Here is a 57,671-nt window from a genome sequence, read left to right as displayed (position 1 = left end):
CCAGGCGAGGAACCGCTCACAGCTGGCCTCCAGCGTGGGCAGCGGCACCCGCGGCAGGCTGTCCTCTTGGGCGAAGGTCGTCATGGCTGCTGGCCTTTCCTGACGGGTATTCAATTCTGCTCTCTCGATTCGCGTCGTGGGGACCTGTGATGTCACTCGTCCATACTCGCGCCGTCACCCACCGTGCCCGCTCCTCCTGGAGCGCGGAGCGGGCAACGGTCAAGGGCGACGGCACGGCCTCGCCCTCGCCCTCGCTAGTCCAGCAGCCGGTCGCCCCGGACGGCCCGGCCCTCGGCCGCCAGATGCTCGGGCAGCACCCGGCCGAAGAGCTGCCGGGTCCGTGCCACGCTCCCGATGACGCCGGGGCGCTCGCTGTAGGCGAAGATCGCGGAGTGGCGCGCCAGCTCGCCGCGCACCGGGCTCACCCGGTGCAGCGAGTAGCGGCCCTTGAAAAGCTGTAGATCACCGGGTTGCAGGGGGAGGCGGCGGGTCAGCCGCTCGCCCCGGCCGTCCAGGACGTCGCGGACGTCGTCGAAGTGCTCGTCCTCGGCGGACCGGATGTTCGGGCAGTACTCGAAGACGCCGCCGTCCTGCGCCTGGCGGGTGAGCAGGCTCACCGTGAACTCGTTGGTGTCGAAGTGCCAGGGGTGCTCCAGGCCCGGCGCGACGACATTGAGGACCAGCCCGGACAGCGGGTCCGCCAGCTCGTGCAGCTGCGGCAGCCCGAAGCAGCGGGCGATGAAGTCCTGGAACGCCGTGTGGGCGTAGAGCCGGCTGATGAGGGAGTCCGTGGGGATGCGGTCGCGGGCGACGAACGCATTGCCCCGCTGGAAGGTCCGGCGGCCGGGGTGGTCCTCGGGCAGTGCCCGGTCCACCGCGATGTTGTAGACGTTGACGGTCTCGACGTCGAAGTGCGCCTGGGGGGCGAGGGCAGCGCACTCCTGCTCCAGCACCTCGCGGAGCGACGGCCGGATGAAATCCGGCAGCACGGTGCAGCCGAGAGCCGAGAGTTCGCGCCGGGCACGGGACATCACGGCCCGCCCCTCGGCACTGTCGAGTTGTGCCAGGGGGTACCGGGCGGTGTCTACCACCTGGTCGAGCGTGATGGCTTGCAAAGTGGACATTCGATCCTCTCCACGTGCGGGCAGACCGTCCCGAGCCGGATGCCCGCCGCCGGCCCGCGGCGCCGCCCCGGCCGCCCCCTCCAGGCGGTCCGTGCGGTCCGCGCGCCGTCCGGCCCGCACCGTCGGCTCGTCGGCAACTCCATTGAGGAGTAGCACAGTTGAAGTTCCCACAGCGCCCCCGTGTTGTCTGTGATACGTCACACTGCGCCGACGCGAAGGCTGCGCGCCGTGAAGGGGCAAGGGGGAAGGCGCCCGGGGCGAGGAGGCAAAGGGCGCCGGGGCGGGTCGGCGTCGCCTGCGTCACTGTTTTATGCAACTTGTTGCATAAGGCTCCTCGGCTGGTCTACAACTGCTGTCACGACCACCGCGCCAGGAGGCCCCCATGAGTCAGTACCCGCACCTGATGAGCCCGCTCGACCTCGGGTTCACGACCCTTCCCAACCGGGTGCTCATGGGGTCGATGCACATCGGCCTGGAAGAGGCCGAGAACGGCTTCGAGCGGATGGCCGCCTTCTACGCCGCCCGTGCGCGGGGCGGCGTCGGCCTGATGGTGACCGGCGGTATCGCGCCGAACGAGGCGGGACGGCCATACGACGGCGGCGCCAAGCTCACCACCGAGGAGGAGGCGGCGCAGCACCGGACCGTGACCGACGCGGTGCATGCGGCGGGCGGCCGGATCGCGATGCAGATCCTGCACTTCGGGCGCTACGCGTACCACGCCGATCTGGTCGCGCCCAGCGCCATCCAGGCCCCCATCAGCCCCTTTGTGCCGCATGCGCTCACCGACGACGAGGTCGAGCAGACCATCGAGGACTATGTGCGGGCGGCGGAGCTGGCCAAGTCCGCCGGGTACGACGGTGTCGAGATCATGGGCTCCGAGGGCTACTTGATCAACGAGTTCATCGTCGGCGCGACCAACCGGCGCACGGACCGGTGGGGCGGCTCGTACGAGAACCGGGTGCGCTTCCCGCTGGAGATCGTCCGCCGCACCCGGGAACGCGTCGGCACCGACTTCATCCTGATCTACCGGCTCTCGATGCTGGACCTCGTTCCGGGCGGTTCCACCCTGGAGGAAGTGGTCGCGCTCGCCAAGGAGATCGAGGCGGCCGGCGCCACCATCATCAACACCGGTATCGGGTGGCACGAGGCCCGTATCCCCACCATCGTGACCTCGGTGCCGCGCGGCGCCTACACCTGGGTGACGAAGCGGCTGATGGGCTCGGTCACCATCCCCCTGGTGACCAGCAACCGCATCAACACCCCCGAGGTGGCCGAGGAGCTGCTCGCCGACGGGCGCGCCGACATGGTGTCGCTGGCCCGGCCCTTCCTCGCCGACCCGGACTTCGTCAGCAAGGCGGAGGACGGCCGGGCCGATGAGATCAACACCTGCATCGGCTGCAACCAGGCCTGCCTCGACCACACCTTCAGCGGGAAGATCACGTCCTGTCTGGTCAATCCGCGGGCGTGCCACGAGACCGAGCTGGTCCTCTCCCCGACCCGCCGGCGCAAGCGCCTCGCGGTGGTCGGCGCCGGGCCCGCCGGGCTCGCCTGCGCCGTGTCCGCCGCCGAGCGCGGCCATGAAGTCACGCTGTTCGACGCCGCGGACGAGGTCGGCGGGCAGCTGAACATCGCCAAGCGGGTGCCGGGCAAGGAGGAGTTCGAGGAGACCCTGCGCTACTTCCGTACGCAGCTCGCGCGGCAGGGCGTGGAGGTCCGGCTGAACACGCCCGTGACGGCCGGGGACCTCGGCGCGTACGACGAGATCGTGGTCGCCACCGGGGTCAGTCCGCGCACCCCGGAGATCGAGGGCATCGACCACCCGAGCGTCGTCAGCTACCTCGATGTGCTGCGCGACGGCGCGCCGGTCGGCGAGCGGGTGGCGATCCTGGGGGCCGGGGGCATCGGCTTCGATGTCGCGGAGTTCCTGACCGACGCCGGGGACGCGGCGAGCCAGGACCCGGAGACCTACTTCCGCTCCTGGGGCGTCGACACGACGTACGCCGAGCGCGGCGGGCTGCGGGCGCCCGAGCGCCCCAAGGCCCCGCGCCAGGTGCATCTGCTCCAGCGCAAGACCTCGAAGGTCGGCGCCGGGCTCGGCAAGACGACCGGCTGGATCCACCGTGCGGAGCTCCGGCACCGGGGCGTGACGACGGTCGCCGGGGCGACGTACGACCGGATCGACGACGAGGGCCTGCATGTCACCGTCGACGGCGCGGCCGGCACGCTCCCCGTGGACACGGTCGTGCTGTGCACCGGGCAGGAGCCGCGCCGGGACCTGTACGAGGAGCTGCGGGCCGAGGGGCGCGCCGTGCACCTCATCGGCGGCGCGGATGTCGCCGCGGAGCTGGACGCCAAGCGCGCCATCAAGCAGGGGACGGAGCTGGCGGCGACCCTGTGACCTGCGGCCGCCTGCCTAGGATTGCCGCATGTCACTCCCGCACGCCATCCTCACCGCCCTGCTGGAGAAGCCGTCGTCGGGGCTCTCGCTGACCCGCAGGTTCGACCGGTCGATCGGCTACTTCTGGTCGGCCACCCATCAGCAGATCTATCGCGAGCTGGGAAAGCTGGAGCAGGCCGGGTTCATCCGGGCACTGCCCAGCGACCAGCCCTCCCGCGGGCAGAAGAAGGAGTTCGAGGTGCTGCCCGCGGGACGGACCGAGCTGACCCGCTGGGCGTCCGGTGAGCAGGAATCCAAGCCCATCCGGGACGCGCTGCTGCTGCGGATGCGGGCCTCGGCCGTCGTGGGACGGGCCGGGCTCGACGAGGAGCTGCGGCGGCATCTGACGCAGCACCGGGGGCAGTTGGCGGAATACCAGGAGATCGAGGACCGCGACTTCGGGGCCGCGGCCGACCCTCAGGACCGGTTGCGGCGGCTCGTGCTGCGGGCCGGGATCGGTCTGGAGACGTTCTGGGTCCAGTGGCTGGAGGAGGCGCTGGCGGAGGTGACGGACATGGATGCCGCCGAGGGGGCCGGGGGCGGCTCGGGTGGGTGAGCCCGCTCCGGCAGGGTGCGGGCACGGCATGGGGCGGCCGGTCGTCAGCAGTTGTCGTAGATGAGGGCGCGCACCAGACGGCAGGTCGTGTCGGAGGGGGTGTGGACCCCGATGTCGGCCGCGGTGCTGCGGATCTTGCGATTGTGGGCCTGCTCGGGGCGGTAGACGCCGGTGTCGAGCAGGGCTATGGCCAGCCGCATGGCCTTCAGGCGGCGGTTGTGCGATTCGTACCGTTCGCGCGGCCATCCGGCGGGCAGCGGCCTCTTGGGCAGCGGGTGGGCCGGGAGCGGCTTCGTCATGAGCGTGGCAGCGGCCATCGGCGACCTCCTGGAGCGTGGATGAACCCTCACTGACTGGTTCCCATTCTACTGGCCACCACTGACAAAAGCCCCTGGCCAGGAGGGATTTGGGGCTTCCAGGAGGGGCCGGCGCGCGCCCGTCGGGACGGCCTCCGGGGCGGCCTCCCGGGCGGCCGCCGTCAGGCCGGCACGGTCGTCGCACGGAGCAGGGTTTTGTCCGGTTTGCCGACAGGGGTGAGAGGGATGGCGTCGAGGACGTGGACGGCGGCCGGGGTGTACAGGGCCCCCTTGTGCTCGGTGACGAAGGCGCGGAGGCCGGCGGTGTCCACCCGGCGGCCCGGGGCGGCGACGACCGCGGCATGCACCTCCTCGGTGTCGTCCGCCCCGAGCACCCCGTAGACGGCGCACTGGGCGACCGCCGGATGGGTGTGCAGCAGGTCCTCGACCTCCGCGGGGTGGACATGGCCGCCCACGACGATGATCAGGTCCTTGACCCGGTCGACGAGGTAGAGCCGGCCCTCGCCGTCCAGCACGCCGACATCGCCGGTGCGCAGCCAGCCGTCGTCGTGCCGCACCTGCGCGGTCAGCTCGGGCTGCTTCCAGTAGCCGGTCATCACGCCCGCGGAGCGTACGTGGACCTCGCCCTGCTCCCCCGTCGGCAGCTCCCGCCCGTCCGCGTCCCGGACGGCGAGCGTCACGCCGGGCAGCGGGCGGCCCACGGTGATCCGTCCGCCGGGGCCGGTCGGGACATGGTCCTCCGGACGGGCCTCGGTGATCGACATCGCCTCGGCCTGGCCGTACAGCCCGAACAGGACCGGGCCGAAGACCTCGGCGGCCTGCGCCAGCCGTGTCGGTGAGGCCGCGCAGCCGCCGTAGGAGATGCGGGTGAGGGAGCTGAGGTCGGTGGTGGGGAGGGTGGGGTCGTCGAGGAGGCGGTAGAGGAGCGGGGGCAGCAGCCACAGGTGGGTGATGCGGTGGCGGGCGACGGCGGCGAGTACGGCGGTGGGGTCGAAGGCGCGGTGCAGGACGACGGTGCCGCCGGCCACGAGCGTGGCATCGGCCAGGATGCCCGCGAGGTGGGCGAGCGGTGTGCAGGCCAGGAAGCGGGGCGGCTCGCCGGCGGCTTCCATGCGGTGGTGGATCAGCATCCCGGCATACGGGGCGTGCGCCATCCGGACCCCCTTGGGGATGCCGGTCGTGCCGCCGGTGTGCCGGATGCACCAGTCGTCCTCGGGCCGCGCGGCGCTCGGCACCTCGGGGGTGGCGGGGAGCGCGGCACAGGCGGCGAGCAGGTCGGCGCCCGGACCGGCGGCCCCCTCCCCCAGGGTCATGACCTCGGGGAGCGGGCCCCGGGTGTGGCGGAGCAGCGCCCGTGCGGTGGCGTGGAGTGCCGGGTCGACCAGGAGCAGGGCGGCCTCCGCGCTCGTGGCGATCCGGGCCAGGGTCTCGGCAGCCATGCCGTCGTAGAGGAAGACCACGCGGGCGCCGAGGAGGCCCGCGGCGTAGCGGGCGGCGAGGACCTCGGGGCGGTTGCCGCTGAGGAGACAGACGGTCCGGCCGCGGCCGATGCCACGGCCGGCGAGCACCGCCGCCATGCGGTGGACGGTGGCATGCAAGGCGCCTGCGGTGACCTCCTCGCCGCCGTCCACGGTCACCGCGGTACGGGACGGGTCACGGGCGAGGGCGGCGAGGAGGGCGTCGGCATAGCTGGTGAAGCCGGTGGCAGGCGTCATGGCGGCGGGTTCCTTCGGGCCGGTGGCGGATGCGTGACAAAAGGGGTCACGCCCATGACGCTACGGACGTTCGCTCATGCCCTCCACGACCAATTTCGCCATGTAGTCATGACTCGTGAGGCATGAGAGAGGGGAGCGATTCCTCCGCCGCCGCCAGGATTTCGGTGACCCGGAGGCCGAAGTGGATGTCGCAGGCGTTGGGCAGTCCGGTCCCGGCGGCGGTGAGCAGGGCGTCGACGGCGTGGCGGTAGGCCACGTCGGGGCCGTCCTGGCGGCGGGGCAGGGAAGTGGTGCCCGCGCTGCCGCGGAGGGTGACCTCGACGCCCGCCGCCGCGGCGGGCGCGGTCAGGCCGACCGTCGCCGAACTGGCCGCGCCACTGCCATGACGCATCGTCAGCAGCACGACATCGGCCGGGCCCCGGGTCGCGGTGACCGCTTCCGCATCGCCGAGGACCGGCAGCAGCACCGACAGCGCATGCGGGCCGACGTCCCACAGGCCGCCCTTCTCGCGGCGCCAGGGCGAGTCGGCGTACGGGCTGGTGCTGTCGTCGGCGAAGACCGAGCCGAGCCAGTCGGCATGCGCGGTGAACCAGCCGCCGACCGCGGCCTGGGCGGCGATCCACTCCCCCTCCTGCTCCCCGAAGCGCGCCGTGAAGAAGACCACCGAGGCGATGCCCGCCCGGTCGGCGGCCGTGGCGACGGCGCGCGCCTCGGACACGGAGGTGGCCACCGGCTTGTCCAGGAGGAGATGGCAGCCGGCCTCGGCGGCGCGGACCGCCAACGGGGCCTGGACGGACGGCGGCAGGGCGATCGCGACGGCGTCGCAGGCCTCGAACAGCTCGTCGGGGGTCTCGTACGGGCGGGTGCGGTGGGCCTGGGCCAGCGCGGCGGCCGCCTCCGGTCTGCGCCCCCAGATGCCGGCGAACTGGACGCCGGGGTGCGCGGCGAGGGCGGGGGCGTGGACGCTCCGCGCCCAGGGTCCGGTGCCGAGAAGTCCGATGCGCGGGGTCGTCATGGGGCCAGTGTCTCGCGGGGTGCGGGCCTGGGCACCGATTTCGCCCCGGCCGCGCCATGGGCCGGAGGGGGCCGGCCGGGGCACCCCGCGCACGCACGCCGTACGGTGGCGCCGAAGCGTCCCCCTGAGGCCTCCGTCACATCGGAATGATGTGAAGACGGGCACATTTACGCCGGAAATCCCAGGCATCTTGGGGAGAAAACCTTAGGAACGCCGGGATGTCCGGCTCGGTAACCTGTGGTTCACAAACGGGCAACGGACGAGAAATGGCGCGTTGCGAGAGTGCGGCGGTACGCCCGCACCGTACCCGCACCCACCGTGAAGAGGACCCCGTGAGCATCAAGGCCGAGTACATCTGGATCGACGGCACCCAGCCGACCGCCAAGCTCCGCTCCAAGACCAGGATTCTGACCGACGGCAGCAAGCTGCCGCGGTGGGGCTTCGACGGGTCCAGCACGAACCAGGCCGAAGGCCACGCCTCGGACCTGGTGCTCGAGCCGGTCTTCAGCTGCCCGGACCCGATCCGCGGCGGCGACCACCTGCTGGTGCTGTGCGAGGTGCTGCACACCGACCTCACCCCGCACCCCTCCAACACCCGTGCGCTGCTGCGTCCGGTCGCGGAGCGGTTCGCCGACCAGGAAGCCATCTTCGGCATCGAGCAGGAGTACACCTTCCTCAAGGGCGACCGCCCGCTCGGCTTCCCCGAGGGCGGCGGCTACCCGGCTCCCCAGGCCGACTACTACTGCGGTGTGGGCGCCGACGCGATCTTCGGCCGGGAGATCGTCGAGAAGCACCTCGACCTGTGCCTGGCGGCCGGTCTCGGTCTGTCCGGCATCAACGCCGAGGTCATGCCCGGCCAGTGGGAGTTCCAGGTGGGCGCGCTGCCCGCGCTGGAGGTCTCGGACCACATGTGGGTGGCCCGCTGGCTGCTGCACCGGGTGGCGGAGGAGTTCGGCGTCACCGCGTCGCTGGACGCCAAGCCGGCCAAGGGCGACTGGAACGGCGCGGGCGCGCACACCAACTTCTCCACCCGTGCGATGCGGGAGGGCTACGACGCGATCATCACCGCCTGTGAGGCGCTGGGCCTGGACGACAAGCCGCTGGAGCACGTCCGCCAGTACGGCACCGGCATCGAGGACCGGCTGACCGGCGCGCACGAGACCGCCCCCTGGGACGCGTACTCCTACGGTGCCTCCGACCGCGGCGCCTCGGTCCGGATCCCCTGGCAGGTCGAGGTCGAGAAGAAGGGCTACATCGAGGACCGGCGTCCGAACGCCAACGTCGACCCGTATGTGGTCACCCGGCTGATGGTGGACACCTGCTGCACGGAGCTGGCGCGGCGCGAGCAGATCTGACGTCTTCAGGACGACGGGCGAAGGGGCCGGACCGGTGTGGTCCGGCCCCTTCGCCTGTGCCGCTCGGCCCTCGCGGGGCACAGGAAGGCGCAAGCGGACGCAGTTCAGGGGCCGTTTGTCAGTGGCGGCTGGCACGCTGGGGGCATGCTAGCGATCAGCGTCAAGACCGAGACCGGGCCGGACCGCGCGCGCCCGGCCGAAGCCGAACTCGCCGGGCTGGTGCGGCGGATCGGCGCCGACGACGACCATTTCGTGGTCGTCGAGCGGCTCCCCGAACAGGCCCAGGTGTTCGTGCAGACCTGGCGGGACGGCGACGGGCCGTTCTCGGTCGAGTACCGCGACGGCGCTCCGGAGCGGCACTTCCGCGCGGAGAGCGACGATACCGAGCGGGTCGTCGGTCTCTTCCTGGACTGGGCGCGCGGCGGCGCGGCCTGGCGTACGGCGCTCGACTGGCAGCCGGCGGATCTCTACTCGACGCCCGGCCTGGACGCGAAGACCCGCGCGGCCGCCGAGGAGCAGGCTCGTAAGGACATATGTTCCGGTTTCTGGGACTTCCATGAGGTCGCCCAGGGTGTCTGTGACGCCTTCGGCCCCGAGGATCCCCAGGTCTCGCTGGACGAGGCGCGACGGATCGTCGGGGGCCTGTGGGAGGAGCGGCTCGCCGAGCAGGCCGAGTGGCCCGCGGTGACCGACGCCGACCGGGTGGAGCAGGCCTTCGAGGCGCTGGACGCCCGGGGCCTGACCGCCCGGATGAACTTCAGCTGTTGCAGCAACTGCGGACTGGGCGAGATAGCGGCCGAACGCGGCGAAGGAGACCGGGGCTTCGTCTTCTTCCACTTCCAGGACACCGAGTCGGCCGTGCAGGGCCATGGCCTGTCGGTCCGCTACGGCGCCTACGCGGACGCCGGGGAGGCCTCCGCGCAGGACCGGGCCGGCGTCGGACGGGCGGTGGTGGCGGCGTTCGCCGAGGCGGGCCTGCCGGCGCAGTGGGACGGCGATCCGGACCGGGTCATCGAGGTCGCCCCGCTGGACTGGCGCAAGAGACTGCCGCGGACGGGGGCCTGAGATGCCGGGCACCGCATCGCGGAGGAAAGCTTCCGGTCGTCTGTCGCGTGGCCTGCCGGCCGCCGTTCCCTGGGCCGCGTCGCTGTATGTCGGCGCCGTGCAGCTCGGCGCGTACGCCACCGCGCGGCTACCCGGCCGGCGGCGTACGGAGCTGCTGCGCACGCACTCCACCAACGTCGACAATCTGCGGGCCGGGAGGTGGCAGACGCTGGCCACCAGCGCGGTGTTCGTCGAGGAGCCGCTGCCGGTGGCGTACAGCGCCGCGCTGCTCGCCGCCCTCGGCACGGCCGAGGCGCGATGGGGAGTACGGCGTGCGGCGGGGGTGTTCGCGGCCGGCCATGCGGGGGCCAGTCTGCTGGTCTACGGGGCCCTGCGCCGGCGGACGCGGGAAGGCTCCCCCTCCGCTAACACCACCAGGGCCTCCCCCGAGGCCTCCGCCACCCACGCCCCCCACGGCACCGAGGAAACGGGTGCGGAGCCGCCGGACACCACCGCACGGGCCATCGACGTCGGAGCGAGCTACGGCTTCAACGCCACCGTGGGCGCCCTCGCCGCGACCGTCCCGCACCACGGCGCGCGGGCCGCGGCGACGGCCGGTCTGCTGGCACTGGGCGTACGCCCCGTACTGCGCCGCGGGCGGACATTCACCGACGTCGGGCATCTGGCAGCGCTCGTGATCGGGGTGGCGCTGGGGACGGGGATGCGGGTCGGCACGGGGATGCGGGCGGGGGCAGAAAGACGAACGGGGGCGAACTCACAGATCCGGGCGTGAACCCACGGCGTGAAAGCGGGGCAGGAACCCGGGGCGGGGAAGCGGGGCGGGAGCCCAGACCGTGAGAGCGGGGCGGGAACCCGGGGCGCGCATCCAGGCGCTAACGGCACATCCCGCAGATATCCGCATGCTGCCACCCATAGGGGAACACGCCCCGCGAAGCGGATTCCAGCCACCCTCCCGCCCCCGGAGGTTCACCAACTCCCCTACGGAAACGCGGAGTCGGACCGTGCCGCCCCCGGTCCCGGTACCTGCGCGGCTCCGCCGCGGCGGAATCCCGTCAAAGGGCCGTCCACCCGAGGGACAGATCACCGACTGTCTGGTTCAATGGGTGCCATGGCCAGCCTTACAGACACCGCGACGGGTCGCAGCGACCTCGAGCCTTTCTGGCCGTCCCGGCAGGCGCACGCATTCGACCGTCTGTGTTGCCGCGCGCACTGAGCGCGGGCCCGCACACGCCTCACCGACGCCGCTGACCGGCGTTCCACGCCCTGCCCGCGCGCACGACGTCCCCGACGCCCCTCTGCGCGAAAGAGCTGACTCCTGATGACGAACGTCCGTACCCTGACTGCCGGTTCCGCGACGGCCCCCCTCCCCGCCCAGCCCGCCCCGCACCCGCACCGTCACCGCCTGCGCGCCGTAGCACCCGGCGAGGCCCATCCGCCGCCCGCCACCGCTCCGGGCGGAGCCGCTCCGGACCACAGCCTCCAGTCGGTGTCCGAGCTGCTGAACTCCGGCGCCACCTGGCTTCCGGCACCGCAGCACAGCCTGCCCGCGCTGCCGGGCCAGCCGCCGATGGTCGGCTATCTCGTCCTCGTACCTGCCGAGCAGGTCGCGGCCGCGCCGCCGGCCGCCGAGCCCGTGGTGAGCGCGCCGACCGGCGACGAGATCGTGCGGATCGACCCCGAACAGCGCACCGCACAGGTCCAGGGCCGGCCGCTGGATCTGACCTACCTCGAATTCGAGCTGCTGGCCCATCTGGTGGCGCATCCGCACCGGGTGCACACCCGCGACCAGCTGGTGACCACGGTGTGGGGCTACGGGCACGTCGGCGACGGCCGTACGGTCGATGTCCATGTCGCCCGGCTGCGCCGCAAGTTGGGCGCCGCGCACCGGTCGTCGATCGTGACGGTGCGGCGGGTCGGCTACAAGTACGTGCCGAGCCTCTGAGGCCGGGGCTCAGCGGCCCTCCTGGCGGGGCCGCGGCCGGGCGGGGAGCCGCTCCCCCGCCCGGCCGGACAGCGCTCGCGCCCCGGGGCGGGTCCGTTCCCCGCCCTCCGGGGCGCCCGCCGGTGCAGACATCCCACACCGCACGCCACCACCACCCCGGCCCCGGAGGCCAGCAGCATCGCCTTCGCCGGGGAATCGGTGAGCGCCGCGCCGCCCAGAGCTCCGAGCGCTGCGCTGCACACCGCCCAGATGCCCGCGCCCAGCGCGTCCAGCAGGACGAAGCGGCGCAGCGGGAAACGGACGCTCCCGGTGGACAGCGCCGCCACCACCCGGCCGCCGGGCAGGAAGCGGCCGGCGATGACGAGCAGCGCGGCATGCCGTTCGATGCGCGCGCGGGCCCTGGTGTGCCGGGCCCGGCCGCGCTCGCCCCGCAGCAGCCGGGCGATCGCGCGCGGGCCCGCGTACCGTCCCACCGCATAGCCGAGGCAGTCACCGGCCAGTGCCCCGGCCGCCGCGACGCCCGCCAGCAGGGCGAGCAGCGGAAGGTCGGGGCCGATGAGCACGGCGACCAGGACCACGGTGGTCTCGCTCGGCATGAACGGCAGCAGCGCGTCGAGGCCGGACACCAGCAGGACGATCAGCCACAGCCAGGGCGAGCCCAGCATGCCCTGGAGCGGCTCGGTGAGCTGGTCCAGCTGCTCAAACATGGGCCGGGGTGTCCCGCGCAGGAGCATCCGGCACGGAGGAACCCGGCCGCGGCACGGCGGGCAGGAGTGCCGAGCGCGCGGGCGCCTGCCGTACCACCGCCCCCGCTCCCGGCCGGCCGCCCAGCACCGCGCGCGCCGCCAGCTCCGCCAACTCCCGCCGGTCCGGGCGTCCGTCCGCCGTCGTCAGCACCGGATGCGCGGTGACCCGGACGGTCAGCGCACGGGCGGCGAGCACCCGGCGCAGCGAGGCGGCAAAGGTGTCCTCGCCGCAGAACGCGGCCACCGTGCTGGGCAGCCCCTGCTGGGTGTAGCCGAGGGTCACCGGGCGGACCGGCGCACCCGCGTCGAGGGCGGCCTGGAAGGTGGCCCGGCGGAAGGTGCCCTGGTCGGCCGTGCACCAGGTGGTGGCCTGCGGGAAGACCGCCACCGACCGTCCGGAGCCGAGCAGTTCGGCCACCTCCTGGACGGTGTGCCGCAGCCGGCGGGGGCTCGTACGGTCGATGAAGTGCGTACCGGCCCTGCGGGCCAGGCCGCCGACGACCGGCCAGCCGCCGACCTCGCGCTTGGCGAGCAGGGTGACCGGTTCGACGGCGAGCAGGGCGAGGATGTCGAGCCAGGAGATGTGGTTGAGGACGATGAGGGTGCCGGTGCCGTCCCCCGCGGTAAGGGAGGCCGCGCCCTCGACGCGGACGCCGAGGGCCTTGAGCAGCGCCCCGGCGTGGGCGCGCAGCCGTACCGGGTCGGCCATCCGCTCGCCGTCCGTCAGCGCCCGCCGCACGGTGTGGGCGAACGCGGCGCCGCGGCGGGCGATACGGGTCGCCGGTACACGCGGCAGGGCGTGTGCGGCGCAGTCCGGGGTGCAGTCGGACCAGACGTCCCAGGGACCGTTCACCGCTCCCCCAGGAAGTAGCGCCGGTAGCGGTCGCCCAGCCGTTCCATGTCCAGGACGACGAAGAAGTCGGCGACATCGAACTCGGGGTCGTGGGCGGGCGCGCCGCAGATGAACGCGCCGATGCGCAGATAGCCGCGGAGCAGCGGCGGCAGCTGGGCGAGGCTGGGGCGGTCGGGGACGGGGAGCGTGGAGTGCCAGGGGTGGTGCGGGGTGACCTGGAGCTCGGGCGGTGCGGCGTAGCGGGCCCGGCCCAGTCCCCAGGCGTGGGCGGCGGCGGTGCCGCCGTCGGCGAGCGGGACGGAGGCGCAGCCGGCGAGGTAGCGGTGGCCGGAGAGCAGGGTGTAGCGGGCGAGCGCGGCCCACATCTGGGTCATGACGGCGCCGCTGCGGTGGTCGGGGTGCACACAGGAGCGGCCTGCCTCGATGAGGGAGGGGCGCAGCTCCGCCAGGGCGCCGAGGTCGAATTCGCCGTCGGAGTACAGCCGCGGGCTGCGGCCGGGCGGCAGCAGCCGGTAGGTGCCGACGACTTCGCCGGTGGCGGTGTGGGTGACGACGAGGTGGTCGGCGAGCTCGTCGACGGCGTCGATGTCGTGGCCGGCCAGCGGGGAGTGCAGGGTCGCGCCCATCTCCTCGGCGAAGACCTGGTGGCGCAGTCGCTGTGCGGCGCGGATCTGCTCGCGGGTGCCGGCGATCTCGGCGGTGTAGCCGGGGTCGGCGGGGGCGGATGCCGGTGCGGGGGCGGGAGCAGTTGCCGGGGCGGGGACGGGAGTGGTGCGGGGGACGGCGGCGGACGCGGTCGATGCCATGCTCATGAGAGCCCTCCTTGGGGAGTGGGGAGGCTGTGCGAGTCGACGGGGCGGTGAGACAGCGGGGCCTGCGGGCCGCGCGGGGCAGCCGTTGCACTGCTCCGCAGTGGTGCCGGTGACACCCCTGGGGAGGGGGTGTTCACCCGATGACCTGGCCCTTCTCTACGCGGGAGACTGTTCCCGTGCCCGACGGCCGGGGGCGTGAAGCCCAGGGAGCGAACGGGTGAGGGTCCGCGGAACACTGGTCGCCGCCGTCCGGGGCCGGGGGTCAGCGGGGTGGGGGTCCACCCGCTGCCGCCGTCGGATTCCGACACCCTGGCGGGCGCCGGCGGCTGCCGACGGCCTTCGCCCCCTTGGACCGCGGCTGACCGACCGTTAGCGTGCCCCCGCACGGGACTGTTGTTACCACCGAGCCGTGGGGGCACACGTGAGCCGACCGTCACGACGCGCACTGTTGGGAACCGCCGGAGCGATCGGCGCCGGAGCGGCGCTCGGCGGGGCCGCCCCCGCCGGGGCTTCCGCCCGGAGCCGGGAGCGGGCACCGGCGTATGACACCGCACGGGCGTATGACACCGCACCGGCGCAGGCGGCGCTGGCCCGGCTGCTGCCCCGGCACGCCGATCAGTTCCAGCTGGTGCCGCTCGCCCCGGACGGCGGCGCCGACCGCTTCCGGGTGGCGGGCCGGACGGGCCGGATCACGGTCTCCGGGACCACCCCCGCGGTGCTGCTGACCGGCGTGAACTGGTACCTCAAGTACACCTGCCGGGCCCATCTGTCGTGGGCCGGCGACCAGACGGCGCTGCCGGACCGGCTGCCCGCCCCGGCCTCCCCGATGGAGCGGGCCACCTCTCTGCGGCACCGCTTCGCCCTCAACGACACCCACGACGGCTACACCGCCCCGTACGCGGACTGGCCGCACTGGGAGCGGATGATCGATGTGCTGGCGCTGCACGGGGTGAACGAGGTTCTGGTCACCCCGGGCTCCGAGGCCGTCTACCACCGGCTGCTGACCGACTTCGGCTACTCCGGCACCGAGGCCCGCGGCTGGCTCCCGGCGCCCTCGCACCAGCCGTGGTGGCTGTTGCAGAACATGAGCGGCTACGACGGCCCGCTCAGCAGCCAACTGATCGACAAGCGCGCCGAGTTGGGCCGCAGGATCACCGACCGGCTGCGTGCGCTCGGTATGTGTCCCGTCCTGCCCGGCTACTTCGGCACCGTCCCGGACGGGTTCGCCGCCCGCAACCCCGGGGCGCGCACCGTGCCGCAGGGCACCTGGTCCGGCCTCAAGCGCCCCGACTGGCTCGATCCGCGCACCGACGTCTTCGCCGCGGCCGCCGCCTCCTTCTACCGTCATCAGCAGCAACTCCTGGGCCCCGCGGACCACTTCAAGATGGATCTGCTGCACGAGGGCGGCGACCCCGGGGACGTCCCCGTGCCGGACGCCGCCCGCGCCGTCGAGAAGGCGCTGCGCACCGCCCGCCCCGATGCCACCTGGGTGATCCTGGGCTGGCAGGAGAACCCCCGGCGCGATCTGCTGGACGCCGTCGACCACGACCGGATGCTGATCGTGGACGGCCTCAGCGATCTGGACACGGTCACCGACCGGGAGCGGGACTGGGGCGGGGTGCCGTACGCCTTCGGTTCCATCCCCAACTTCGGCGGCCGCACCACCATCGGCGCCAAGACCCACATCTGGGCCGAGCGCTTCACCGCCTGGCGCGACAAGCCGGGCAGCAAGCTCGCCGGGACCGCGTACATGCCGGAGGCCGCCGAACGCGACCCGGCCGCCTTCGAGCTGTTCAGCGAACTGGCCTGGCGGGAGCGCCCGGTGGACCGCACGGCCTGGTTCGACGGCTATGCCGACCTCCGCTACGGCGCCCGCGACGAGGGAGCCCGCGCCGCGTACGCCGCGCTGCGCACCAGCGCGTACGAGATCTCCAGCAAGGACGGCCGTCCGCACGACTCGGTCTTCGCCGCCCGCCCCAGCCTCGCCGCCCGCTCCGGCACGGTCTGGGCCACCCATACCCCGGCCTTCGACCCGGCGGGGTTCGACACCGCGTTCGCCGCGCTGCTGCGGGTCCGCCCCGCGCTGCGCGGCAGCGACGCCTACCGCCACGACCTGACGGATGCCGCCCGGCAGGCCCTCGCCAACCGGTCCTGGCAGCTGATCGGGCAGCTCCAGGAGGCCTACCGGCGCAAGGACCGGGCGGCCTTCCGTGCGCTGTCCGGGCTGTGGCTGCGGCTGATGCGGCTCAGCGACGAGGTCACCGGCGGGCACCGGCTGTTCCTGCTCGGGCCGTGGCTGGCGGACGCCAGGGCCATGGCGACCGGCCCCGAGGAGGAGGCGCGGCTGGAACACAGCGCCCGTGCGCTGATCACCACCTGGGCGGACCGGGCCACCGCCGACGGCGGCTCGCTCGCCAACTACGCCAACCGCGACTGGCACGGCCTGATCGGCGAGGTCCATCTCCCGCAGTGGCAGGCGTACTTGGACGAACTGTCGGATGCGCTGGCCGCGGACCGGCCGCCGAAGACCTTCGACTGGTACGCCCTGGAAGAGCCCTGGACCCGCGCCCGCACCGGCCATCCGCTGCGCCCGACGACCGACGCCTACCGCACCGCGCAGCGCGTCCACGACACCCTCGCCAAGGCCCCGTACCAGGGCACCGTCACGGTCACCGCCGATCCGTCCGCCCTGCCGCCGGGCGGCCGGGCCACCGTCACCGCGGCGCTGCGCAACGTCAACGGCCTGCGGGCGACCGGCCGGGTGGACTTCGCGCTGACCGGCGTCGAGGCCACCGCGTCGGGCCCGGAGTCGCTGCCGTCGCTCCCGCCCGGCGGCACCGGCCGGGCCCGCTGGCAGGTCACCGCCCCCGCCGGCCCCCTCAACGCCCCCCTGCACCCGCTCCCCTACGACCTCACCGCCGACTACGGCCCGAAGGGCGAGCCACGGGTCCGCGCGGCGCAGCACGGCACCCTGTTCGTGGCGGGGCCGCTGGACAACGAACTCAGAACCGTCACCACCAATGCGGCGGTTTTCGGCCAGTTGGACGACCGGCTGGCCGTCAACGGCGGCGGCGCGGACCTGTGGAAGGCCACCGCCGAGTTCGGCGCGGTCTACCGGCCGGGCGCGCTCACCGCCGGCGGCTCGGTCACCGTCGAGGTCACCTCCCAGGACCCGACCGGCCCCTGGGCCCGCGCCGGCCTCATCGTCCGCAACCGCCTCAGCACGCCGTCCGCCCCGGGCACACCGGACGCCCTCGGCTTCCTCAACCTGTCCGTCACCCCCGCCAACGGCGTCGTGCTGTCCTATGACGCCAACGGCGACGGCGCCCTGGACACCTACCGGCGGATCACCGGCATCACCGCGCCCGTCCTGCTCCGTCTGACCCGCGGGAAAAACGGCGCGGACGGCGGTACGTACACCGGCTCCTGCTCCACCGACGACGGCGAGACCTGGCGCGAAATCGCCACCGTGACCGTTCCCGGAGCCGCCGCCCGGCAGGACACCGGTCTGCACCAGTCCGCGGCCAACTCCGCGACCGGCGACCGCGGGACGGCGGAATTCCGCCGGTGGAACCCGGCCTGAGCGCCGCGTACGCTGACCGGCAACGGACCACGAGCGAGGGGATCACGGTATGAGTGCCGCAGCTGAGAAGGAGTGGCTCTACGCCCTCGACATCTCCGACGCCACCTGGCAGCGCGCCCCCGGCGACGCCGAGGAGGCCGTGGAGATCGCCTACCTGGAGCGGGGCGCGGTGGCCATGCGCAACTCCACGGACCCCGATGTGGTACTGCGCTACACCGAGGCGGAGTGGCGGGCGTTCGTACTCGGCGCGCGGGACGGGGAGTTCGACCTACAGCGCTGAAGCCGGCCGGACCGGCAGATCCAGGGGGTGTCCCCCGGTCTCCGTGGGAGACACCCCCAGCGGCCACCGCGGTCGGCGCACCGCGGTGGCCGCAGCCGTGTACGGTCACCCGTCAGGGCGCCCGGGAGGGCCGGTGACCATCACAGGAATCACTCGTTTCACCGAACGTGAAGCAGCAGCAAGCGACACCCCAGCGTCCGGACCGCACCTCACCCGGCAGCCTCGAGGACATCGGTGACGTCATCGACGTCGAGCAGGCCGAGGCGGCGCTGGTCGAGCACTACCCCCGGCTGGTCCGGCTGGCCTATCTCGTCCTGCCGGCGGGCCAGGGGCGCAGCCGGCGGGTGCTGGCCGCCCACGGAGTGGTGCAGCGGACCCTGCCGCGGCAGCGCAGCTCCACCCGCGGACTCGGACTGCCCGCCCAGCGCGCCGGCACGGACGCGGCGATCGACCCCGGCTATGCCTTCGTGCGGCTGCGGGTCCTGCGCGCCGCCCTGGCCGCGGGACGCTCGCGCCGGTGGCTGCCGGTGCCGCCGCCCCCGCTCCCCCAGGTATGGGGTCTGCGGCTCTTCCCGCGTTCCGGCGGGGCCGATGAACTCGCACTGGACCAGGCGTTGTCGGCGCTGTCCGGGCCGGGCCGGGCGGCGTTCGTGCTGCGCGATCTGGAGCGGCTCAGCGCGCCCGAGACCCGCCGGGTGCTGGAGGCCGCCGGGGTGACGCATCCCCGTGAGGCGCTGGAGGAGGCGGAGCGGGCCACGACGCCGGCCGGCAGCCGGGACCGGTCGCTGCTGGAGTCGGCGGAGTTCGACCCGTGCGCCCTACAGGCCCGTCCGACGGATCTGATCCGGCGGCGGCAGCACGGCCGGGCGGTACTGACGGCCGGTGTGGCGGTGCTGGTGTGCGGGGCGCTGCTGGGGCTGCCGGGCGACGGCTGGGGCCCGGACGGCGCCGCCGCCCCGCCGTACGCACAGAACGCGGCGGCCGAAGCGGCCCTGGATCCCGGAAAGCTCGCGGTGACCTCCGCGACCGCCTGGAAGGGCGCCGCACGGCAGGACTTCTCGGCCTGGCCCGCCCGCGGCGACCGGATCCACGACAAGGCGCTGCTGCGGCGGGCGCTGGCCGTGTGGGCCAGGCCCGGGGCCGGAGTGCAGGTCTCGGCGACGCCCGGCACCCCGGCCGGCCCGGCGTCCGGCCCGGCCCAGCTGCTGTTCGCCGGCGTGGTGGACCACGTGGTGGTGGTGCTCCTCCACGACGGGCTGCGGGTGATCCGCTACGCGGAGGCGGCGGACGGCGAGGGGCAGAGCGACGGCACGGGCGCGGCGCTGGACTTCGCGCGCACGGACGGCGCGGCGGCCGCTTCGGCGAGCGCGCTGGTCGTGAGCCGTACACAGGGCAACATCCGGTATCTGACCGCCCCCTGGGTGACGTCGGCGCGGCTGACCGACCTGGTCAAGCCGGACGCGGCGGCCCGGCCGGTGACGATCGGGGCGAGCGGGATGACCAGCGCGGTGCCCACTCCGCAGCCCGCGGAGAAGTGCACGACCTGGCCGGCCCTGCGGATGGGCGGCCGGCTGCTCACCGATCTCGGTGAACTGACCCCGGCGCGGCTGACATACGGCACACCACGCAAGCCGGGCGAGGTGACCGCACCACGGGCCAGGACCGCCTGGGCGCGCACGGCCTGCCAGCTGCCCGCGGTGCGCGGGATGGGCGTCCGCGCCGTGAACGCCTGGGAGTTCGCCCACCAGCCACTGCCCGGGGGCGCGGGCGACGCGGCCTGGCTGTGCACCCGCGCCGAGACCTGGCGCGGTGCGGGCAGCCGGACGATGGCACAGATCCAGACACCGACGCCGGGCGGGCAGCCCTATGCGGCCGGGACGGTGGCGGCGCGCACCGAGGGCGGTACGGCCTGCGGCCCCCGGGCGCCGCGCGCCCTGGCCGGGGTGTTGTGGAAGGCCACCACCGGTCAGTGGTGGCTGCTGGCGGCGGGCAGCGGGCAGGTCACCTCGATCACCGCAACCGGCAGCGTGCACGGCCGGACCCCCGGCCGCCTGCTGTCCCTCCCGGCGAAGGCGGGCGACCGCGCGGAGCTGAAGGGACAACTGGCGAACGGCAAGGGGATCATGGGGCTGGGCTGAGGGCCGGGGGCCAAGGGCTGGGCTGGGCTGGGGGCTGTCCCGTAGGCCGTCTGCCGCGGATCACCTCGCGGACGGACGTCGTCACCCCGCCGGACGCGTCCTCGTCCGTCCGTACAGGCCCCGCCCAACTCGTGCTCGATCTGTGATTCCACCTGCGATTCCATGGAGCGCCCCGGATCGTTAGGCTGTTTCGCATGACGACCGGGACGCGCCGCAGGATGGGCGTCGAGGAGCGGCGTGAGCAGCTGATCGCCGTCGCACTCGACCTCTTCAGCCACCGTTCCCCCGAGGATGTGTCGATCGACGAGGTCGCCGAGGCGGCCGGTATTTCCCGGCCGCTGGTCTACCACTACTTCCCGGGCAAGCAGCAGCTGTACGAGGCCGCGCTGCGACGGGCCGCCGAGGAACTCACGGCACGGTTCGTGGAGCCGCACGAAGGCCCGCTCGGAGCCCGGCTGTTGCGGGTCATGGAACGGTTCTTCGACTTCGTCGAGGAGCACGGCCCCGGCTTCTCGGCGCTGATGCGCGGCGGCCCGGCGATCGGTTCGACCCGCACCAGCGCGATGATCGACGGGGTCCGGCACGCCGCCTACGTGCAGATCCTCGCCCATCTCGGCATCCCCGACCCCGCCCCCCGGCTGGAGTTGGTCGTCCGCTCCTGGATCTCGCTGGCCGAGACCACCGCGCTGCTGTGGCTGGACGGGCGGCCGATCCCGCGTAAGGAGCTGGAGCGGCAGCTGGTGCACGACTTCGCGGCGCTGGCGACGGTGAGCGCCGCGTACGACGAGCGGATGGCCCAGGTCGTCCGCCGGATCCTGGCCGACGACCCTACGGACGGGATGTTCGCGGATCTGGCTTCTCGCGTAGGCCGCTTCGCTTAGTCCTTCCCACGTTTTCGGCTTTCCCGCCGTCCCGCTGCGCTTGGCCTCCGGCCCACGTTTTCGGCTTTCCCGCCGTGGTGGTTGCTCGCCGTTTACCGCCCGCTGCGCGGGGCTGTGGGTGCGGTGCCACGTCCAGGCCAACCGTCCTTTCGCCAAGCACGCGCGCACCTACAACCTCACCGTCGAAGATCTCCACACGTACTATGTACTGGCCGGCCAGACCCCGGTATTGGTCCACAATTCCAATGGTTGCGGAGGAATTGCACTCGACCGCAGTGGAGTCGATGCAGACCCGATGGCTCTGCATGAATTCGCGGACTCCATTGGCGCGAGATCCTATCACGATTGGCCGTCTGCCGGCGACAGCTGGGTCTCCGAACTCAAGAGTTACGTCAATGACGGAAAGACACCGATCCACTTCAACTTGGACGGAATCACCGATCCCGTGGAATTCGCTCGCAAGGGTAAAGGTATGGATCCGATCATCGATGGGCACGCGGCTGCTTGGGAGCTGAGCTTGATCCAGGACAACCCGAGCATCTGGCCTCGCGTGACGTTCTACAGAAACGGAGTTCCTGATGCCAACCCATTCGCCCACTGAGGGAGGGCAGCAGTCCACTGCGACTCTGCCCCTCTCGTTCGACCGTAAGTTCCGGCCGTGGCGATACAGCATCGGGCATTCGGAGCTGAAGCTTCGGAGTATCGACTCCGACGCAGAGTGTGACTTTATCGAAGTGACATTCTATGGAGTTGTGGGAATGAGGCTCAAAACCGTATACAGGCCGCTCAGCATCGCCCTCGCCGAACCGGCAGAGACCGAGGAGATGTTGAAATTCTCCGAAGTGCGGGAGTCTCAGTCCTCGCGGGTTCACTGCCTGGCGCTGAAGTCGGACAGCGGTGACGGTCTTGTGGTGTGTCTCAGCTACAGCATCTGGTCGCATCCCAGGGAACCCGATGAAGAAAGGCCGGGAGTCCCGCATCGGGAATCCGTGTTGATTCTGAGAGGGTAGTCGAGAAGCCCCGCCCGGATGCCGTCCGGCGGGGCTTCTTGGCATTCCGGCGGCACAGTGACGAGGGCCGCCCTGCCGATTCTTCGGACAGCAGGGCGACGGGATACGTCCCTGCTCAACCGCGACGGTAGACCGCGACGGTCCGGGCCGGGACGGTGAAGGTGCCCGAGGAGCGTGCGTACGACGCGGTGGCGGTGGTCCGGTCAGCGCCGTGCGCCTGGACGGGGTGCAGGGCGTAGCGCTCGCCCGCGAGGTCGCGGACGGTCTGGTGTTGCTGGTGTGGAGTGGCGTTGAAGACGACCACGAGGTTGCCGAGGCGCATGGTGAGCACGCCCGGTGTCTCGGCCTTCCCCGACAGGGGGAACGAGAGCGCCTTTTGTACCGCGGCCGTGGTGGCCAGGCCGAAGGCCGGTTCCGTGGCGTGGATGCGGAGCAGATCGCGGTAGGCGGCGGAGGTGTCGCCGATCGCGGCGCAGCCGGGGCGGAGGGCGGGGTCGGCCAGCAGGGGCTTGGCGTAGGGCCACTTGTCCTTGTTGTCGGCGGCCGGGGGCAGTCCGCGGCCGAAGCCGTTGCCGTCGGCGCAGTTCCAGTGGAGGGCGTTGAACCAGTCGCCGCTGTCGAAGGAGTTGCGGTCCAGGGACTTGGAGCGGAGGAGGTCGGAGCCGGCCTGGGAGAGCGCGGGCCCCTGCGAGAGGGCGGCGGTGGCGAGGGCGAGTACCTGCATACGGGAGCGGTCGGCGGCGCCGGTGCGCTGCGGGAGCTTGTAGGCGAGCGTGTCGTAGAGCGTTTCGTTGTCGTGGGCGTCGGCGTAGGCGAGGGCGTCACCGGGGGCGGCGGCATAGCCGGCCGGGGTGCCGTTGTAGTCGACGCCGGAGCCCTTGACCCGGTGGCCGGTGGTGTCGGTGAAGGTGTAGTCGGCGAGGTTGCCGGTGAGGCCCACCTTGATGAGGTCCTGGTAGCGGAGGAGCCGGTCGCGCTGCTCGGCCGGACTCCCGTTCTCCTTCGAGGAGTTGGGGTCGGTGTACAGGCCCGAGGCGAAGCCCTGGATGCCGGGGTCGCCGTCGAAGGGGCTGCCGCCGCGTACCGCGTCCCGGGCCCGGTCGCTGAAGGTCGCGATGCCGGTCTTGGCCATGTTCCGCTGGGTGGCCTGGACGAAGCGGGCATCGTTCGCGGCCTCGCCGAAGTTCCAGCCCTCGCCGTAGAGGACGAGGGATTTCCCGTCCACGCCGTCCTTCCTCGGTGTCAGCGCGTCCAGCGCCTTGCGGACGGCGAGGATGTTGGCCTTGGGGTGGTGGCCCATGAGGTCGAAGCGGAAGCCGTCGACCTTGTACTCCTTGGCCCAGGTGACGACGGAATCGACGACGAGCTTGCCCATCATCGTGTGTTCGGGTGCGGTGCCCGAGCAGCAGGTGGAGGTGGCGACGCCGCCGTCGTCGAGGAGGCGCTGGTAGTAGCCGGGGACGATGCGGTCCAGTACGGAGTGCGGGTCCTGGCCGCTCGCGGCGGTGTGGTTGTAGACGACGTCCATGACGGTGCGCAGTCCGGCGCCGCTGAGGCCCTGGACCATGCGGCGGAACTCGACGGTACGGGCCGGGCCCTCGGGGTCGGAGGCGTAGGACCCTTCCGGGACGGTGTAGTGGAGCGGGTCGTAGCCCCAGTTGTAGGCGTCGTGGGCGGCCGACTTGCCGACACAGTCCTGCTGGCTGTCGGAGTCGGGGGCGTACGAGGCCAGGTCGCAGCCGGGACGTTCCTGGTCGGCGCGCCGTTCAGGCGTGGTGGCGAAGTCGAAGGCGGGCAGCAGATGGACGTACGAGGTGCCGGAACGGGCGAGGGAGGCCAGGTGCCGCATTCCGTCCGAGCGCCGGTCGGTGAGGGCGAGGTACTGCCCCGGGTGACGGGAGGTGCGGTCCTCGACGGAGAAGTCGCGGATCTGGAGTTCCTGGATGCGCGCGCGGCGCAGCGGCACCGCGGCGGGCTTCGTCAGCTGTGACCAGCCGGGCGGGGCGAGCTTCGGGTCGTCGAGGTCGGTGACCAGGCTGCGCGTCGAGTCCGCGGTCAGGGCGGTGGAGTAGGGGTCGGTCACCTTGTTGGTGACCGTCTTGCCGACGGTGGGGGCCCAGACGGTGACCAGGTAGCGGTACGGCTTTCCGGCCCAGTCACGGGTGCCCTGGACGCGCCAGATGCCAGTGGCGTCCTCGCGTCGCATGGGGACCGTACGGCCGTCGAGTTCGAGGGCGACGGTGCGGGCGGTGGGCGCCCAGACGGAGAGGGTGGGGCGGCCGTGGTGGAAGACCGGGCCGAGTGCGGCGTGCTGGGCGCGGGCGCCGTAGAGGTCGTCCAGGACGCCGGGTATCTGGACGCCGGTGGTGGCGCGCTGCCCGTCGGCCCTGCGCTGGGTGGCGAGGAGCTTGTCGCGCAGCGCGGTACGGGCCAGGCCGCGGTCGCGGGGGTCGACGGTGAAGGCCGGGTAGCCCGTCAGATGCGGATAGGCGAGGCGTTCGGACGGGCTGAGGGTGCCGGGCGTGAGGCGGATGCGCTTGCCGTGCGTCCCGAATTCGAGCTGGGAGGCGGTGCGTTCCGCGCCCTTCCAGATGACGGTGTCACGGTCGATCCACTGGGCGCGGGCGTCGGCCGGGCCGGCCGTCGGGGCGGCGGTCGCGGAGGACGCGGCGGGAAGAGCGGCGGCGCACAGGACCATGGCCACGGCGGCGACGGTACGGCGGAGGGGGCCGTTGCGGAGGGGGCCGTTCACGAAGAGGCTCCTTCAGGGGCGTACGGGTGGTGGGCTTACGGGGCGTGCGGACGGGCACGCCCCGGATGTCGAAAGGCGGCCGGGGTAGCGTCCGGCTCGGACCGGATCAGGAGCAGCCCGTGCGTGCCCCCGTGTGCAGGGCCAGTGCGGTGTCCGGGCCCAGCGTCGCGGTGAAGCGGCCCGAGCCGTCCACCGTCACCGCCCGGCCGCTCTGCACGTCGCAGTAGCCGCCGGCCGGCAGCGAGGTCTGGAAGGTGCGGCTGAGCGCGGTGGTCTCATGGTTGATCACCACGAAGCCGTTGCTGCCGCGGCCGAAGGCGATGGCGTCGGCGCCGTTGTCCCACCAGTGGGTGACGGCGCCGCCGCGCACGGCGTTGCGGAAGGCGACCATGCTCGCGATCTCGGGCCACTTGTGCTGGCACTTCCAGCCCTCCAGCCAGCAGGCGTTCACCTTCCCCCCGTTGGGCGGCCCGGCGTCCCGGTCGGTGAACTCGTAGCCGGAGTGGACGTCCGGTGAGCCGTAGGGCCAGGCCAGCATGAAGACATGGGCGAGGGTGTAGCCGGCGCCGTCCCTGTAGGTGAGGGTGTCGCCGCCGCGCTCGGTGTCGTGATTGTCGACGAAGACAGCGGCCTCGGCGCTCGGCAGGTAGCCCCAGCCCTCGCCGTAGTTCTTCAGGTAGGCGAGGTTCTCGTCGTGGAACACCCGCTCGAGGTCCCGGGCGTAGCGGAATTCCTGCACGTCACCGGTGCCCTGGTACTCGGCCGGGGAGACGGCCTCGCCCGCGCCGTAGATGGCTTCCTGCTTCCAGTAGGCCTGCGGATCGCTCAGCCGGCCCTTGATGTCGGCGAGGTCGTCGGCCGGGATGTGCTTGGCGGCGTCGATGCGGAAGCCGTCGACGCCCAGGGACAGCAGGTCGTTGAGGTAGGCGGCGATCCGGCCGCGGACGTACGGCTCGCCCGTGTCGAGATCGGCGAGGCCGACGAGTTCGCAGTGCTGCACGTTCCAGCGGTCGGCGTAGTTGCCGACCTGGGCCGTGCAGTCGTCGAAGTCGAAGACCGAGTAGGTGCCCGGGTAGTCGTACTTGGTGTACGAGGAGCCGCCCGTGCCCGTGCCGGATCCGGATGACATGTGATTGATGACGGCGTCGGCGACGACCTCGACCCCCGCGCCGTGACAGGCGGCGACCATGTCCGCAAAGGCCGTACGGTCGCCGAGCCGTCCGGCGATCCGGTAGCTGACCGGCTGGTACGAGGTCCACCACTGCCCGCCCTGGATGTGCTCCTGGGGCGGCGACACCTGGACGTAGCCGTATCCGGCGGGCCCCAGGGTGGTGCGGCATTCCGCGGCCACCGAGTCGTAGCGCCACTCGAAGAGGACGGCGGTGACGTCCTTGGTGCCGGGCGGTGCGGCCGCCGCCGGCTGCGGTGCCACGAAGGCCGCCGCGCCCGCCACGAGGGCAAGTGCGGCAGCCATGGGTCTGCGGGCGGAGCTTCTGATCCGGTGGAGCACGGTTCCTCCTGAGGGGGTGGAGTGACCTTGCTCGGCAACGCGCCGTGCCCGAAAGGCCGTTGAACGGCGCCGGTGGGGGCGACGACGCCGGTGTTGCTGACGGTTCTAGCTGCCGGAATCGGTTGTTGCAAGACCTTACGCAAGACATTGCAAGGGTGTTACGTTCCCTGGCAGCCGGTCCGGCCGCCCGGAGGCCCGCCCTGCGGGTCCACGCGCCCGGACGGTTGGACCGGCGCCGGCAGACGGCTCTCCCCGCGGGCGGCTCCTCGGCATGCGCCTGACGGGTGAGGGGCCGACCCCCGCCGCTCCGGGCGAAGAGGGCGCGGGTGATGGCGCGCCCTCTTCGCCCGGAGCGGCGGGGGTGATGGCCCGCCAGGGACCTCCCGCGCGGGTGACGGCGGGCCAGGGGCCTCGGCGTGCGTGCGCGGGGCAGGCAAAAAAAGGGGGCAAGCGGGGAGCAGGCGGGGTCCCGATGCCGGGATCCTGCAAGGGGGTCTCCTCAGCTGCCGTCGGCGGCGCGGCGCCGGCTCTTCCGCCACGCGCCGAGGCAGAAGGCGACGGCGCCCGCGACAAGGGTGCCGACGATCGGCAGAACCAGGTGGCCGGTGTCCTGCCCGGTGGTCGCGGAGTTGCCCGTCCCCCCACCCCGGGTCGCGAAGGAGGTCCGCTCGGGCGTGACGCCCGAGGCCGTCGTGCCCTTGGCGTTCGTGCCCGAAGTGCCGGACGTGCCCGAGGATCCGGACGTGGCCGAGGTGCCGGACGTACCCGAAGTGCCGGACGTGGCCGAGGTGCCGGACGTGGTCGACCCGGCGGCCTTCCCCGGCCCCGTGATCTCGAACGACCCCACGACCTTCTTCTGCCCGGCGTTCAGCCTGCACCGCACGTCGGCCGCGCCCAGAACGCCGCCGCCCGCCTTCCTTCCGACGACGTGCAGGACGATGTCGCCGGCGGTGATCCGCGCATGGCCCGGCCGGCTGAAAGTGAGAGCGGGCGCGGCGCCGGTCGCCGCGACGGTGAAGGAACCGGATGCCGGGATGCTGGTCTTGGCGATGCCGAGGGGAACCCTGATGCGCCTGTCACCTTGTGGCGCGGACACGCCGATATCCGCGGCCACCGTGCCCTCGACGGTTTTCACACCGATCATGCGGACCTTTGCTGTGAGGCCCGCGTCCACTGTCGTCCGCGCACCGACGGCGAATTTCCGGCTGGCTTCGCGGACCGCGACCGACTCCGGAATATCCGTGTCGATCTTCACCGTGAGAGGCTGGTTTTTGATCACCGGGACTTTGCAGGTGTATTTCAGTGTGCGAGAAGCCGGTTGTGCGGCCGCGGTTCCGGCTCCGGAAACTCCCACGATTCCGACGGCAGTCCCTAATGCCGTCACCACCCCAAGGGCGATCCTCACCCTTGGCCTTCCCGTCCTGCGCCTGGCAGCCATTTGGCACCCCCGTGAGTTGTTCCGCCGTGTGCCCCATCGGTACACGACTGGCGGGTGTTACCGGAATCAAGACGCTCTTCCGGTCCCGGACAGTTCCCGGTGTGTTCCGGGTCCGCCCTGCCCGCCCTGCCCGCCGAACCGGATCGGCGAGAGACGTGGTGCGGCTGGGAAACCTGGGTCAGATGGTCTTGGAGACGAGCGTGGCGGAATTGGTAGACCGCACCGGCCTGGCGCAACACACCTCGCCGGTGCGCGTCGTCCAGGAATGCGATCACTGCCCAGGGCAGCCGGCCTGTCAGCGGCAACCACATACGCGCCAGGGCCACCCACTGGCCCCAAGCGGTGAAACTCAGCCCGTATCCGAGCCCGCCCCCGAACGCCGCCTCGATCCCGAACACGAGCCCGGCCAGGAGCCCGCGGACCGGCCCGGGCATGAGCCCGCCGACCGGGCCGGACTGGAGCCCGAAGCCGAGCCCGGCCGGCAGCCCGATCACGAGCATCCACACGAGCATGTGGAAGACCACGTTCTTGCGGTTCGTGCTCAACAAGTCCGAGGCGCTGACCGCGGATCGGATCTCGATGGGAGCTTCCAGCCAGGCCATGATGCCGAGCACGAGCCCGGCGCCGAGCCCGAGTTCGAGCGGGAACAGGATGGCGCCCACGAGCCCGCCGTCGAGTCCGTCGTCGAACCCCAGCGGCGCGACCACGCACCTGTCCACGAGCACCAGCGCAAGCGCGACCAGGACCCCGAAGCCGAGTCCCAGCAGGGACCTGCGGACGAACCTGGCACGCGTCTGCCGGGTCCCGCCGAAGAGCTGTATGCGTACGCGCGAGGGCTCACGTGGCGCGCCCCCGGACACGAAGCCGTACACGAACCCGAAGACCAGCCCGGCGAGGAGCCCGTGCAGGAGCCCGACCATGAGCCCCCGACCGAGCGCGAACCCGAGCCCGTGCTCGGTCGCGACCAGGTCCACGGGCACGTTCCCGATCCCGGTCGTCACCCCGAAGGCCAGTGCGGCCAGGAACCCGACCACGAGCATGCGCGAGGAAAGGCGCATGGTGGTGCCCAGTTCCCACCAGGCGAGGTCGCGGGTGTCGAGCTCGTGCAGGTGCGCGGCGAGGTAGCCGAGCCAGCGCTGGACGCGTTCGGGGTGCCGGCGACGGCGACGGCTGGTGCCGCGGCCGGTCGGCGTGGGGTCGTAGACGGCCGGGATGAAGGCGCCCAGGAGGTGGTCCTGGAGGGCCTCCGGGGAGGCGAACTTCTTGACGTCCAGAAGTTCTGAGGGCCGGTGCCCGGGAGTGCCTCTGTAGACGGTGCGGGCCAGGGCGGCCATCAGCGGGGTCGCGAGCACCTTGGCGACGTTCGCCGCGCCCGGACTGTCCGGCTCTGCGCGCAGCCGGGCCAGGACCGGTTCCCACGCGGTACTTTCCTCGCCGCCGTCTCTGACCGGTCGGCTGCCCCGGTGCAGGTATTCGGCGTAGTCGTCCACGGTGAGATCCGCCAGCTCGATGACGGCGGCCTCGCTGAGCACACTGTTGTCCTCCACGGCCCGGCTGTACTCCGCGGGGCGGCTGGTGAGCAGCAGCGGCATGGTGGTGCGGTTGAGCGCGCGGAGCGCCGCACCGTGCAGACCGCTTGCGATCTCGTCGAAACCGTCGAGAACAGGAAGGATCTTGTCCTCGTCGAGCAGGAGACCGGCCAGGTTCCCGCCGTGCCCGGCGGGGGCTTCCAGGAAGGGGTAGTCGCGCACCAATTGGCTGCACAGCCAGTCATCCAGTGAGGTGGTGGCCGGATCCCATGACCCCAGTCCGAAGATCACCGGCACCCGGTCGCCGGCGGCGCGGGCCCTCAGCCGGTCGAGGACGAAACGCAGTGTCAGGACCGTCTTGCCCGACCCGGCCTCCCCCAGCACCACCAGCCGACGGGACGGAACGGACTCGTACACCTCCACGATCCGGTCGAGACGGCCGTCCAGCGGGAGGGGCTCCGAGACCGTCCCGAACGGGGCCCGGCGGATATTGGCCCAGTGATCGAACACATTCCGCTCGGTGCACCCGAAGCGCACGGCGAGCGGGAACGGTTCCCCCGCTTGCTGCCACTGCCCCTCGCGACGCCATTGCTCGTACACATCCCGGGCGAGTTTCCCGGCCGACTCCTGCACCTCCGGCGCCTCGTCCGGCTCCGGCGTTTCCAGCGGCCGCGGAGGCGACGGCAGCGGGAGCCGCGTGAGTCGGCCGGCATCGGCCGGCAGGCCGATCAGATCGCTGAGTGCGCCGATCCGGTCCGGAGCGAGGCGGTACCAGCGCTTCACCTGGCTTGCCGCGAACCTGCCGAGCCCGTCGAAGCGGTGATGCTCACTGACCACCCCGATCACATACCCGCCGCTCCACACCGCGGCCCCCGACATCCCCTCCCAAGGGGAACGGCCCGGCTCGGGGTCGTACTCGGGCGGCTCCACGGAGATCTCCAGGCTGCCCGCGCGCAGGTACGACAACGGTGTGGTCGTGCCGCGCGCGTGGTGAGAATCCCGGTACCACGGGGGATCGTCACGGTCCGTCGACGCCGTATCGGGGCGCAGCCGGAACCGTGGAAAACCCAGCGCTTCGCACTCCACGGGCTGCGTGATCCCGGCGAACCGCACCGGCGGGACCTCGGCGCCGCCCGGTCCGCCCGCGCTCACCTCTCCCGCGCTCACGTCCCTCGCGATCTGGAGCACCGCGATATCCATCGCCTCGTCCGCCCAGACCGGCTCGGCGGGCAACTCCGTTGTGCCACCGTCCTCGGCGAAGAAGCGCAGCCGTACCGAGACCGCCTCACTCACCACATGCGCGGCGGTGAGCACCGCGTGCCCGCTCACCTGGTAGCCCGACCCGCGCCGCCCCTGGCCCGCCCGCCGTGTGGTGAGGACCTGGACCACTCGCCCCGCGTCGAGCCCGTCCGGCTCGGCCGCCCTGCTGCCCACGGGGTTCATTGCTCGTTTTTGCCGGTGATTCCGGAGACGTAGGCCGGGTGGCCCGACCGTGTGAGGGTCGGTTGCAGGGCCAGGGTGATGCGCTGGGTCGCGGTGGCTCCCACCGTCGCGTCCACACCGGACTCCACCACCCAGAACCGCACCTTCGCCCCGGCGTGCCCGGTTCGCTCCAGAGCGACCGACACCTCCAGCTCGATCGTCCCCAACTCGAAGCGCAGCGCCGCACCTTCCGCCGCGACGACCGCCTGTTCCAACTCCTCCCGCAGATCCCTGATCACACTGGCCAGTTCGATCACTCCACGCCCCTTCACCCCGAGCCCACCGCCCGTAACCGGCCGGTCACCGAGGACTGTAGTCCCGCGATGCGGGCACCGGCCGCCTATCACCACGAAACCCCTCGGAATCCGGCCTCCAGAGGCCCAGTCCGACTTGGACCAGCACCTTGCCGACCGGGCCTCGGCCGACGACTGCAATGGCTGGCAACCGAGGGCCACCGAACCCGGATGGCCCCGGTGCTCGGGCGTCCGCCGGTCGCGTGGGACGTCGGCCGCCACGTCTCGATCGTCCGCGCGGGGTTCGCCGCCGGGTACGTCGACGAGCCGGGTGGCCGGCAGTTGCTGAGCAGTGCGGTGGCGCCCGTGGGTCCTGGCAGCAGTTCGCCGAGGACTTCGTGGCCGGGCGGGAGCTGTGGATGCGCACGGCGGGTGGCGAATGGCCCGGATCGCAGGAGGGCACTGTCAGCGCGGTGTGGGGCCTGCTGGATCCCACACACCGTGAAAGTCCCTGGCAGCAGGTGCCGTGGGAGACCGTCTACCAGGTCGACCAGCGGATCGGCGGACACTGACGGAGGGACCCGCTCTCACTGTCGCACCGACCCCGTCGACCCCCGCACCACCAACTCCGGCTGGAAGACGAACTCTGTGCGCTGCGGCGGAGTCCGGCGGCCCTGGGCGCGTTCGTGGATCTCCTCGATCAGGGCGCCCACCGCCGCCGTGGCCATCGCCTGCACCGGCTGGCGCACCGTGGTCAGGGGCGGGTCGGTGAAGGCGATCAGCTGGGAGTCGTCGAAGCCGACGACCGAGAGGTCGCCCGGGACGTCCAGGCCGCGCTGGCGGGCCGCGCGGACGACGCCGAGCGCCATCAGGTCGCTGCCGCAGACGATGCCGGTGCAGCCGTCGTCGAGCAGTGTGGCGGCTGCGGCATGGCCGCCCTCCACGCTGAACAGCGTGTGCCGGGTGCGCCGTTCGGCCTGCCCCCTCGACAGGCCGAACGACTCCCCCAGCGCCGCCGCGAAGCCCTCGGCCTTGCGGCGGGAGGGCACATAGCGGGCCGGGCCCACGGCGAGCCCGATCCGTTCGTGCCCCAGCTCGGCCAGGTGGCGCACGGCCATCCGGGCCGCCGCGCCGTCGTCGGGTGAGACGAACGGTGCGTCGATGTGCGGGTTGTAGCCGTTGATGAGGACGAAGGGGACGCCGCGCGCGGCCAGGCGGGCGTAGCGGGACGAGTCGGCACGGGTGTCGGCGTGCAGGCCGGAGAGGAAGACGATGCCGGTGACACCGCGCTCCTCCAGCTGTTCGACGAGTTCGTCCTCGGTGGCGCCGCCCGGCATCTGGGTGCAGAGCACGGGGGTGTAGCCGTGGCCCGCGAGTGACTGCTCGATGATCTGGGCGAAGGCGGGGAAGATCGGGTTGGTCAGCTCGGGGATGACCAGGCCGACCAGCCCGGCGCTGCGCCGCCGCAGCCGTACCGGGCGCTCGTAGCCGAGGACGTCGAGCGCGGCGAGCACCCGCTGCCGGGTGCTCGCCGCCACGCCCGCCTTGCCGTTCAGAACCCGGCTGACGGTCGCCTCGCTGACCTGCGCCTGGGCGGCGATGTCGGAGAGCCGGGGGGTGGTGGCCGGGGTACCGCCGGGATCGGTCAGGGTCACTCCTCCCACCAGACGGCGGTATCGGCGGGAAGCGTGAAGTCCCCCGCGGAGGTGTCCAGTTGGCGGGAGGCGAGCAGCGGCCGGCCGGGGGTGGGCAGACGGGCCGGGGCCTCGGTCGTGTTGACCGTGCAGACCAGGCCGCCGGGGCGGCGGAAGGCCAGGACGCCGTCGGGGGCGTCCAGCCACTCGACCGCGTCGCCCGCGCCGAGGCCGGGGTGGGTGCGCCGCAGACCGAGGGCGGTGCGGTACAGCTCCAGGGTGGAGGCCGGGTCGCCGGTCTGGGCCTCGACGGTGAGGGCGGCCCAGTCGGCGGGCTGGGGCAGCCAGCTGCCGCCGTCGCCGAAGCCGTACGGGGGTGCGTCGCCCTGGTAGAGGTAGGCGGAGCCGGGCAGCGCCAGCATCAGCAGGGTGGCGGCGCGGGCGCGGGCGAGGCTGCCGCCGAGGCGGGTGGTGTGGCGTACGACATCGTGGTTGGACAGCACCCAGGTGGTGGGCGCCGACACCGGACGCATGGCGTCGAGGGAGGAATCGATCGCCTCGCGGAGGGCGGCCGCGTCCCACCCCGTGCTCAGGTAATGGAAGTTGAAGGCCTGGTGGAGCTCGTCCGGGCGAAGGTAGAGGGCGGTGCGGTCGGCGCTGGGGGTCCAGGCCTCGGCGACCGCGATCCGGTCCCCGTCGTACTCGTCCAGGACGGTGCGCCAGGAGCGGTAGATGTCGTGGACGCCGTCCTGGTCGAAGAACGGCAGGATCTGGTTGCCGAGCAGTTTCAGCTGCTCGCCCCGGCCCATGTCGGGCAGGCCGGGGGCCTTGACCAGACCGTGGGCCACATCGACCCGGAAGCCGTCGACGCCCAGGTCCAGCCAGAAGCGCAGGATCGAGCGGAACTCGTCCTGGACGGCGGGGTGGTCCCAGTTGAAGTCGGGCTGTTCGGGGGCGAAGAGGTGGAGGTACCACTCACCGTCGGGGACCCGGGTCCAGGCGGGGCCGCCGAAGAGGGACTCCCAGTCGTTGGGCGGCTCTTCGCCGTTCTGGCCCCGGCCCTTGCGGAAGTGGAAGCGCTCGCGCAGTACCGAACCCGGGCCCTCCGCAAGTCCGCGGCGGAACCATTCGTGCTGGTCGGAGCAGTGGTTGGGGACAAGGTCGACGATGATCCGCAGGTCCAGCCGGTGGGCCTCGCGGATGACGGCCTCGGCGTCGTCCAGGGTGCCGAACATCGGGTCGATGGTGCGGTAGTCGGCGACGTCGTACCCGGCGTCGGCCTGCGGGGAGGCGTAGAAGGGGCTGAGCCAGACGGCGTCCACGCCCAGGTCGCGGAGGTACGGCAGCCGGCTGCGGATACCTGCCAGGTCCCCCATGCCGTCGCCGTTGCCGTCGGCGAAGCTGCGCGGATAGACCTGGTAGATCACCGCGTCGCGCCACCAGTCGGTGGCAGGAGTGCTGTGGTGCTGTGAAGTCATCTCAACCCTTGGTGGTGCCGGCGGTCAGTCCGGCTACGAGGTGTCGCTGGGCGAAGGCGAAGACGAGCGCGGCCGGCACGGCGATGATCACGGCGGCGGCGGTCATCGAACCCCAGTCGTTGGTGTACTGGTTGACGAAGGTCTGCAAGCCGCCCGCGAGCGTCAGGTTCTCCTCGCCGGTCATGAAGGCGGAGGCGTAGGCGACCTCGGCCCAGGCGGTGACGAAGGTGTAGAAGCCGGTGACGGCCAGCCCCGGTCTGGCGAGCGGCAGGACCAGGCGCCAGAAGGTGCCGAAGGGGTTGAGGCCGTCGACCCGCCCCGATTCGTCGATCTCCACCGGGATGGTGTCGAAGTAGCCCTTCATCATCCAGGCGCAGAACGGGACGGCGATGGTCAGATACGTGATGACCAGGCCCGCGGGCTGGTTGAGCAGGCCGAGGCTCGCCAGCAGGTTGTACAGCGGCACGATCAGCACCGCGACCGGGAACATCTGGGTGATCAGCAGCAGCCACATCAGCGGGCGCATACCGGGGAAGCGGAAGCGGCTGACGGCGTAGCCGGTGGTGGCGGCGATGAACACACCGAGGACGGTGGTCAGTCCGACGACGATCACGGAGTTCTTGAACCAGGTCAGGAACTCGGTGTCGGCCAGGACGTGGGTGTAGTTGGCGAGGGTGAAATGGGTGACGATGCTGGTGGAGAAGGCGTCGTTCTTCGGTTTGAAGGACGTCACCAGCAGCCACAGGGGCGGGAAGACGGCGACGACCGCGGCGACGGCGAGGGCCGCGTGCAGGCCCAGGGACGCCGGGCGGGACCGCTCGTTGCGCTTACGGGTCGTGCTCGTACGGGATGTGCTTCTACGGGACGTGCTCGTCGCCGTTGTGCCCGGTGTGCGGGTCGTGCTCGTGGGGTTCGTGCTCGTGGGGGTCATGGTCACCACACCTCTCCCTGCTTGCGCAGCGCCCGGCGGTAGACGACCGCGACGACCGAGAGCAGGACCAGGATCAGTACGCCCCACGCCGCGGACTCGGAGAAGTTGCGGGGGCTGTCGATGAAGGAGAGCCGGTAGGCGTAGGTCACCAGGATCTCGGTGGCGTCGCCGGGGCCGCCCCGGGTCAGCAGGAAGATCACCGGGAACATGTTGAAGGTCCAGATGGTGGAGAGCAGGATCACCGTGCTGCTGACCGCGCGCAGTCCGGGCACGGTGATGTTGCGGAACCGCTGCCAGGGCCCTGCGCCGTCCATCTCGGCGGCCTCGTACAGCTCGCCGGGTATGGACTGAAGGCCGCCGAGCAGCGCGACCAGCATGAAGGGCACACCCAGCCAGACGTTGACGGCGATGACCGAGAGCTTGGCCCAGGTCGGGTCGTTGAGCCACGGGACCGCGTCGATACCGCCGCCGGCCAGCAGCTTGTTGAGGATGCCGCTCTTCTCGTTGTAGAGCATCCGCCAGGTGAAGACCGAGATGAAGGCGGGGATGGCCCACGGCAGGATCAGGGCGAGGCGGTAGAAGGTGCGGCCGCGCAGCGTGCGGTTGAGCATGTTCGCCAGGGCGAGGCCGATGAGGAAGGTCAGCGAGACACAGCCGACGGTCCACAGGACGGTCCAGCCGAGGCGGTCCCAGAAGACGCTGTCGGAGAGCACCGCCCGGTAGTTGTCCAGGCCGGTGAACTTGTACGTGGCGGGGAGGTGGTTGACGCCGATGTTCCGCTCGACGTTCGCCTCATTGGCATCGGTGAGGGAGAGGAAGACGCCGCGCACCAGCGGATAGCCGATGATCACCCCGATGACCAGTACCACCGGGGCGACCATCGTCCATGCGTACCAGTGGGTGCCCAGCGCCCGGCGCACCCGTACAGCAAAGGTCACTTGTAGTCCTTGAGCAGCTTCCGGTAGGCGTCGCCGGTCGCCTTGGCGGCCTGCTCGGGCGTGGCGGAGCCGGTGAGCACCTTGTTCATCTGCACCTTGATCGGCTCGAAGAGGGAGTTGCCCTCGGCGATCCAGGGGCGCTGCACGGCACCGTCGACAGCGGGCTTGAAGAACTTGACCATCTCGTTGTTCTTGACGGCCGGCACCTCGTACACGGACTTGCGGGTGGGCAGCAGGCTGAGCTTCTCGTTGGTCTGCTGCTGGACCTTGGCCGAGCTCATGTACTTCACGAAGGCGTAGGAGGCCTGCAAGTTCTTGCTGCCCGCGTAGACGGAGAGATTCCAGCCGCCCTGCGGGGAGCCCTGGGCGGTGCTGCCGCCGGGTACGGGGGCGACGCCGAGGTTCTTCTTGTCCTTGAAGGACTTGCCGGCGCGGGCGCCCTCGATGTCCCAGGGGCCGTCGACGGCCATCGCGACCGTGCCGTCCTTGAGGGCCCTGAGCTGGTTCTCCTGGCCGTCGGTGGCGTCGGTGACCGCGGCCTTGGAGTCGACCAGGCTCTTGATGGTCTTGAACGCCTTGACGCCGGCGCCGTCGTCGATCTCCACGACCTTGTCGCGGGCGTCGACCATGTTGCCGCCCTCGCCGTAGAGGTAGGGCAGGAACCAGTAGGGGTCGTCGCCGCGCAGATAGAGGGCGGTGGCGCCGGTCCTGGCCTTGATCTTCTTGGCGGCGGTGGCCAGCTCGGCGAAGTTCCTGGGCACCTCGACGCCGGCGTCCTTGAGGAGCTTCTTGTTGTAGAAGAGGGCCAGGGTGTCGATGACCTGGGGTGCGGCGTAGGTCTTGCCCTTGAATTCCGTGGAGCCGACGGCCTGCGGCAGGTAGTCGTCGGTCTTGTCGAGGGCGGGGGTGCCGTCGAGGGGTGCGAGGTAGCCGAGGTTGGCGAAGTCGGCGACCCAGGCGACCTCGGTGCGCATCACGTCGGGGGCGCCGGAGTTGCCGCCGGCCGCGTTCTTGAACTTGGCGTTGGCGTCGCCGAACGGCACGTTCACATATTTGACGTGGACCTTCGGGTGCTCTTTCTGGAAACCTTCGGCAAGCTTGCGGTACGTCGCCTTCTCGGCGTCGTTGGAGGTGTCCCAGAAGGTAACGGTTCCGGACAGTTCGCCCCCACTGTTGGCGCCGCCGTCGCTGTCACCTCCGCCGCACGCCGTCGCCGCCAGTGCCAGGCCCGCTACCAGCGCGGTGGCCGTTACGCCCCGTATGCCACGCCGCATGTGAACTCCTTAGGGAAATGCCTCAGATGGCGGTCAGGAACGTAACAGCGCTGAAAACAAACCGAAAGACCTTGCGGCAATTTTCTGCAAGACTGTGGGAACGAATTGCAACGAGATGGCTGGAACGGGACCCTCCGGACGCCCTCGTCACCGTCACCCCGCGCCCGTCCGAGCGTTGATTCCGTGAAGGCACCGACGCCTCTTGACCTCGACAGGGACGGCAGATGACCCAGGAGCTCACTTCCCCCAGCCCCGCCCCCCAGGCCCCCGGAACGGGCCGAGGTCCGGGGTGGTGGCGCGACGCCGTCATCTACCAGGTGTACGTGCGCTCCTTCGCCGACAGCGACGGCGACGGCATCGGCGATCTGCGCGGGGCCCGCGAGCGGCTGCCCTACCTCAGGGACCTGGGGGTGGACGCCGTCTGGCTCACCCCGTTCTATGCCTCACCGCAGGCCGACGGCGGCTACGACGTCGCCGACTACCGCGCCGTCGACCCGCTCTTCGGCACCCTCCAGGACGCCGACGACCTGATCCGCGCCGCCCATGACCTGGGCCTGCGGGTGATCGTCGACATCGTCCCCAACCACACCTCCGACCGGCACCCGTGGTTCCAGGACCCCGTGCTCGCCCGGCAGCGCTACCTCTTCCGCCCCGGCAAGGGCGAGAGCGGCGAACTCCCGCCGAACGACTGGGAGTCGGTCTTCGGCGGCCCGGCCTGGACCCGTACCGACCACGGCGACTGGTATCTGCACCTCTTCGCCCCCGAGCAGCCCGATCTGAACTGGGACAACCCGGAGGTGCACGCCGAGTTCGAGGCCATCATGCGCTTCTGGCTCGACCTCGGGGTGGACGGCTTCCGGGTCGATGTCGCCCACGGCATGATCAAGGCGCCCGGCCTGCCGGACATCGGCCACGGCGCCCAGGCCCAGCTGATCGGCGCCCAGGTGCTGCCGTTCTTCGACCAGGACGGGGTGCACGCCATCCACCGCGCCTGGCGCCGGCTGCTGGACGGCTACGGCGACGCCCGCGGCAAGCAGGTGATCGGCGTCGCCGAGGCCTGGGCGCCCACCGGCGCCGCCACCCTGCTGATGCTGGCGCTGCCCGGCTCCGCCTACCTCTACCAGGGCGAGGAGCTGGGCCTGCCCGAGGTCACCGACCTGCCCGACGAGGCCCGCCAGGACCCGGCGTTCTTCCGCGGCGGCCGGGCGACGGGCGCGGCAGGACCCGGCACGGACACCGAGTCCGCCCCCGACGGCGTCGCCGCCGGCGGCCAGGACGGCTTCCGCGACGGCTGCCGGGTACCGCTGCCCTGGTCCGGCGAGCTGCCCCCGTACGGCTTCGGGCCCGGCGGCAGCTGGCTGCCGCAGCCCGCCGGCTGGGGCGGCCTCACCGTCGCGGCACAGACCGGCGACCCCGCCTCCACCCTGGAGCTCTACCGCGCCGCCCTGGAACTACGGCGCCGGCTTCCGGGGCTGGGCGACGGCCCGATGAGCTGGGCTCCCGCGCCCGACGGGGTGCTCGCCTTCACCCGCCCCGGACTGCTGTGCACCGTCAACACCCTGGGTCACGACGTCGGACTGCCCGCGCCCGGAACGCCGCTGTTGTCCAGCGCCCCGGTGACCGTCGACGACGCCACCGCCCAGCTCCCCGGTGACAGCTGTACCTGGTGGGCAATCTGACAGCAGACCGGTACAGTCCCACCCATGACCGCCCGGCTGGCCGATATCGCAGCGCAGGCGGGTGTCAGCGAGGCCACCGTCAGCCGGGTTCTCAACGGGAAGCCCGGTGTCTCCGCCACCACCCGCCAGTCCGTGCTTGCCGCCCTCGACGTGCTGGGCTACGAGCGCCCGGTGCGGCTGCGGCAGCGCAGCGCGGGGCTGGTCGGGCTGATCACGCCGGAGCTGGAGAACCCGATCTTCCCGGCCTTCGCCCAGGTCATCGGGCAGGCACTGACCCGCCAGGGCTATACGCCCGTCCTTGCCACCCAGACACCGGGCGGCTCCACGGAGGACGAGCTGACCGAGATGCTGGTGGACCGCGGGGTGGCCGGCATCATCTTCGTCTCCGGGCTGCACGCCGACACCTCCGCCGATATGCAGCGCTATGAGCAGCTGCGCGGCCAGGGCGTGCCGTTCGTCCTGATCAACGGCTTCTCCGGCAAGGTGCAGGCCCCCTTCGTCTCCCCCGACGACCGGGCCGCGGTGGATCTGGCGGTCACCCACCTCAGCGCGCTCGGCCACCGGCGGATCGGGCTGGCGCTCGGCCCCAAGCGCTTCGTGCCCGTGCAGCGCAAGATCGAGGGCTTTGTGCGCGCCATGCAGGAGCGGCTCCAGATCGGCCCCGCCGAGGCGGAGCCGTTCATCCAGCACTCCCTCTACACGCTGGAGGGCGGCCAGGCCGCGGCGAGTGCACTGATCGAGCGGGGCGCCACGGCGATCGTCTGCGCCAGCGACATGATGGCGCTCGGTGCGATCCGCGCGGCGCGGCAGCGCGGGCTCGACGTCCCCCGCGACATCTCCGTGGTCGGCTTCGACGACTCCCCGCTCATCGCCTTCACCGACCCGCCGTTGACCACGATCCGGCAGCCGGTCACGGCGATGGGGCAGGCGGCGGTGCGTGCGCTGCTGGAGGAGGTCGGCGGAACCCCGGCCCCGCACAGCGAGTTCGTCTTCCACCCCGAGCTGGTGGTGCGCGGATCGACCGCCTCGGCCCCGAAGCCGGCCAGGATCCCGAAGCCGCTGCGGGCTACCTGAGGGCTGTGTCCCCCAGAAGTACGGGGGCCCTTCCTCCCTCTCAAGGCCGATACGAGGCCTCGAATACCCGACCGAAGAATGATCTGCGACACACCCCTTTCTGGCAGACTGTCTGCCTATGGGTGATGCGAATACGAGGATTTTGGACGGCCCGCCGACCACCCCGCCACCCAGGGGGGAGCACGCGGACCACCCCACGCCCGAGAGGCGATTGGCCCGTCTGCGTGCTCCTCGCACACCCCGGCTCTGGTTCGAAGTCCTGCTGATCGCGGTCAGCTACTGGACGTACTCGGTGATCCGTAACGCGGTGCCCGAGCAGAAGGCCAAGGCGCTGCGGAACGCCGACTGGATCTGGCAGGCGGAACACTCGCTCGGCATCGCCGTCGAGCACACCGTCAACCATGCGGTGAACTCCGTGACATGGCTGATCGTCACGATGAACTACTACTACGCGACACTGCACTTCATCGTGACGATCGGCGTGCTGGTCTGGCTCTACCGCTGGCACCCGGGCCGCTACGCCGCCGCGCGGATGGCCCTGTTCGCCACCACCGGCATCGCCCTGATCGGCTATTACTTCTATCCGCTGGCCCCGCCGCGGCTGATGCCGGACGGCGGCTTCGTCGACACCCTCATCGACCACGGGACCTGGGGCTCGATGGCGTCCGGCAATCTCGCCTCGATGTCCAACCAGTACGCCGCGATGCCGTCGATGCACATCGGCTGGTCACTGTGGTGCGGCATCACCATCGCCCTGCTGGCAAAGCCGTTGTGGGCCAAGGCCCTCGGGCTGCTCTACCCCGCCTTCACCCTCCTGGTCATCGTCTCCACCGCCAACCACTTCTGGCTGGACGCGCTGGGCGGAGTGGTATGCCTGAGCTTCGGCTTCGCGCTGGCGAGCGTGTGGTTCGGGTCGTTGCCGCATCGGCTGTCGCGGCGCCTTGCGGTGGCCTAGCCTTCCCACGTTCCGCTGCGCTTTGCTTTGCGCCCCGCGTTTTCGGCTGTCCCGCCGTGGTGGTTGTTCGCCGTTGCGCCTGCGGCGGGCTGGGTCGCTGCGCGGGGCTGTCGGGTGCGGTGCCGCTCCTCCGGACTTCGTCCTGCGGCGCGTCCCCTCCCGTGGGGGGTGGAAAAACCGTGGTCGGGTGCTGGTTGGTGGTCCGGTGCACCTTGTGTCTCACACGAAAACCAGCGGCCGAACGCCCGCCCCCACCCACGTTTCACCCCTTCCACTCACGGGAGGGGACGGGCCGGAGGGGCCGGTGTGGGGGGCTTTGCTTCCGAAGGCTCCAAGAAAGAGCAAAGGCGGAGCGCAGCGGAGCGCAGCGGAGCGCAGCGGAGCAGTCCCCCACACCGGCCCCGGAGGTCCGTCACCGCACCCACAGCCCCGCGCAGCGGACCCCGCCCGCCGCAGGCGCAACGGCGAGCGCACCGCGCAGCGGGCGGTAAACGGCGAACAACCACCACGGCGGGAAAGCCGACAACGTGGGGCGCAAAGCAAAGCGCAGCGGAACGTACGGGGACTACGCCCCGTAAAACAGCTCCTCGACCACGCCGCGCGCCCGCCTCGTGATCCGGCGGTAGTCGTCGATCATCTCGCCGATGTGGCCCTCCTCGTAGCCGAGGTAGCGGCCCACCGCGGCAAGCTCCCGGCCGTCGACGGGGAAGGTGTCGCCGGGACGGCCGCGGACCACCATCACGGCGTTGCGCACCCGTGCCGCCAGTACCCATGCCTCGTCCAGGGTCTGGGCGTCCTCGGTGCCGATCAGCTCGGCGGCGTGTGCGGCGGCCAGCGCCTCGCGGGTGCGGGTGGTGCGCAGGCCGGGGACCTCCCAGCCGTGCTGCATCTGGAGCAGCTGCACCGTCCACTCGACGTCGCTCAGCCCGCCGCGCCCCAGCTTGGCGTGCGTGGTCGGGTCCGCGCCGCGGGGCAGCCGCTCGGCCTCCATCCGGGCCTTGAGCTTGCGGATCTCGCGGACCGCGTCCTCCCCCAGGCCCTCGGCCGGATAGCGCAGCGGGTCGATCAGCTCGATGAACCGCTGCCCCAGCTCCATGTCGCCGGCGACCGGTTCGGCGCGCAGCAGGGCCTGCGACTCCCATACCAGCGACCAGCGCCGGTAGTAGGCCGCGTACGAGGCGAGCGTCCGCACCAGCGACCCCGACCTGCCCTCCGGGCGCAGATCCGCGTCGATGAGCAACGGCGGGTCGGAGGAGGGGAGTTCGAGCAGCCGGCGCATCTCGTTGGCGACGGCCTGGGCGGCCTGGGCGGCCTCCTGTTCGTCGGCGCCCTCGCGCGGCTCGTGGACGAACAGGACATCGGCGTCCGAGCCGTAGTTGAGCTCATGGCCCCCGAACCGGCCCATGCCGATCACCGCGAAGCGGGTGGGCAGGGTGCCTCCCCAGTGCTCGCGGACCGCGGCGCGCAGTGCGCCGGCGAGGGTGGCGGCGTTGAGGTCGGAGACCGCGGAGCCGACGGCGTCGACGGAGTGGCCGTGATCGTTGTCGGCCGGGCTGAACTCCGTGCCGTACGCGCCGATCACATCCGCCGCGGCGGTACGGAACAGCTCCCTGCGGCGCACCCCGCGGGCCGCCGCGACCGCCGCCTCGGCGCCGTCCGCGCGGCCGACCGCGGCCAGCACCTCCTGCTCCAGCGCGGCCCGGCCGCGCGGTTGCAGCCCGTCGGGGGCACCGAGCAGTGCGACCGCCTCGGGGGCGCGCAGCAGCAGATCGGGGGCCAGCCGGCCGGCGGACAGCACCCGGGCGAGATTCTCGGCGGCCGCGCCCTCGTCGCGCAGCAGCCGCAGATACCAGGGTGTCTTGCCGAGGGCGTCGGACACCTTGCGGAAGTTGAGCAGTCCGGCGTCGGGGTCGGCGGAGTCCGCGAACCAGGCCAGCAGCACCGGCAGCAGCGTCCGCTGGATGGCGGCCTTGCGGGTCACGCCGGACGCCAGCGCCTCCAGATGCCGCAGCGCGGCCACCGGGTCGGCGTAGCCGAGCGCTTCGAGGCGGTGGCCGGCGGCCCGGGCCGACAGCCGGGTCTCGCCGGGCTCCAGGGTGGCGACGGCGTCGAGCAGGGGACGGTAGAAGAGCTTCTCGTGCAGCCGGCGCACTTCCCTGGCATGCCACTTCCACTCCTTGCGGAGCGTGTCGACCGGCTCGGTGCGCAGGCCCAACGAGCGTGCCAGGCGCCGCTGTTCGCCCTCGTTCTCCGGCATCAGATGGGTACGGCGCATCCGGAAGAGCTGGATACGGTGCTCCAGCGTGCGCAGGAAGCGGTAGGCGGCGTCCAGGGCCGCGGCGTCCTGGCGTCCGACGTAGCCGCCGGCCGCCAGTGCCGCGAGGGCGTCGAGGGTGGTGGCGCTGCGCAGCGTGGCATCGCTGCGGCCGTGCACCAGTTGCAGCAGCTGGACGGCGAATTCGACGTCGCGCAGGCCGCCGGGGCCGAGCTTGAGTTCCCGCTCGACCTGGGACGCGGGGATGTTCTCGACGACCCGGCGGCGCATCTGGCGCACATCGGCGACGAAGTTCTCCCGCTCGGCGACCTCCCACACCATCGGCGCCAGCGCATCCACGTACTCCTGCCCCAGCTGGAGGTCACCGGCCATCGGGCGGGCCTTGAGCAGCGCCTGGAACTCCCAGGTCTTGGCCCAGCGCTGGTAGTAGGCGAGGTGGCTGGAGAGGGTGCGCACCAGCGGGCCGTTGCGGCCCTCGGGGCGCAGATTGGCGTCCACCGGCCAGATCGTGCCCTCGCTGGTGTTGTCCGAGCACAGGCGCATCATGCGGGCGGCGAGCCGGGTCGCGGCCTGGAGCGCCTGGGCCTCGTCCACGCCCTCCTTGGCCTCGGCCACGAAGATGACATCGACGTCCGAGACGTAGTTCAGCTCGCGGCCACCGCATTTGCCCATGCCGATGACGGCCAGCCGGCACACCGCGGCGTCGCCGGGCGCCTCTTCGTAGCTGACCTCCAGGGCGGCCCGTATCGTGGCGGTGGCCAGGTCCGCGAGCTCGGCCGCGGCTTCGGCGACATCGGTCGTGCCGCACACATCGCGGGCGGCGATGCCCAGCAGGGAGCGGCGGTAGGCGGTGCGCAGCGCATCGGCCCGCGGCCGTTCGGCGTTCTGGCCGCCCCAGATCCCCTCGGCGAGCGCCAGCTCGAACTCGGGGGTGGTGGGGTGCAGATCGACCGACTCGTAGGTGACCAGCGACTGCCAGTCGTGCGGGTGCCGGACGAGGTGGTCGGCGAGCGCCTCGGAGGCGCCCAGCACTCCCAGCAGCCGGTCGCGCAGCGGTTTCGCCGCGACGATGGTGCTCAGCAGCGCCTGCTGCTCGTCCGGTTCCTGCGCCTCCACCAGCCGGACCAGGCTGTGCAGCGCAAGGTCCGGGTCCGCGGTGGCGCCCAGCGCTTCGAGCAGCACCGAGTCATCGCGTACCGAGGCGAGTTCGGGGGCGTCGAGCAGCGCCCCGGCCGCTGAGGGGTCGGTGAAACCGTGTCTCAGCAGCCGGGCGAAGGTGCTGCTCCGCCGTCCCTGCGGAGCGGGTAGTGCCATGGGTGCAGCCTCTCGGTGGCGCGGTGGCTCAGAGCACGGGCAGCATCTTGCGCAACTCGAAGGCAGTGACCTCGGAGCGGTACTCCTCCCACTCCTGCTTCTTGTTGCGCAGGAAGAAGTCGAAGACATGCTCGCCGAGGGTCTCGGCGACCAGTTCGCTGCGCTCCATCAGTTCGATGGCCTCGCCGAGGTTCTGCGGCAGCGGCTCGATGCCCATCGCCCGGCGCTCGGAGTCGGACAGCGCCCAGACGTCGTCATCGGCGCCGGCCGGCAGCTCGTAGCCCTCTTCGATGCCCTTGAGACCGGCCGCGAGCAGCACCGCGTACGTCAGGTACGGGTTGGCGCCGGAGTCGATCGAGCGGACCTCGACCCGGGTCGAGCCCATCTTGCCGGGCTTGTACATCGGGACGCGGATCAGCGCGGAGCGGTTGTTGTGGCCCCAGCAGATGTAGGAGGGGGCCTCGCCGCCGGCGCCGGCCGTGCGGTTGGCGCCGCCCCAGATGCGCTTGTAGGAGTTGACCCACTGGTTGGTGACGGCGGAGATCTCGCCCGCGTGCCGCAGCAGACCGGCGATGAACGAGCGGCCGACCTTGGAGAGTTGGTACTCCGAGCCGGACTCGTGGAAGGCGTTGCGGTCGCCCTCGAAGAGGGAGAGGTGGGTGTGCATGCCCGAGCCGGGGTACTCGGAGAACGGCTTGGGCATGAACGTCGCCTGGACGCCCTGCTCCAGCGCCACCTGCTTCATGACCAGCCGGAACGTCATGATGTTGTCGGCGGTCGACAGGGCGTCGGCGTAGCGCAGGTCGATCTCCTGCTGGCCGGGGGCGCCCTCGTGGTGGCTGAACTCCACCGAGATACCCATCGACTCCAGCATCGTGATCGCCTGCCGGCGGAAGTCCATGCCGACGTTCTGCGGGGTGTGGTCGAAGTAGCCGGAGGAGTCGCCGGGGGTCGGCCGCTGGCCGTCCACGGGCTTGTCCTTGAGCAGGAAGAACTCGATCTCCGGGTGGGTGTAGAAGGTGAACCCGAGATCGGAGGTCTTGGCCAGGATGCGCTTGAGGACATAGCGCGGGTCGGCGTAGGAGGGGGAGCCGTCCGGCATCAGGATGTCGCAGAACATCCGGGCGGTGCCGGGGGCCTCGGCGCGCCAGGGCAGGATCTGGAAGGTGCCGGGATCCGGCTTGGCGATCATGTCGGATTCGTACACCCGGGCGAACCCTTCGATGGCCGAGCCGTCGAAGCCGATGCCCTCGTCGAAGGCCTGCTCCAGCTCCGCGGGGGCCACCGCCACGGACTTGAGGAACCCGAGCACGTCGGTGAACCACAGCCGTACGAAGCGGATGTCGCGCTCCTCGAGCGTGCGGAGCACAAACTCCTGCTGCTTGTCCATGGGTCACCAATCCTTGCAGGTCAATCGGCCTGTCCACACGCGCCGGATCACGCGACGTGGCACACCAGTATCACGTGAGGGGGTTACCGTCACATTACGCACCCTTGGCCTGAATCAGAACCGCCGTCCCGTAACCCTCACCTGGCATCCTTCCCGCGGCGAGCGGGCTCAGCGCAGCGGGAAGAGGCAATCGGGGGGCTTGGCCCAGTCTTGAAGCGCACCTGAGCGGCCATTGACCCGGCGTTGAAGGGCCCGTTCCCTGCCCTTCCTACGCTGACCACGGACCATGCACGGCCCGGACCAGCGGGGAGAACGGCACGTGGCACAGGGATTCCGGACCGGCCCGGACGCGATGTTCAGCCGGCGAGGTCGTCGAGGCGATGGACGGCACGGACGGGTCCTGGCCGGCGCTGGAGGCCCCCGAGCGGGAGCCCGTGCCGCCGCTCACCCGCCTTCTCCCGCCCGTGCAGGGACTGTCCACCCGAGGGCCTGATCCACACGACAGGCCCTCGGGCGGACACCCTCTAGACGGGCGGCACCGCCGCGCCCCGCTCCGTCCCCGTCCCCGTCCCCGTCAGGTCCAGCACCGCCCCCGCCACCGACTCCGGCACATCGGCCATCACCAGATGTCCGGCCGGGGCGGCCACCACGAACCGGCCGCCCAGCTCCGCGGCGAGCCCCCGCTGCCGCTCCAGCGCGCGCAGCTGCCGCGCCGACTCGCTGCCGTCGTGCGCCGCGAGGACGGCCACCGGCACCCCGGGCAGCGGGTGGTCGCGGCGCAGCGCGGTGAGCTCCGCGGCCTGGTAGGAGTAGCTCGCGTTCTCCAGGGCACAGGCCCGCAGCACCCGGCTGGTGCGGTAGCCGGCCTGTTCCCAGGGGTGCGGCGGGTGGCTGCCGACGGTGGAGGCATGGCCGATCAGCCGGCGGGTGGCGGGGCCCAGGGCGCGCGGCAGCCCGGCGGCGCACGCGAGCCCGGCCACCGTGCCCGCCCATGCGGTACGCACCGCGCGCGGCAGCCGGGGCCGCGGGTCGTCCTCGATGCTGCTGTCGGCCAGCACGATCCCGGCGCAGCGGTCCGGGTGCAGCCGGGCGAACGCCTCGGCGTGGAATCCGGCGAGCGAGTGGCCGACGACGGTGGCCGGGCCGGTGTGGCCGAGCGCCTCCAGGACGTGGGCGATCCGGCCGGCCTCGGCGGCGAGGGTGGGCGGCCCGGGCGCCGGGGCGCTCAGCCCGAGACCGGGGCGGTCGAAGCGCACCACGGTGCGGTACGGGGCGAGCAGTGCGGCGACCGCGTCCCAGTCGAACCACGCCATGCCGAGACCGCCGCTGAGGACACAGACCGGGCCGCGGCCCTCGGCCAGGACGTGCAGCGGCACGCCGTCGATGCGCAGGAACCGGCCGGGGGTGGGGAGGCGGTGGGGGACGCGGAGGAAGCGGCTCATCGGTCTCCTTCTCCTTCTCCAGCTCCGTTTCCCGGTCCGGGGCGCCGGCTCCTCGTGCCGGGAGCCGGGACGGCGGCGGGGCAGTACCGCGGGCACGCGGGTGGCGTGGAGTGTCAAGAGTAGGCGGGTGGTGGAACGTTAAGCGGTGATACCGGCGCACAGCACCGCAAGCGGCCGGTCCGGGAGACCCCCGGTCCGGCGGCGAACGGTGCAACGGCACTCCGCCCGGCGGGCCACCGCCCGACCCATACCCCTAGGGGGTAGGGTGCGTTTCGGGCGGACCTCCCCGCGCGTCCGCCGGTTCGCCGCTCCGTCGAGAGGTCCGCGATGCATGAACAGGGCAAGGCCGCCATGGGGTGCGGCCTGCTGCTGTTCACCGCGCCGGCCGCCGGCGCCGCCACCCCGCATGCGTCCGGGCCCCCGACGGCCGGACGCGGCCGGCATGACGCCCGCTCCGCGACGGCCCGTCCGGCGGCAGCGCCGAGGGCGGTGGCGGCACCCTCGACGGCGGCACGCGGCCCGTGGCCGATATCCGCGCCGCCGCGTCACTAACTCCTCGCCCGACTGTCGGTGCTGCGCGTGCAGGAGCGCGCCCCCCGCCGCCGACGCCCACCGGAGTCCGCGGCAGTGCCCTCGACCCCGCCCCAGATCACCACCGAGATCGTCACGAGGTGTTTCTCCCATGCGTACGCACTCCCGCCGCGCCCTGTTCGGTGCGGGCATCGCCGTCGCCGGCAGCGGTCTGCTGTCCGGCTGCGCCACCGGTAGAACCGGCTCCGGCCTGCACTCCGGTATGGACGGCATGAACGGCGCAGCCCCCTCCCCCGATACCGGCGGCCACACCCCGTCCGGCTATGTGTCCCCCGACGGCCCGGAGGTCGCCGAGGCCGAGCGCAGGCGGGGCGCGGGCCCCGTACGCCGCTTCTCGCTGAAAGCCACCGAGTGCCGGCTCGACCTGGGCGGCCGTACGGTCCATACCTGGGCGTTCGGCGATGAGCTGCCCGGCAGGCAGATGCGCGTCACCGCGGGCGAGCGGATCGCACTGACCCTCCACAACCGCCTTCCGCAGTCCACGACGCTGCACTGGCACGGACTGACGGTGCGCAACGACATGGACGGCGTACCCGGCGTGACCCAGCGGTCCATCAGGCCCGGCGCCTCGTTCGACTACCTGTTCGCGGTCACCACCCCCGGCACGCACTGGGTGCATCCGCACTCCGGTCTGCAACTGGACCGCGGGCTGTACGCGCCGCTGATCGTCGACGACCCCAGGGAGCCGCTCTCCTACGACGACGAGTGGATCGTCCTGCTGGACGACTGGGTCGACGGGGTGGACGGCAGCACTCCCGAATCGGTGCTCAAGGAGCTCCACGGGGGCGTGGACCGCGGGCCCATGGCCCATGGCTCGACCGAGATGGCCCACGACGACGCAAAGGGCGGCGGGGGCGCACACGCCAGGCACGGCGGGTCCCGTCCCGCCGACGGCCCGTCGCGGATCCTCAAGGGCGCCCGGAGCAGGCTGCTCGGCCACGACGCGGGGGACGTGGACCACCCGTACCACCTCGTCAACGGCCGCACCTCTTGTGACCCGCGGACCTTCCGCGCCAGGCCCGGCGACCGCATCCGGATCCGCTTCATCAACGCGGGCAGCGAGACCGCCTACCGTGTCGCGCTCGGCGACCACCGGATGACCGTGACGCACACCGACGGCTTCCCCGTCGAGCACGCCGAGACCGATGCGCTGCTCATCGGGATGGCCGAGCGCTACGACGTCATCGTCACGGCCGGGGACGGCGTCTTCCCGCTCACCGTGCTCGCCGAGGGCAAGGGGCGCTCCGCGCTGGGCCTGCTGCGCACCGGGAGCGGTGAGGCACCCGGCCCGTCCGCCCGGCCCAGGAATCTGTACGGCAGGATCCTGACCGCGGACCGGTTCCGCGCCGCCGAGTCCGTACGGTCCGTGTCGCGCCGTCCCGACCGCACCATCGAGATGACCCTCACCGGCACCATGGAGAAGTACGACTGGGCGATCAACGGGAGCCCGTACACGCCCGACCAGCGGTATCCCGTCGAGGCCGGGGAGCGGGTCCGGATCATCTTCCGCAACCACACCAGGATGTGGCACCCGATGCATCTGCACGGCCACGCCTTCGAGCTGTCGAACGGCGGCCCCCGCAAGGACACCACGATCCTGCTGCCCGGCCGCAGGGTCGAGGTCGATTTCCACGCCGACAACCCCGGCCTGTGGATGGTCCACTGCCACAACATCTACCACTCGGAGTCGGGGATGATGACGATCATCGGCTACCGCAAGAAGTAGGCGCCCGAGGGCGTGCGGCGGGCTGCCCGGGTAGCTCTCCCGGGCCGCCCGTCACACGCCCGAAGCACCGCCGACACGCCTCCGACCCCCATTGCGTCAGAAAGACGATTACACTGGCGGAGTGCCTCAACTTCGTCTCGCCCTCAACCAGATCGATTCCTGTGTCGGCGATCTCGCCCGGAACGCCGAGACGATCCTGCGCCGGACCCGGCACGCCGCCGACCAGGGCGCACACCTTGTCGCGTTCCCCGAGATGGCACTGACCGGATACCCCGTCGAGGACCTCGCGCTGCGCCCCTCGTTCGTCGAGGCGAGCCGCAGCGCGCTGCGGACCCTGGCCGGCCGGCTGGCCGATCAGGGCCTGGGCGGCCTCCCGGTGATCGTCGGCTATCTCGACCGCGGTGCGCAGGCCAAGCCGCGCTACGGCCGCCCCGCGGGCGCCCCGCAGAACGCCGCCGCCGTGCTGTACGGGGGCGAGGTCGCGCTGAGCTTCGCCAAGCACCACCTTCCCAACTACGGGGTCTTCGACGAGTTCCGCTACTTCGTCCCCGGCGACACCCTGCCCGTCGTACGGGTGCACGGGGTGGATGTCGCGCTCGCCATCTGCGAGGACCTGTGGCAGGACGGCGGCCGGGTGCCGGCGGCGCGCAGCGCCGGTGCCGGGCTGCTGGTCTCGGTCAATGCCTCGCCGTACGAGCGGGACAAGGACGACACCCGGCTGGAGCTGGTCCGCCGGCGGGCCCAGGAGGCCGGCTGCACCACCGCCTATCTGGCGATGATCGGCGGACAGGACGAGCTGGTCTTCGACGGCGACTCGATCGTCGTCGACAAGGACGGCAGCGTGATCGCGCGGGCACCGCAGTTCGCGGAGGGCTGTGTGCTGGTCGACCTGGACCTGCCGGCCGCGGCGCCCGTACCTCCCTCCGGCGTCCTGGACGACGGGCTGCGCGTCGACCACCTCACCCTCACCCCCGACCCGCTGCCGCCCTACCCTCCCGAGACCCTCGGCGGTGTGGCCGAACGCCTCACGGACCTGGAGGAGATCTACACCGCGCTGGTCACGGGCCTGCGCGCCTATGTCGCCAAGAACGGCTTCCGCAGCGTGGTGCTCGGCCTCTCCGGCGGGATCGACTCCGCGCTGGTCGCCTCGCTCGCCTGCGATGCGCTGGGGGCGGAGCACGTCCACGCCGTGGCGATGCCCTCCCGCTATTCGTCGGAGCACTCGCTCACCGACGCCGCCGAACTCGCGCGCCGTACGGGCCTGTCCTTCCGTACGGTGCCGATCGGCCCGATGTTCGACGCCTACATGGCGGCGCTGCCCCTGACCGGGCTGGCCGAGGAGAATCTCCAGTCGCGGCTGCGGGGCACCACCTTGATGGCCCTCTCCAACCAGGAGGGCCATCTGGTCCTCGCCCCCGGCAACAAGTCCGAGCTGGCCTGCGGCTATTCGACCCTCTACGGCGATTCGGTGGGCGGCTACGGCCCGATCAAGGACGTGTACAAGTCGGTCGTCTACCGGCTGGCCCGCTGGCGCAACCAGGCCGCCGCCGACCGCGGCCAGACCCCGCCGATCCCGGAGAACACCCTGACCAAGCCCCCGAGCGCCGAACTCCGCCCCGGCCAGGTCGACACCGACTCGCTGCCCGACTACGACATCCTGGACCGCATCCTGGAGCTCTATGTCGACCAGGACCGCGGCTGGGGGGACATCACCGCCCAGGGCTTCGACGAGGCACTGGTGACGCGCGTCCTGCGCATGGTCGACCACGCCGAATACAAACGCCGCCAGTACCCGCCCGGCCCCAAGATCTCCGCAAAGGGCTTCGGCAAGGACCGCCGACTGCCGATCACGAACCACTGGCGGGAGGGGGCCTGACGGCCCGCCGGCCCTCCTCCTGAAGGGCCGGCGGGCCAGAAGGAGCGCCTCCCGGGCCTCCTTGCCACCCGGGACACCGCAGGGGCCGGCGCGGCCCCGGGTGTCCCGCGCTCTCCGTGTTCGGCCGCCCGGCTGCCTGATCGCCGATCACCCGGCCGCCCGCCGTGGACGGTCAGCCCGTGCGGTCCCCGGCCGGCACCGCCGGGCCGGTGGCGGACTCCGCGTCCGCCCCACCGCTGCGGGCCACGATCCGCGAGGCGTCGTGGGCGCCGCGGTCCAGCAGGCCGGCCGTGACGGCGACGGCCAGACCGAGGGCGGCCAGGACCGCGCCGGCCAGGGTCGGGGACGTCCAGCCCCAGCCGGCCGCCAGTACCAGGCCGCCGATCCAGGCGCCGCCGGCGTTGGCGAGGTTGAAGGCGGACTGGTTGGAGGCGGCGGCCAGGGTCGGGGCCTGCTGGGCCTTGTTCATGACCAGCATCTGGAGGGGCGTGGTGGTCAGGAAGCCGACGGCGCCGATGAGGACGACCGTCACCAGCGCCGCCCATTTCACCTGGGCGGTGAAGTGGAAGGCGGCCAGCACGAGGGCCAGGGCGGCCAGCGAGCCGTACAGGGTCGGGCGCAGGGCCCGGTCGGTGAGCGGGCCCGCGGCGAGTGCGCCGAGGGTCATCCCGATGCCGAAGAGGGCCAGGACCAGCGGGACCGAGCCCGCCGCGAAGCCGGTGACCTCGGTCATCATCGACGCGAGATAGCTGTAGACGGCGAAGATCCCGGCGAAGCCGAAGACGGTGGTGAGCAGGCCGAGCAGCACCTGCCGGTTGCCCAGCGCCCGCAGCTCCCGGCCCAGGCCGGTGCGCTCCTCGGCCGGCAGCGGGGGGATCAGCCGGGCCAGGGAGGCCATCGCGACCAGGCCGATGGCGGCCACGATCAGGAAGGTGGCGCGCCAGCCGAGCTGCTGGCCCAGGAGCGTCGCGGCGGGGACGCCGATGATGTTGGCGATGGTCAGGCCGAGGAACATCGTGGCGACCGCGCGGGCCTGGCGGCCCTCGCGCACCAGCCGGGCGGCGACCACCGCGCCCACGCCGAAGAACGCACCGTGCGGGAGCCCGGCGAGCAGCCGGCCCGCGACCAGCAGGCCGAACGTGGGGGCGAGGGCGGACGCGAGGTTGCCGACCGTGAAGACCGCCATCAGGCAGACCAGCATCCGCTTGCGCGGCATCCGGGAGCCGAGGGCGGTCAGGAGCGGGGCGCCGATGACGACGCCGAGGGCATAGGCGGAGACGAGGTAGCCGGCGGTGGGCACCGAGGTGCCCAGATCGTCCGCGACGTTGGGCAGCAGGCCCATCATCACGAACTCCGTGGTGCCGATACCGAAGGCCGAGATCGCGAGAGCGAGCAGAGCCAAGGGCATGAAAGACCTTTCCAGGGTTTTGCGTGCGGACGTGCACGCAGCGCGCGGACCGTAAGTTCTTTAAGTTCCCTTACGGAACAAAGTCTCTCAGGCTCAGTATTCCGGCGTGGGAACGGGGCGTTACCGGCCCGCGTCAGATCACCGTCGGCAGTTCGTCAATGCTGGTCAGATCTTCACCGACGCCGCGACCGGAAGGTGGTCGCTGCCGGTCTCGGGCATCACCCAGGCCTTGACCGGAGCCATCCCCTTCATCATGATCTGGTCGATCCGGGCCATCGGGAACGCCGCCGGCCAGCTGAAGCCGAAGCCGTCGCCCGCCGCGCCCTGGGCCGAGCGCATCTGGGAGGTGACCGGGGCCAGCGAGCGGTCGTTCATGGTGCCGTTGAGGTCGCCGAGCAGCATGACCTTCTTCTCCGGGTCGGCGGCGATCGCCTCGCCGAGCGCCGCGGCGCTGCCGTCGCGCTGGTTGGCGGTGAAGCCCGCCTCGACCTTGACCCGTACCGACGGCAGATGCGCGACGTAGACGGCGAACTTCTGGCCGTCCTCGGCCGTGACGGTGGCCCGCAGCGCACGGGTCCAGCCCATCTTGATGTCCACCGGCTTCGTGTCGGACAGCGGGCGCTTGCTCCACAGCCCGACGGTGCCCTCGACCGTGTGGTACGGATACGCCTTCGCCAGTCCCTGCCGGTAGGCGGGCAGGGCATCGCCGGTCAGCTCCTCCAGGGCCACCACGTCGGCGTCGGAGGCCACGATGTCCCTGGCGGTGGCGGCCGGGTCGGGGTTGTCGGCGTTGACGTTGTGGGTGGCGACCGTGAGGTTGCCGCCGCTGCCGGCCTTGTCGGTGATCTGCCCGCCGAAGAGGCTGACCCAGGCGAAGACGGGCAGCACCAGCGCGACGAGCGCGGTCGCCGAGCGGCGCAGCACCGCGACGACGAGCAGCACCGGGATGCCCAGCCCCAGCCACGGCAGGAAGGTCTCCAGCAGACTGCCCAAGTTCCCCACCGCGTTGGGGATCTGGGCGTGCAGCATCATCACCAGGCCCAGCAGGACGGCGAGCACCGCGAGCACGATGCCGCGCCGCCACATGCCCTCGGGACGCCACCAGTTCCGCAGGCGTTCGGCCCGGGAACCAGCCTGCCCGGGGTTATGCCCCTGTCCCGGCTCCGTCATGTATGCCTGCGCCATTTAGCTGTCCTCACTACCTTGCTTCGCTGCGCCTCACCTGTGGTCACCGACCCTAGGCGATGGCCCGTAATGCGCTTTCTTAGAAGTGAGGACGGCGCGGTGACGGGTCGGGGTTCCGGCCACGGGGTACATGGCAGCGGCTGTGACAGAACGGGCATGATCCGGTCATACGGTGGCGCTTTCGCGCGCCGTCCCGCGGGGAGTCCCGCCGCGCCCAACGCCGCCCGGGGGCCGCGGAGTTCAGCCCGCCGCGGCGTCCGCCCCGGGCCGTACGCCCTCCAGGACCATGTCGACGATGTCCGCCGAGAGGCTCTCGGGCAGTTCCTTCCACTCGTGGAGGATGGCGCGGGCCAGCATCGGGCCGACGAAGAGGTCGGCGATGGTCTCCAGGTCGTGGTCGGTGCGGATCTCACCGTTCGCCACACCGCGCCTCAGCACCCCGAGCAGCGCCTCGTGGCGGGCCCGTACGACCGTCTCGTGGTACTCCGCCCAGAGTTCGGGCTGCGCCTGGACATGGCTGACGACGGTGCGCAGCAGTGCGGAGCTGCGCTTGGCGAGTCCGCGGCGGCGCAGGAACTCCAGCAGGGCGACCAGGTCGTCGCGTACCGAGGTGCCGTCCAGCGGCGGGCTCGGGACGTCCAGGGAACGCATCACGTCGAGCATCAGGGCGCTCTTGCCGGACCAGCGGCGGTAGACCGTGGCCTTGCCGACGCCTGCCTCGCGGGCGATGCGTTCCATGGACAGCTCGCCTATGGAGACACCGTCCTCGATCAGGCGCAGCACGGCCTCGATGATGGCGGAGTCGGCCGCGGCGCTGCGCGGCCGGCCACGGCGCTCGGGGGCCGCCGGACCCGGCCGCTCCCCGGCCGCCACCTCGGAGTCCGCCGCCGCCCGGCTCATCGTTCCACGCCCGCCTTCCGCTCTTCCTGCGGCTCCGCAGCCTGCGGCGCCGGTGCCATTTTGCCTGGCAGGAAGGCCACGGCCACCACGGCCCCGATCAGTGCGACGACGACCGAGCCGAGCGCGGTGATGTGCATGGCGTGGATGAAGGCGTCGTCGGCGGCGGCGGTCAGCGACCGGCCGGCCGGCCCCATCGTGTCCGCGAGGCCGTGGGTCGCCTCGATGGATTCACCGGCCGCGTGCCGGGCGGCGGCCGGTACGCCCGGAAGCGCGTCGAGCTTGTCCTGCATGCCGTCGCGGTAGCTCGTCGACAGCAGCGAGCCGAGGACGGCGACGCCGAGGGTGCCGCCGACCTGCCGGAAGACGTTGTTCAGCGCCGATCCCGAACCGGCCTTCTCCCGCGGCAGCGACTGCATGACCGCGACGGTGGCCGGCGGCATGATGTGCGCCATGCCGGCGCCCTGGAGGAAGAAGAGTGCCTCCATGACCCAGATCGGGGTGTCGGTGTCCAGCAGCAGGATGCCCAGCATGGTGACGGCCACCACCAGCATGTTGAACGTGCACGTCGCGCGGGCCCCGTAGCGGTCCACGGCAAGCCGGGCCCGGGGCGCGAAGATCATCTGGGCGGCGGCCAGCGGCAGGAACAGCAGCCCGGCCTGGAGCGGGGTGTAGCCGCGCACGCTCTGGATGTAGAAGACGGTGAAGAACGAGACGCCCATCAGCGCGAAGAAGACCAGCGCGATGGCGGCGATGGCCGCCGAGAAGGCGGGCTTGCGGAAGTAGCTGACGTCGATCGACGGATGGTCGCTGTGCTTCTGGTGCACCACGAAGACGATCAGCACCGCCAGGCCGCCGACGATCGTGCCGACCACCTGCGGGCCGGTGAAGTCGGCGAGCTGACCGCCCCTGATGATGCCGTAGACCAGCAGCACCAGCCCGACGACGGACAGCAGCACCCCGAACGGGTCCAGCCGGCCGGGGTGCGGGTCCTTGGAGTCGGGCACCAGGATCAGCATCGCGGCCAGCGCGATCAGCACGATCGGCGCGTTGATCATGAAGACCGAGCCCCACCAGAAGTGGTCGAGCAGCAGACCGCCGGCGATCGGCCCGACCGCGATGGCGATACCCACCCCGCCGGCCCAGATGCCGATCGCCCTGGGCTGCTCCTCGCGCTCGAAGACGTTCATCAGGATGGCGAGGGTGGCCGGCATGACCAGGGCGCCACCCAGGCCCATGACGGCGCGGAAGACGATCAGCTCCGTGGGCGACTGGGAGATACCGGCGAACACCGATCCTGCACCGAACACGGCCAGGCCGAGGAGCAGCACCTTCTTGCGGCCGAGGCGGTCGCCGAGCAGGCCTGCGGTGAACAGCAGACCGGCGAAGACCAGCGTGTAGGAGTTGATCGCCCACTCCAGCTCGCTCTGGGTGGCACCGAGGCCGGTGGGGGCCGGGGTCGCGATCGTCTTCATGGCGACATTGAGGATCGAGTTGTCCAGCACCACGATCAGCAGGCTGAGCATGAGGGTGGACAGGATCGCCCAGCGGCGGCGGTGGATACGTTCCGGGATCTGTCGGGCCGGCGCTGCGCCCGGGGTGCTGGAGGAGGTGGCCATGCCGACACCATACGCTTATTTCGATACGGGTCCGTTCCGTATCGAAAAGTAGCACGGCCGGGTCGTCTTCGCCCGGGCCGCAGGACCGGCCGCCCCCGCTCCCTTTTCCTTTGTGCGGGGGCCGTGCCAGCATGGAGGGGAGTCCGGGGACACCGTCAGGGTGCCTCGAGATGACGAACAGGAGCCGTCACCATGACGCAGCTTTCGCCTGCCCAGAAGCCGGTCGACAAGTCGCTGTACGGAGGCACGAGCTCGCGGCGGATCACCGTCCGCGACATCGCCGCCGCCAAGGAGCGCGCCGAGAAGTGGCCGATGCTCACCGCGTACGACGCCATGACCGCCTCCGTCTTCGACGAGGCCGGAATCCCCGTTCTGCTCGTCGGTGACTCGATGGGCAACTGTCACCTCGGTTACGAATCCACCGTGCCGGTCACCATGGACGAGATCACCCTGCTGTCCGCGGCGGTCGTCCGGGGCACCCGGCGCGCGCTCGTGGTCGGCGATCTGCCGTTCGGCTCGTACCAGGAAGGCCCGGTGCAGGCGCTGCGCAACGCCACCCGGCTGGTCAAGGAAGCGGGCGTGGGCGCGGTCAAGCTGGAGGGCGGTGAGCGCTCCGCCGACCAGGTGGAGCTGCTGGTCTCGTCCGGCATCCCGGTGATGGCACATGTCGGGCTGACCCCGCAGTCGGTCAACGCCTACGGCGGCTACCCCGTACAGGGCCGCGGCGAGGAGGCGGCCCAGCAGCTGCTGCGGGATGCCAAAGCGGTGCAGGACGCCGGTGCCTTCGCGGTCGTCCTGGAGGCCGTGCCTGCCGAGCTGGCCGCCGAGGTCACCCGTTCGCTGCACATCCCGACCGTCGGCATCGGCGCCGGGCTGGACTGCGACGCGCAGGTCCTGGTCTGGACCGACATGGCCGGAATGACCGCGGGCCGGGTGCCGAAGTTCGTCAAGAAGTACCTCGAACTGCGCGAGCTGCTCGGCGGAGCGGCCAAGGCGTTCGCCGAGGACGTCGTCGGCGGCGCGTTCCCTGCCGCGGAGCACACGTTTCACTGACCGCCCACGTTGTTGTCTGCGGCGCCGTAGTGGTTTTTCGCCGTTGCGCCTGCGGCGGGCGGGTCCGCTGCGCGGGGCTGTGGGTGCGGTGACGGACCTCCGGGGCCTGGTGTGTGGACTGCTTCGCTTTACGCTCCGCTGCGCTCCGCCTTTGCTCTT

43 protein-coding genes and 1 pseudogene (1 of these 44 running past the window's edge) are annotated in these 57,671 nt (G+C 71.8%); 19 read left to right on the top strand and 25 right to left on the bottom strand.

Annotated elements, in window-relative coordinates; genetic code table 11:
• Both IF67_RS0129360 and IF67_RS0129355 read right to left on the bottom strand, forming a co-directional pair.
• A protein-coding gene (locus tag IF67_RS0129360) for a choline/carnitine O-acyltransferase (protein ID WP_030990748.1) crosses the window boundary here: on the bottom strand, positions 1 to 84 show its 5' portion. It extends 1,731 nt beyond the left edge of the window; the window shows 84 of its 1,815 coding nt (coding positions 1–84); the start codon lies at positions 82 to 84; its stop codon lies off the left edge, out of view.
• Between the two features lie 170 nt (positions 85 to 254).
• Positions 255 to 1,124, bottom strand: coding sequence for a hypothetical protein (locus IF67_RS0129355; RefSeq protein ID WP_030990746.1), 870 nt, complete (start codon positions 1,122 to 1,124; stop codon positions 255 to 257).
• A 382-nt stretch (positions 1,125 to 1,506) separates the two neighbouring features.
• Between IF67_RS0129355 and IF67_RS0129350 the strand changes: the two genes are divergently transcribed.
• Positions 1,507 to 3,522: an NADPH-dependent 2,4-dienoyl-CoA reductase gene (locus IF67_RS0129350; protein ID WP_030990744.1), complete on the top strand. Its 2,016-nt coding sequence runs from the start codon at positions 1,507 to 1,509 to the stop codon at positions 3,520 to 3,522.
• A gap of 28 nt (positions 3,523 to 3,550) precedes the next feature.
• The gene (locus IF67_RS0129345) at positions 3,551 to 4,117 is read left to right on the top strand and encodes a PadR family transcriptional regulator (RefSeq protein ID WP_030990743.1); all 567 of its coding nucleotides are present in this window, start codon (positions 3,551 to 3,553) and stop codon (positions 4,115 to 4,117) included.
• Positions 4,118 to 4,161: 44 nt separating this feature from the next.
• Here the strand turns inward: IF67_RS0129345 and IF67_RS0129340 are convergent, their stop codons facing one another.
• From IF67_RS0129340 to IF67_RS0129330, 3 genes are all read right to left on the bottom strand, one after another.
• Positions 4,162 to 4,434 (bottom strand): hypothetical protein, encoded by a 273-nt coding sequence (locus IF67_RS0129340; protein WP_030990741.1) that lies wholly within the window; start codon positions 4,432 to 4,434, stop codon positions 4,162 to 4,164.
• A 161-nt stretch (positions 4,435 to 4,595) separates the two neighbouring features.
• Entirely contained in the window at positions 4,596 to 6,149 is a 1,554-nt protein-coding gene (locus tag IF67_RS0129335) for an AMP-binding protein (protein WP_030990740.1), read from the bottom strand.
• Positions 6,150 to 6,255: 106 nt separating this feature from the next.
• Positions 6,256 to 7,164, bottom strand: a complete 909-nt coding sequence (locus IF67_RS0129330) for a Gfo/Idh/MocA family protein (RefSeq protein ID WP_037840000.1) — start codon at positions 7,162 to 7,164, stop codon at positions 6,256 to 6,258.
• A 332-nt stretch (positions 7,165 to 7,496) separates the two neighbouring features.
• On the opposite strand from IF67_RS0129330, the gene glnII reads away from it, so the two are divergent.
• The 4 genes from glnII to IF67_RS0129310 all read left to right on the top strand — a co-directional run bounded on the left by glnII (position 7,497) and on the right by IF67_RS0129310 (position 11,526).
• Positions 7,497 to 8,519 carry a glutamine synthetase gene (gene glnII, locus IF67_RS0129325; protein ID WP_030990737.1) on the top strand — a complete coding sequence of 341 codons (1,023 nt, stop codon included), beginning with the start codon at positions 7,497 to 7,499 and terminating at the stop codon, positions 8,517 to 8,519.
• 144 nt (positions 8,520 to 8,663) lie between these two features.
• The gene (locus tag IF67_RS0129320) at positions 8,664 to 9,584 is read left to right on the top strand and encodes a DUF6891 domain-containing protein (RefSeq protein WP_030990736.1); all 921 of its coding nucleotides are present in this window, start codon (positions 8,664 to 8,666) and stop codon (positions 9,582 to 9,584) included.
• Between the two features lie 97 nt (positions 9,585 to 9,681).
• Positions 9,682 to 10,356: a rhomboid-like protein gene (locus IF67_RS0129315; RefSeq protein ID WP_234341405.1), complete on the top strand. Its 675-nt coding sequence runs from the start codon at positions 9,682 to 9,684 to the stop codon at positions 10,354 to 10,356.
• Positions 10,357 to 10,902: 546 nt separating this feature from the next.
• Complete coding sequence (locus IF67_RS0129310; RefSeq protein WP_030990734.1) at positions 10,903 to 11,526, top strand: winged helix-turn-helix domain-containing protein; 624 nt, start codon at positions 10,903 to 10,905, stop codon at positions 11,524 to 11,526.
• Here the strand turns inward: IF67_RS0129310 and IF67_RS0129305 are convergent.
• The 3 genes from IF67_RS0129305 to IF67_RS0129295 are packed head-to-tail and all read right to left on the bottom strand — an operon-like array spanning position 11,502 to position 13,937.
• Positions 11,502 to 12,233, bottom strand: coding sequence for a DedA family protein (locus IF67_RS0129305; protein WP_063754402.1), 732 nt, complete (start codon positions 12,231 to 12,233; stop codon positions 11,502 to 11,504). The genes IF67_RS0129310 and IF67_RS0129305 overlap by 25 nt on opposite strands.
• A complete protein-coding gene (locus tag IF67_RS39585) occupies positions 12,226 to 13,125 on the bottom strand; it encodes a lysophospholipid acyltransferase family protein (protein ID WP_051818701.1) in 900 nt (299 codons plus the stop codon). The genes IF67_RS0129305 and IF67_RS39585 overlap by 8 nt, the downstream gene beginning before the upstream one ends.
• Positions 13,122 to 13,937, bottom strand: a complete 816-nt coding sequence (locus tag IF67_RS0129295; protein WP_030990731.1) for a GNAT family N-acetyltransferase — start codon at positions 13,935 to 13,937, stop codon at positions 13,122 to 13,124. The genes IF67_RS39585 and IF67_RS0129295 overlap by 4 nt, the downstream gene beginning before the upstream one ends.
• 421 nt (positions 13,938 to 14,358) lie before the next feature.
• Between IF67_RS0129295 and IF67_RS0129290 the strand changes: the two genes are divergently transcribed.
• The 6 genes and pseudogenes from IF67_RS0129290 (at position 14,359) to IF67_RS44405 (ending at position 21,829) form a co-directional block, all read left to right on the top strand.
• A complete protein-coding gene (locus tag IF67_RS0129290; RefSeq protein WP_030990729.1) occupies positions 14,359 to 17,520 on the top strand; it encodes an alpha-N-acetylglucosaminidase TIM-barrel domain-containing protein in 3,162 nt (1,053 codons plus the stop codon).
• 49 nt (positions 17,521 to 17,569) lie between these two features.
• Positions 17,570 to 17,800: a DUF397 domain-containing protein gene (locus IF67_RS0129285; RefSeq protein ID WP_030990728.1), complete on the top strand. Its 231-nt coding sequence runs from the start codon at positions 17,570 to 17,572 to the stop codon at positions 17,798 to 17,800.
• 167 nt (positions 17,801 to 17,967) lie between these two features.
• Positions 17,968 to 19,938, top strand: a complete 1,971-nt coding sequence (locus IF67_RS0129280; RefSeq protein WP_030990727.1) for a hypothetical protein — start codon at positions 17,968 to 17,970, stop codon at positions 19,936 to 19,938.
• 194 nt (positions 19,939 to 20,132) lie between these two features.
• Positions 20,133 to 20,819 carry a TetR/AcrR family transcriptional regulator gene (locus IF67_RS0129275; protein WP_078889697.1) on the top strand — a complete coding sequence of 229 codons (687 nt, stop codon included), beginning with the start codon at positions 20,133 to 20,135 and terminating at the stop codon, positions 20,817 to 20,819.
• A 145-nt stretch (positions 20,820 to 20,964) separates the two neighbouring features.
• Positions 20,965 to 21,078, top strand: a pseudogene (locus IF67_RS46385) (hypothetical protein); the annotation flags it as partial.
• A gap of 319 nt (positions 21,079 to 21,397) precedes the next feature.
• Complete coding sequence (locus tag IF67_RS44405) at positions 21,398 to 21,829, top strand: hypothetical protein (RefSeq protein WP_030990723.1); 432 nt, start codon at positions 21,398 to 21,400, stop codon at positions 21,827 to 21,829.
• A gap of 115 nt (positions 21,830 to 21,944) precedes the next feature.
• Here IF67_RS44405 and pulA read toward each other — a convergent pair whose 3' ends face one another.
• From pulA to IF67_RS0129245, 5 genes are all read right to left on the bottom strand, one after another.
• Entirely contained in the window at positions 21,945 to 24,581 is a 2,637-nt protein-coding gene (gene pulA, locus IF67_RS0129265; RefSeq protein ID WP_234341401.1) for a pullulanase-type alpha-1,6-glucosidase, read from the bottom strand.
• A 106-nt stretch (positions 24,582 to 24,687) separates the two neighbouring features.
• Positions 24,688 to 26,055, bottom strand: a complete 1,368-nt coding sequence (locus tag IF67_RS0129260) for an alpha-amylase (RefSeq protein ID WP_030990719.1) — start codon at positions 26,053 to 26,055, stop codon at positions 24,688 to 24,690.
• 535 nt (positions 26,056 to 26,590) lie between these two features.
• Positions 26,591 to 27,529, bottom strand: a complete 939-nt coding sequence (locus IF67_RS40480) for a DUF6801 domain-containing protein (protein ID WP_158713178.1) — start codon at positions 27,527 to 27,529, stop codon at positions 26,591 to 26,593.
• Positions 27,493 to 30,501: an NACHT domain-containing protein gene (locus IF67_RS0129250; RefSeq protein ID WP_078889694.1), complete on the bottom strand. Its 3,009-nt coding sequence runs from the start codon at positions 30,499 to 30,501 to the stop codon at positions 27,493 to 27,495. The genes IF67_RS40480 and IF67_RS0129250 overlap by 37 nt, the downstream gene beginning before the upstream one ends.
• Positions 30,498 to 30,797: a trypco2 family protein gene (locus IF67_RS0129245; RefSeq protein ID WP_030990713.1), complete on the bottom strand. Its 300-nt coding sequence runs from the start codon at positions 30,795 to 30,797 to the stop codon at positions 30,498 to 30,500. Before IF67_RS0129245 ends, IF67_RS0129250 begins: the two co-directional genes overlap by 4 nt.
• 395 nt (positions 30,798 to 31,192) lie before the next feature.
• Here IF67_RS0129245 and IF67_RS46045 point away from each other — a divergent pair, with 395 nt between their 5' ends.
• Complete coding sequence (locus tag IF67_RS46045) at positions 31,193 to 31,345, top strand: hypothetical protein (protein WP_234341399.1); 153 nt, start codon at positions 31,193 to 31,195, stop codon at positions 31,343 to 31,345.
• A 15-nt stretch (positions 31,346 to 31,360) separates the two neighbouring features.
• On the opposite strand, the gene IF67_RS0129235 is transcribed toward IF67_RS46045, so the two are convergent.
• From IF67_RS0129235 to IF67_RS0129215, 5 genes are read right to left on the bottom strand one after another with little or no spacing between them, the layout of a single operon-like run.
• The gene (locus IF67_RS0129235) at positions 31,361 to 32,437 is read right to left on the bottom strand and encodes a LacI family DNA-binding transcriptional regulator (RefSeq protein ID WP_420708727.1); all 1,077 of its coding nucleotides are present in this window, start codon (positions 32,435 to 32,437) and stop codon (positions 31,361 to 31,363) included.
• Positions 32,425 to 33,885, bottom strand: a complete 1,461-nt coding sequence (locus tag IF67_RS0129230) for a glycoside hydrolase family 13 protein (RefSeq protein WP_030990709.1) — start codon at positions 33,883 to 33,885, stop codon at positions 32,425 to 32,427. The genes IF67_RS0129235 and IF67_RS0129230 overlap by 13 nt, the downstream gene beginning before the upstream one ends.
• Before the next feature lies 1 nt (position 33,886).
• Positions 33,887 to 34,816 (bottom strand): sugar ABC transporter permease, encoded by a 930-nt coding sequence (locus IF67_RS0129225; protein ID WP_234341397.1) that lies wholly within the window; start codon positions 34,814 to 34,816, stop codon positions 33,887 to 33,889.
• Positions 34,817 to 34,818: 2 nt separating this feature from the next.
• Complete coding sequence (locus tag IF67_RS0129220) at positions 34,819 to 35,697, bottom strand: carbohydrate ABC transporter permease (RefSeq protein WP_380916056.1); 879 nt, start codon at positions 35,695 to 35,697, stop codon at positions 34,819 to 34,821.
• Positions 35,698 to 35,750: 53 nt separating this feature from the next.
• Positions 35,751 to 37,028: an extracellular solute-binding protein gene (locus IF67_RS0129215; protein ID WP_030990703.1), complete on the bottom strand. Its 1,278-nt coding sequence runs from the start codon at positions 37,026 to 37,028 to the stop codon at positions 35,751 to 35,753.
• A gap of 224 nt (positions 37,029 to 37,252) precedes the next feature.
• On the opposite strand from IF67_RS0129215, the gene IF67_RS0129210 reads away from it, so the two are divergent.
• The 3 genes from IF67_RS0129210 to IF67_RS0129200 all read left to right on the top strand — a co-directional run bounded on the left by IF67_RS0129210 (position 37,253) and on the right by IF67_RS0129200 (position 40,736).
• Positions 37,253 to 38,707, top strand: coding sequence for an alpha-amylase family glycosyl hydrolase (locus IF67_RS0129210; RefSeq protein ID WP_030990701.1), 1,455 nt, complete (start codon positions 37,253 to 37,255; stop codon positions 38,705 to 38,707).
• A 24-nt stretch (positions 38,708 to 38,731) separates the two neighbouring features.
• Complete coding sequence (locus tag IF67_RS0129205) at positions 38,732 to 39,781, top strand: LacI family DNA-binding transcriptional regulator (protein WP_030990699.1); 1,050 nt, start codon at positions 38,732 to 38,734, stop codon at positions 39,779 to 39,781.
• 118 nt (positions 39,782 to 39,899) lie between these two features.
• Positions 39,900 to 40,736, top strand: coding sequence for a phosphatase PAP2 family protein (locus tag IF67_RS0129200; RefSeq protein WP_078889692.1), 837 nt, complete (start codon positions 39,900 to 39,902; stop codon positions 40,734 to 40,736).
• A 565-nt stretch (positions 40,737 to 41,301) separates the two neighbouring features.
• Here IF67_RS0129200 and IF67_RS0129195 read toward each other — a convergent pair.
• From IF67_RS0129195 to IF67_RS0129185, 3 genes are all read right to left on the bottom strand, one after another.
• On the bottom strand, positions 41,302 to 44,325 hold the full coding sequence (locus IF67_RS0129195; RefSeq protein WP_030990694.1) for a bifunctional [glutamine synthetase] adenylyltransferase/[glutamine synthetase]-adenylyl-L-tyrosine phosphorylase: 3,024 nt from the start codon (positions 44,323 to 44,325) through the stop codon (positions 41,302 to 41,304).
• Between the two features lie 28 nt (positions 44,326 to 44,353).
• Positions 44,354 to 45,715, bottom strand: a complete 1,362-nt coding sequence (gene glnA / locus IF67_RS0129190; RefSeq protein ID WP_018090204.1) for a type I glutamate--ammonia ligase — start codon at positions 45,713 to 45,715, stop codon at positions 44,354 to 44,356.
• Positions 45,716 to 46,239: 524 nt separating this feature from the next.
• The gene (locus tag IF67_RS0129185) at positions 46,240 to 47,157 is read right to left on the bottom strand and encodes an alpha/beta fold hydrolase (RefSeq protein ID WP_051818698.1); all 918 of its coding nucleotides are present in this window, start codon (positions 47,155 to 47,157) and stop codon (positions 46,240 to 46,242) included.
• Between the two features lie 682 nt (positions 47,158 to 47,839).
• Here IF67_RS0129185 and IF67_RS0129175 point away from each other — a divergent pair.
• Both IF67_RS0129175 and IF67_RS0129170 read left to right on the top strand, forming a co-directional pair.
• Positions 47,840 to 49,474, top strand: coding sequence for a multicopper oxidase family protein (locus tag IF67_RS0129175; protein ID WP_030990689.1), 1,635 nt, complete (start codon positions 47,840 to 47,842; stop codon positions 49,472 to 49,474).
• A gap of 121 nt (positions 49,475 to 49,595) precedes the next feature.
• Positions 49,596 to 51,350 (top strand): NAD+ synthase, encoded by a 1,755-nt coding sequence (locus IF67_RS0129170; RefSeq protein ID WP_030990688.1) that lies wholly within the window; start codon positions 49,596 to 49,598, stop codon positions 51,348 to 51,350.
• 172 nt (positions 51,351 to 51,522) lie between these two features.
• Here the strand turns inward: IF67_RS0129170 and IF67_RS0129165 are convergent, their stop codons facing one another.
• The 4 genes from IF67_RS0129165 to IF67_RS0129150 all read right to left on the bottom strand — a co-directional run bounded on the left by IF67_RS0129165 (position 51,523) and on the right by IF67_RS0129150 (position 56,459).
• The gene (locus IF67_RS0129165; RefSeq protein WP_030990686.1) at positions 51,523 to 52,758 is read right to left on the bottom strand and encodes an MFS transporter; all 1,236 of its coding nucleotides are present in this window, start codon (positions 52,756 to 52,758) and stop codon (positions 51,523 to 51,525) included.
• Positions 52,759 to 52,923: 165 nt separating this feature from the next.
• Positions 52,924 to 53,928 carry an endonuclease/exonuclease/phosphatase family protein gene (locus IF67_RS0129160; protein WP_063754404.1) on the bottom strand — a complete coding sequence of 335 codons (1,005 nt, stop codon included), beginning with the start codon at positions 53,926 to 53,928 and terminating at the stop codon, positions 52,924 to 52,926.
• Positions 53,929 to 54,183: 255 nt separating this feature from the next.
• Complete coding sequence (locus IF67_RS0129155; RefSeq protein WP_030990683.1) at positions 54,184 to 54,843, bottom strand: TetR/AcrR family transcriptional regulator; 660 nt, start codon at positions 54,841 to 54,843, stop codon at positions 54,184 to 54,186.
• Positions 54,840 to 56,459 (bottom strand): MFS transporter, encoded by a 1,620-nt coding sequence (locus IF67_RS0129150; RefSeq protein ID WP_030990681.1) that lies wholly within the window; start codon positions 56,457 to 56,459, stop codon positions 54,840 to 54,842. Before IF67_RS0129150 ends, IF67_RS0129155 begins: the two co-directional genes overlap by 4 nt.
• Positions 56,460 to 56,651: 192 nt before the next feature.
• On the opposite strand from IF67_RS0129150, the gene panB reads away from it, so the two are divergent.
• A complete protein-coding gene (gene panB, locus IF67_RS0129145) occupies positions 56,652 to 57,512 on the top strand; it encodes a 3-methyl-2-oxobutanoate hydroxymethyltransferase (RefSeq protein ID WP_030990680.1) in 861 nt (286 codons plus the stop codon).
• Positions 57,513 to 57,671: the final 159 nt, after the last annotated feature.

This window comes from Streptomyces sp. NRRL S-1813, assembly GCF_000719605.1.
Taxonomy (GTDB): domain Bacteria; phylum Actinomycetota; class Actinomycetes; order Streptomycetales; family Streptomycetaceae; genus Streptomyces; species Streptomyces decoyicus.
The sequence above is the reverse complement of the archived record's forward strand: the minus strand, read 5'-3'. Positions and strand labels throughout refer to the sequence as shown.

Bases quoted from the DNA above. Each gene is read 5' to 3' on its own strand.
- IF67_RS0129150 (WP_030990681.1), bottom strand. From the start codon at position 56,459: ATGGCCACCTCCTCCAGCACCCCGGGCGCAGCGCCGGCCCGACAGATC.
- IF67_RS0129155 (WP_030990683.1), bottom strand. From the start codon at position 54,843: ATGAGCCGGGCGGCGGCGGACTCCGAGGTGGCGGCCGGGGAGCGGCCG.
- IF67_RS0129335 (WP_030990740.1), bottom strand. From the start codon at position 6,149: ATGACGCCTGCCACCGGCTTCACCAGCTATGCCGACGCCCTCCTCGCC.
- IF67_RS0129185 (WP_051818698.1), bottom strand. From the start codon at position 47,157: ATGAGCCGCTTCCTCCGCGTCCCCCACCGCCTCCCCACCCCCGGCCGG.
- panB (WP_030990680.1), top strand. From the start codon at position 56,652: ATGACGCAGCTTTCGCCTGCCCAGAAGCCGGTCGACAAGTCGCTGTAC.
- IF67_RS0129195 (WP_030990694.1), bottom strand. From the start codon at position 44,325: ATGGCACTACCCGCTCCGCAGGGACGGCGGAGCAGCACCTTCGCCCGG.
- IF67_RS0129355 (WP_030990746.1), bottom strand. From the start codon at position 1,124: ATGTCCACTTTGCAAGCCATCACGCTCGACCAGGTGGTAGACACCGCC.
- IF67_RS0129215 (WP_030990703.1), bottom strand. From the start codon at position 37,028: ATGCGGCGTGGCATACGGGGCGTAACGGCCACCGCGCTGGTAGCGGGC.
- IF67_RS0129260 (WP_030990719.1), bottom strand. From the start codon at position 26,055: ATGGCTGCCGCACTTGCCCTCGTGGCGGGCGCGGCGGCCTTCGTGGCA.
- glnA (WP_018090204.1), bottom strand. From the start codon at position 45,715: ATGGACAAGCAGCAGGAGTTTGTGCTCCGCACGCTCGAGGAGCGCGAC.
- IF67_RS0129345 (WP_030990743.1), top strand. From the start codon at position 3,551: ATGTCACTCCCGCACGCCATCCTCACCGCCCTGCTGGAGAAGCCGTCG.
- IF67_RS0129200 (WP_078889692.1), top strand. From the start codon at position 39,900: ATGGGTGATGCGAATACGAGGATTTTGGACGGCCCGCCGACCACCCCG.
- IF67_RS0129285 (WP_030990728.1), top strand. From the start codon at position 17,570: ATGAGTGCCGCAGCTGAGAAGGAGTGGCTCTACGCCCTCGACATCTCC.
- IF67_RS0129225 (WP_234341397.1), bottom strand. From the start codon at position 34,816: ATGACCCCCACGAGCACGAACCCCACGAGCACGACCCGCACACCGGGC.
- IF67_RS40480 (WP_158713178.1), bottom strand. From the start codon at position 27,529: ATGGCTGCCAGGCGCAGGACGGGAAGGCCAAGGGTGAGGATCGCCCTT.
- IF67_RS0129305 (WP_063754402.1), bottom strand. From the start codon at position 12,233: ATGTTTGAGCAGCTGGACCAGCTCACCGAGCCGCTCCAGGGCATGCTG.
- IF67_RS0129310 (WP_030990734.1), top strand. From the start codon at position 10,903: ATGACGAACGTCCGTACCCTGACTGCCGGTTCCGCGACGGCCCCCCTC.
- IF67_RS0129340 (WP_030990741.1), bottom strand. From the start codon at position 4,434: ATGGCCGCTGCCACGCTCATGACGAAGCCGCTCCCGGCCCACCCGCTG.
- IF67_RS0129350 (WP_030990744.1), top strand. From the start codon at position 1,507: ATGAGTCAGTACCCGCACCTGATGAGCCCGCTCGACCTCGGGTTCACG.
- IF67_RS0129165 (WP_030990686.1), bottom strand. From the start codon at position 52,758: ATGCCCTTGGCTCTGCTCGCTCTCGCGATCTCGGCCTTCGGTATCGGC.
- IF67_RS0129175 (WP_030990689.1), top strand. From the start codon at position 47,840: ATGCGTACGCACTCCCGCCGCGCCCTGTTCGGTGCGGGCATCGCCGTC.
- IF67_RS46045 (WP_234341399.1), top strand. From the start codon at position 31,193: ATGCGCACGGCGGGTGGCGAATGGCCCGGATCGCAGGAGGGCACTGTC.
- IF67_RS44405 (WP_030990723.1), top strand. From the start codon at position 21,398: ATGCCAACCCATTCGCCCACTGAGGGAGGGCAGCAGTCCACTGCGACT.
- IF67_RS0129160 (WP_063754404.1), bottom strand. From the start codon at position 53,928: ATGACGGAGCCGGGACAGGGGCATAACCCCGGGCAGGCTGGTTCCCGG.
- IF67_RS0129320 (WP_030990736.1), top strand. From the start codon at position 8,664: ATGCTAGCGATCAGCGTCAAGACCGAGACCGGGCCGGACCGCGCGCGC.
- IF67_RS0129220 (WP_380916056.1), bottom strand. From the start codon at position 35,697: ATGGTCGCCCCGGTGGTACTGGTCATCGGGGTGATCATCGGCTATCCG.
- IF67_RS0129210 (WP_030990701.1), top strand. From the start codon at position 37,253: ATGACCCAGGAGCTCACTTCCCCCAGCCCCGCCCCCCAGGCCCCCGGA.
- IF67_RS0129250 (WP_078889694.1), bottom strand. From the start codon at position 30,501: ATGAACCCCGTGGGCAGCAGGGCGGCCGAGCCGGACGGGCTCGACGCG.
- IF67_RS0129275 (WP_078889697.1), top strand. From the start codon at position 20,133: ATGACGACCGGGACGCGCCGCAGGATGGGCGTCGAGGAGCGGCGTGAG.
- IF67_RS0129230 (WP_030990709.1), bottom strand. From the start codon at position 33,885: ATGACTTCACAGCACCACAGCACTCCTGCCACCGACTGGTGGCGCGAC.
- IF67_RS0129295 (WP_030990731.1), bottom strand. From the start codon at position 13,937: ATGAGCATGGCATCGACCGCGTCCGCCGCCGTCCCCCGCACCACTCCC.
- IF67_RS0129330 (WP_037840000.1), bottom strand. From the start codon at position 7,164: ATGACGACCCCGCGCATCGGACTTCTCGGCACCGGACCCTGGGCGCGG.
- IF67_RS0129205 (WP_030990699.1), top strand. From the start codon at position 38,732: ATGACCGCCCGGCTGGCCGATATCGCAGCGCAGGCGGGTGTCAGCGAG.